The sequence below is a fragment of the Streptomyces sp. NPDC001868 genome, assembly GCF_040297125.1.
GTDB lineage: Bacteria > Actinomycetota > Actinomycetes > Streptomycetales > Streptomycetaceae > Streptomyces.
The window spans coordinates 1-56,711 of the sequence record NZ_JBEOYO010000014.1 but is presented as its reverse complement, the minus strand read 5'-3'; the positions used below and the strand labels follow the sequence as shown (position 1 = coordinate 56,711).

Here is a 56,711-nt window from a genome sequence, read left to right as displayed (position 1 = left end):
CGGCGGTGGTGTTGGCGGCCATTTCGTGCTCCCTGAATTCCCCGAATTCCGGCCTGTCCGGAATTGCTGAGAAAATCGAATCACGGGATTTGCGTGCCGCACAATTCCTGAAATTTAGCCGAATCTAAAAAGGTGCGCAGAATAGGCGGGTCGAGACCTCTTTCCGCACCGCCATTCACGGCCCGTTATGACCACTCGCCGTGATTGGAACTGGAAAATGGAACAGGGGGAGACCACCCCCCCAGCGGCCCCGCGCCCGGCCAGAGGGGGCGTCCGGGGGTGTTCCAGTTCCATGTTCCATTTTCCATTCGTCACGAGGAATATCCGCAGGTCACCGACCCAGGTAGTCCCGATTGTTGGCCACGTCCCAGTAGTGTTCGTTGCGGCGAGGCTCGCGGATTCGCTTTATGTCGTCGGCGTGATGCGCCTCGAACATCGGCTTCAGGTCCTCGGCCTGGTGGGCGGCCTTGAGAATGCCAGCGTGCAGGGACTTGACCATGTCGACGATCGCGGCGTCCATGGGGGTGTCGCCCTCCTGGACCTGACGCGTCATGTACTGAAGCGCGGTGGCCAAGTTGCCGATGAATTCCGGCATCTGCGCGAAGTCGTGGCCGATCTGCATCATGCCGTCGGGGTTGTACATCATCGACGAGCCGACCATCTCCCTGGACGCCTCGATGATTCGCGCTTGCATATCGACTCCTGATGTCACGTCACGTTGATTTGGCGATTACGGGTGGTGGCCGGCGGTCATGTTGAGGGTTGGCGCGCGTGGGCCGGATCTGGCTTGCGTAGTCGGCAAGGTGGTCCGGGGGTCGGGCCGGATCTGGCTTGCTCGGTCGTCAAGGTCGGGCCGATCCGGTCGGGATCTGGGTCGGATCTCAACTCCCAGATCCCGACCGGACGTTGCTCGGTCGGCAAGACCGGGTGGACCTGATCCGGATCTACGACCGCCGGGCGTTCTCCACGGCCGTGGTCCGCCACAGAGGTCCGCCGTCGGCGTTCAGGCTCGTGATCAGCCGTCCGAGATCGGGCTCTCGACCACAGACCTTGCTGGCGGCCTGAGCGGTCGCGCGTGCCAGCAGCTCACGCTCGGGGATCCTCTGCGCGTTCGGGAGGGCAGTCGCGTGCTGCCGGACCAGGGCGTTGCGGGTGCAGGCGGCTTCGGCCAGGTCGGCCAGGGCGGCCACCGTCGCATCGAACTTGTTGGCCAGGTCGGGCAGCGTGACGCCCTCGGCCGACAAGGCGGCCTCGGCTTCCGCCCTGAGCTTCTCGCGCTGGGTCTGGCGCTCGGCCTCCAGCCGGGCACGCTCGTCGGCGGTCGCCAGCTCGGTGGCCTTGGCCTGGAGCCGGGCGGACTCCTCGTCGGCGAGGACCTGCCGGGCGCGGCTCATCAGGTCGTCTGTGTTGGTCATGGTTCCTCTTCTCGTGTGTCTCGGGTGGTGTGCGGAATGGGTGGGCTGACGCCCGTTGTGCGTACCGCTCTGGCTGCGGCTCTCCGTGGCTCGCCCTGGATCTCTCGTGGGCTGGCCGGGCCCCGTGGGCCCCGGCGGGGCGAGAGGCCGTCCGTAGGGCCGTCCCGCCCCGGAGCGGCTATCCCCGGCCGCGCACCCGGTCTGCCGGGCGGCTCTCGTCCACCACCTCGGTGCGGCCGTCCCCGTAGGTCCGGATCGCCTGGCCGGTGACCCGATCCCGGTGCTCGGTGTACGACTTGGCGGCCTGTCCGGCGTGGGCGTTCTCGCGCCCGATCCCGGCGTCTTTCCGGATCTGGTCGGCCTGCTCCTCGGTCATCGTGCCGTCCCCGGCCACGACCACGCCCTCGATCACGGCGGACCCCATGGGGGCCCGTAGATCCGGCCGGACGAAGCTGCCGGGTCCGTGCCGCATGGCCCGGATCTCCTCCACACTCGGCCCGTCCGGGGTCATCGGTCCCTGCACGATCTCGCTGAATTCACGGTTCGTCATTTTGATTTCATTCCTATTCGTTTAGGTCAACGATGAGTCCGCGCGCGTGCGCGCGAGGCTCCGCCGGTTTTTGACCAGTCACACTTGGGGTCAGCTTTTTAGCGGCCTCATGCGCACACGCGAGGCGTCTGCCCGCTCCGTCCAGTCCACACAGAGACTTACTCCAGCAGCGTGATGACCGCTTCGCTGATGTACTGCTCTTTGGTCTTCACCCCCGCGAGATCCGCCCTTTCCATCAGCCAAGCCACCTCGGCGATTTCGGTCGGCGTCCCTCGCAGGATCTTTTCGGGCTGCCATCCGTGCGGCACTCGTTCGTAATTGATTACCGCCTTGACACCCCTGCGGGTGATACGCCAGCCGGTCACCTTGCCAACCACCAGCCCGTGCCGGGGATGGTGCCCGAGCGCCCAAGTCATCCCGTCCGCAGGCATGATCACGACGCGGTCCCCCGTTCCCGGATTACCGCGTGGTCGCGCTTCTGGCTCCATTCGGCCACCTGCGCCCACGCCTCGTCGCGGCTCATCCGGCAAAGTGTGGTGACCTTTTCGGGGCTCGTGTCGACGCCCTTCAATTCGGCCAGCCCCGCCGTCACGCCCTCTTCGGTGACGAGGAAGCTCGCCACCCTGACGGGCACCAAGCCGTGAGGCGTCATGACCATTGCCCACCAGGGGTCGCCCTCTTCCGGCAACGCCTCGAATTCACTCACTCCGTCACCTCCTCCATTTCGCATCCGAGAGCCCTCAGTAGAAGCATCGCGTTTACGCCGTTCGGCGCGTGGCGGTCGTTCTCCCACTGGCTGATGTAGACGCTGCCAATGTTCATTCGGGCGGCCACCTGCGCCTGCGTCAGCCCCCGCGCCGTGCGGGCTTTCTTGAGCTTCTGACCTGAGAACACCGGGCCTGTTTTCGCCCTGTCCATACCCCAATTAAAACCCCCCACATATGGCCCTCGTAATACCATTCCGGGGGTTGCTTTCAAAGCAAATAGACGTGGCTTTCCCGGGGTGCTTTTCTGGGGAGTGTCAGGGATGGGAAGTTTTGGGTCCACCACTTCCCTCCCTCGGGTGGACCTCACCCGAGAAGCAGCGAGCCCCAACCAGCCGTCGGGTCTGGTTGGGGCTCCTGCGTGTTGGCGGCAAGGTGACGGCCGGCCTTACTTCCGGCTATCGACCTGAAACTTCTCGTGACTGGCCGTCCGGCCTGCGCTCCCCCGGGCCACCTGCCGCGCGCTCTGGTGTCATCCCGGCCTCCGGCGATATCTCCCGTGGCCTCCGGGCCCGCCCCGGGGCCCTCGTGCCGCCGGGCCTCTCTCGTGCCCTCCGGAGTACCGTCCCGGGCCCCGGCCTCCTTGACCCGCCAAGGGCGTGCGCTGGCCACCCCCGTCACCCCCGTATTGGCACCCCGGTCATACCCGTCATACCTAGCTGCACACCGTGCTTTCCGTACGGAGAGAGGGGCTCCACCCTCTATTTCTTCTAGATTTCCGCAGGAGGTATGACAGGTATGACGGGTATGACGGCACCCCCTCCCGCCGGGCATTTTTCCTAGAGAGCAAGTACGGCCAGGTATGACAGCAGGTATGACGGAGGTATGACAGCAGGTATGACGGAGGTATGACAGCACCCCGTAATGCGCCCTCTGTGGCCCAAATACAAAACCGCCCCCGTCATACCTACGGTTGGCAGGTATGACGGGGGGCGTGACCGCTGGCCGCTAGTCGGCGGTCTTCCTCAACGTCATGCCGGTGTACACCTGGATGCGAAGACCGTTGATGGTGGGACGAGTCTTCTTGAACTTGCCCCGGAACGCTGCCGAAAGTTGCGTACCGAAGGTGTCAGAGGAACCGCCATTGAGGCCCCGGAGCTTGCACCAGGCCGTGTACTCGTCGAACAGGTCCAGCACCGGAATGTTCTTGTCCGGCCCGAACTCCATTCGGTCTTCGGCGAATTCCTTCACCTTGGACGAGTTGGCGTTCATTTCGGCCCGCACGCTCTTGGACGAGTCAGGCTCGGTGAATCGACCCTGCTCGGCGAGCCGGTCGATGCCGTCGAGGGACCAACGCAGGATGGCCGGAACTTCCTTGAATAGGCGGTCCAACAGGCCGAGATCCTCCCGGCCCAAGAAACTCTGCTTGAACTCGACCGTGATGAACCGGTTGGGGAGAGCCCCCGATGGGTCCGGCAGCGAGAGCGTCTCGTTGGACATCAGCATGATTCGGGTGTTGAGCACGCCGTCGAACGCTTCGCGGTTCTTGCGGTCGATCTGGATCGGGTCTCGGCCGGTGATGGCCAAGAATCGCTCGACGATCGTCTCTCGGTCGCGCTTCGGGGTTCGGGCGTCACCTACGACAGCCAACGTCTTGCCGACCATAGGAGCAAGGCCGAAGTTCGTCGTGAAAGCCGACATCGTCATGCCCGCGATGTTCTGCCTTCCACCAAGCAGAGCGCTGAGAACCTTCTGAATGGTGCCCTTGCCGGAGCGGGTCTGGCCGACCAACAGCAGCAACTTCTCCAGGTCGTTACGGCCCGACAGGATGTAACCGAACCACTCCTGAATGACCTTGATGGCGTCGGCGTCGTCCGGCAGAACGCTGTCCAGGAACTTGAGCCACTCGCCCGGCTGCTCGTCGGTCTCCTCGTACTCGAATGGGAGCGAGGTCATGGAGAAGAAGGCGGGGGTGGCCGGGGACATCGTGCGGGTCTTGATGTCGAGAAGACCGTTCTGGAACGCGACCACCTGCCCACAGCCCCGGTGGTCAAGCCAGTCGCCTGTGTCGACCTCCTTAGGCAGCAAGTTGATGTTGCGCACGGCGTTTGCCACGTCACGCACTCGGGCGGTGTTGGGCTCCCAGCTGAGCGTCTTGACTTCGCCGTTTTCTGCTTTGTCGTACACGGCGTGCTCCAGGCGATTCTGGATGTCAGCAGTAACGCTCTGGTCTTCGACGTGGTCCCAGTGTGATCCGGTCCACTTGACCCACGAGCCGCGCCAGCGACGCAATGTGAGCTGGCCGTCGAAGGTCCACAGGTCTTCGTTAAGCCGCCTGGCGACCGGGACGGGGCTGTCCGGGTTCGGCATCTGGTTCTTCTCCTGCTCCGAGTTCCACACGGAGTCGATGGTCTTCTTGAACGAGTCGTGATCGATCGGGTACGCACTCGCCTGGTTGATGTTGGTCAGGACCGCTTCGTACACTTCGTACGAGTGGAACGAGAGCGCCATAGTGCCGGAGACCCGGGTGAGCCAGTTGTTACCGCGCTCACCCGTCGCGAAGTCGAGCATCAGATCCTGCGCTGCTCGGCCGCGTCCTCGCCCGTTGCTACCGCCGTGGACTTTGTCCGCCTTCGGCTGGTTCTCCTTGCGGAGGCACTCCGGCGCGTCCATCAGCTCGCCACCTGCCCACTCGTACCGACGTCCTGACTTGTGGAAGCTCGGAGGCATCACGATTCCGGTTCCGTCGGCTCGGAAGTCGTAGCCAATCTCGTTGTCCGAGTGACTCGGCCACGCGCGTTCGTCGTCCTCACGGATGCGGAAGTGAAGGTGTTTGCCCTTGCCGGACGTCACCTTGAGAGCACGGTTGAAGACGACCTCACCGAGCAGCTCACGCCAGTGGGTCTCAGCCCCGGGCTTGTCGAGATCCAGGACCACGCGCTTCGAGACCTGACCGGTCGACAGCCAGAGGCCGTGACCCCTGAACGTGCACGTGCTGTACGTGGCTGCCATCTCGGGGAACGTCCGCCGACCGAGCGCGTTCCAGTCGCGCTTCCAGTAGATGCCCATATCGCCCGGGTTCTTGTCACCGCGCTTGATGGGGAAGACCTGAAGACCCTGCTCGGCGTACTCGGCCCAGACCAGGCCAATCGGTTCGGACGCCACTTGCGCCCGGTCCAAATCCCGTGATTCCGTGGTGGTGTTGGTCATTGCGGATACCGCCTTCTCTACGGCCCCTCGGTTCGGTTGGTCGCCACTGCCGGGGGGTCGAGGTGTGTCTGGGGGTGGGTTACTTCGGCTGCGTCTCAGTGCGCTTGCCGAAGAGCAGACGGAGGAGCCGCTTACGCTCGGACTCCGTCATGGGGCGCGCGTCCTTGATGTCCATCACGCAGCCGCCGACCGGACGAAGTCGTCCATCCGTGCGCCGAGGACATCGGCGATGGTGGCCAGGGTCTGGACGTCGGGGCGACGGTGGCCGTTCTCGTACGCCGAGATGGCGGTGTTGTGGAGGCCCAGCGAGGTGGCGAGCCTTCGCTGAGACACGCCACGGTCGCGCCGGATCTGGCGCAGCGCGTCAGGGCTGAATGTGCGTGCAGGCATGGCAAATCCCGTCGGAGATGTGGACTGGGGTTGCCGAACACGGCGGGATCTTCGGGTCACGTCACCGATGCCGTCAGGTGAGGCCCTGACCGGGGGCTGTGCCGCCCGGCTGCACCCAGTCCACCACGGGGGTTCGCGCTGCGTCTATTTGCTTGTGGAGCAAGTCCCCTGATGCCGTCGGCGGCCTTCCCGGACATTCACGAGTCGTGGTCGTGCTCAACACGGGAGGTGACCGCCGGCCGTCACCTGGGGTCTCAACATGACTCCGGGCGTCCGGCGGCCTGGCCTGCGGGCGCGGGCATACCCAGCGGCGGCCTCCCATGGGGTACGGGAGCGCCTGGAGCCTCCGCCCGGGGCGTCCGGCCGTGCCCGCCAGCACGAGGGCGCGGGAGATACCGTCTCTGTCCTCAGACCCTTCTCCCGGTCAAACACCCTGCGCTGCGCTAGAGTTGCCGACTGCAGGGGGCAGTGCCCCCACCACGCAGCACGCAGCGAGCCTGGACCCGACGTTCCTGGTCACGGACAAAGCATGTCCCGAGTACGCACGCGATGCCAGCCTAAAAGGGAGAAGCGGGTACCTAGCGGCTTTGGCCAGGCCACCCCCCCCATGAGCCCCAGACGTCGGTGGGCCTCAGCAAGACCACACGTGTGTCACGTGGTGGTCGGGCTGAGGTCTGACACCCGGTCCGATCACCAGAAAGGTATTCGGACCGTGAACCTCTCTCTCGGCGTCAAGGTGCTGGTGATCGTCACCTGCATCCTCTTCTCAACGCTCGTCGGCATCGGAGCTGGCTGGATCAGTCATAAGCCGGGGGCGCGCAAGCGTGACGGTGTCCTCGTCGGAGGCGGCACCTTTGGCGGCACCCTAACCCTGTGCCTGCTGACGCTGACCGTGCTCGGCGTGCTCTGAACGCGCGGACGCCCCGGAGACCGTTACGGTCTCCGGGGCGTCCGGCCGTACCCGCCAGCGAGAGGCCCCCGGAGATACCCTCCTGGGCCGTATGCTCTTCGACCATGGAAATCACGCCCGTGATAGCCACGCTCACCGCAGCGGGGTTCGGGTCTCTCATGACGTTGCTTGTCGCCGTGGTGGTCCAGAAGACGACCCTGAAGCGCGAGCGAAATCACAAACTGTGGGAACGTCAGGTCGCAGTCTTCGAAGAGTCCCTCAGGCACGAGAGGAACCTCGCCCAGAAGAGGCGAGACGCGATGCGGGACCCGGAGGGCGACCTGTTCCTCTCCCTGGATCAGGTTTTCCAGGAAGCCGATATAGCAAAGATCAGCGCCAACCTTGAGCTCTATGGGTCCCCCGAGATGAGGGCGGCTCATCAGGCGGCATGGGAAGCCTTCCGGGACTGGATGTTGGAGTTCATCCAGTGGCAAGTCCACAACAAGCGGACCGGGCCCGGCCACGAGGAGGAAGTGCGCGCCGAAGCGGTTCGCGAGACGACCAAGCGGTGGCCGAACGTTGAGAAGCTCTCGACCAAGGCGGAGGAAGCGCACGAGGAGTTGGCCAAGGCCATGCGCGGGAAGGCGATCTTTGAGCCCATTGCCAGCCACGTAAGCCCACCGAACCGGCAACTCCCCGGTAGCGGGGCCTAGGATCTCGCCATGGCCTTGCAACCCGTGGATGCCACCCTCATCGCCGCGTCGGTCGGCGCAGCAGCTGCAACAGCCGCTGTGCTGCTTACGCATCTGTTCGCCCGTAGCCGTGACCGTCGGCACAAGTTGTGGGACCGCCGCATGGATACCTACGCAGAGGTCATCCGGTCTCGCCGGGCGATGTCACGGACGCGACGAGACGTCTTGCGCGAGAAGACGTTCCCCGAGGGACCACTCGACCCCGACCACGAGGGTAGGGCGTTCGGTCTCACCGAAGCCCAGTTGGAAATGTTCGGTTCGCCAGAGGTCATCAAGCTCGGCGACGAGTCGTTCGACGCTCTCAAAGGGTGGATGGTCGCCCTGCTGGAATGGCGCGACCTGAAGATGCTTGCCCCTCTCGATGATGATCTCCGGCTCAAGGCGGAAGCCAAGTGGGCTGAGTTCGAGAAGCGGGCCGAGATCGCCACTGCCGCAGACGCAAAGCTGAACGAGGCTATCAAGCGTGAAGCCAAGTTCCGTAGATCCAAGCGGCAAGGCTCGGCCCGACTCGCTTTCTGGCGCGACTGACTATCAGGGGACACAAGGACTGAGCCCCGGAAACCATCGCTGGTTTCCAGCGCCCTCGCGTCTCAGGTGGTTGAGCTCCCCGGCTCGACCTCTCTGGGCTGCTCCCCCGGCAACAGGCGATCGACCATCGTCTCGGGCTTGGCCTCCATGCCCAACGCCTTCATGGCGGCAGCCGCGTTTAGTCGATCCTTCGCTTGCGGATCTTCAATGCGGTCGATGAAGGTCGTAGCGATCTCAAGCTTGTGATCGATATCGATCTTCGCTTCGTTGTCCTCGGCAGCCTTGGTGAGGTTGGCCATCGTCCGCTTGGAGTGCAATGCGAGCGCACCGCCGCCGACCGTGATCAACGCACCGGTCAGGCTCGTGACGAGAGGCAGGTAGCTGAGGTCAGGGTTCCCGGCGTGAACCAGCGCAAGTACGCCGCCCGCCAAGATGATCAAGGCACCACCGGTCATGAACCACACGCTCAGGCGAAACGTCCACTCAGCCTGCTTCAGCGTGTGGTTCAGGAAGTCGAAGTGGAACTTTTGCCGCTGCTCGGCGAGGCGGGAACCCTTTCGGGGCGGAATCCTAACGTCACCCGTATTGATAACAACCGAGCTATTTTCACCAATGGCGACACTCCGAATTTCGCCGCCTACCGACACACCTTCACCCTGGCTGTTGCCTCGGAACTCGTGCATGCCTGCCCCCGTTCGCGACTGGCGCATCGTCAGCTCCTGCCAGCGTAGCGGCAGGAGCTGACGATGCGCCGTCCGTCGTCAGACTGCAGGGAACTCGGCAAGCAGACCGGCCACCTCGGGTACGTCGCGAAAGTCAGTCAGCCGCTTCAAGACCACCTGCGCCCGGCCGTCGGCACTCATTCGGCGTCGGCGACGAAGGTGCCCAAGCCCAACTCGGTACGCACCTGGCCGGTGTCGCGCAGATGCGCGAGGGCCTTCTGAGCGGTGCTGGCGGCGATGCCGAACTCTGTGCTCAGCTCGACGATGCCCGGCACGCGGCTGCCCGGCGGATAGGTCCCGTCGGCAATCCGCTTGCTGATGACCTCGGCCACCTGGCGCCAAACCGGACGAGAACGGTCAAGATCGACACTCACTCCTCGACCGTACGATCACGCAGTCACCCGCGCTACCGCAGTCTTATGCGATATCGCGATCTCGCGGTAAGGTGCGATACCTCGATACCTGCTGGTCAGAGCGACGAGGGGGCCTCAATGGCCGGGTTAAGCATTCGGGTCTACAAGTACGACGCCGCCACCAAGGAAACGCGCGAGGTCAGCGCACGAGAGTGGTCGGTCGACACCATGCCGAATCTGCCCCTACTCGATGACCGGTGGCCGCTCTGCGAGTGCTACCGCTGCCGAGGCAACGGCACCCCGGACCGGCGCTGACCTGACCGGCCATCAGCCCCCACCCCAACTCGACTGGGGTGGGGCTTCGTTGTGCTTTGCGTCTCGGCGCCCTGTGTGCGCTAGCATTGCGACGGGAGCCCCTCAGGGGCCCCTCGCACCTGGGCGGTCGGGCGTTCGCTGCCTGAAACCAGGACGCTATCCCGTTCACGCTCGGGGCTCCCTTTTCAAGTCCGACAGGGGGCCTGACGCACCGAATGCAACAACGGGAAGCCTGACACTGACACTGACACTGACAGTCGTTGCACTACCGGGCTGACATACAGCCCACCCGAGAACATTTGCGCTGATGTGCGTCAAGCGCGGGTGTCTCGACCCAAACCGAAGGGTTTGGATCGAGGCTGCCTGCGCACCCGATCCGACCCATGACAGGGAAGGTCAGGATCAGGATCGGTGAACAGCACAGTCATCATCCTCTTCATCATCGCCCTCGCTGGCGTGGTCTCCGCCTCGATCACCTACGCCAAGAAGCTGGCGGACCAGGTGCCCGAGCTGCTCGAATCCTTCGCAAAGGCACGCGCCGCGTGGGAGGACTTCAAGAAGGGCGACGGTTCGTCCAGGCCCGAGCTGCCGCCCGCGAACGCCCTCGGGGAGCCCGAGAGCCCCCCGGGGGAGCCGCCTATGGCCGCGTAGGGGCGTCCCGGGCTTCGGTGGGGTCTCGGAGCGCATGAGACCCCCGCCGGGGGCACCGGCCCGGCGGGCACACGAGAGGCCACGGGAGATACCCCCCGTGGCCTCGTGCCAGATGACCGGGTGACGCTATGCCGCGATGGCCACCCGGAACCGGATCGGAGCCAGAGCGGCACCCCCGGAAAGAGGTGTGGGCACGCCCATCGTGAACCGGCCCAGCCGCTGCGCCGCCCGCGCCGTGACCAGCGCGCCGCTGCGGTACGCCGCCTCCACGACCACGGTCCCCCTGGTGAGCGCGGCGATCACCCGGTTCCGCAGGATGAACCGGCTCGGCGTCGGATGCTCCCCCGGTGGCAACTCCCCCACCACGAGCCCCTGTTCGGCGATTCTGCCGATCAACTGCGCGTGCCCCCGGGGATACGGCCGGTCCACCCCGCAGGCCAGCACGGCGACGGTCGCCCCACCGGCCCCGAGGACCCCCCGATGCGCGGCCCCGTCCACCCCGTACGCCCCGCCGGACACGACCACCCACCCCCGCTCGGCCAGCCCCGCGCCCAGCACGGCCGCCATGTGCGCCCCGTACTCCGTACAGGCCCGCGCCCCCACCACGGCCACGGACCGCAGCGCCCACATCCGCACATTCGCCTTCCCCCGCACCCACAACCCCACGGGCCGCCCGTCCCCGAGATCATCGAGCTGCCCGGGCCACTCACCGTCGCCGGGCACCAGGAACCGGACTCCGGCCTCCCTCGCGTGGGAGAGGTCCCCTTCGGGGTCGGCGCGCCCGGCGCGGGCGCACAGTCCCGCCCACCGCTTCTCCGAAGCGTCCGGCAGTGGTCCCCCGCCCCCGGAGAACCTCCGTGCCACTTCCCGGGCTCCGAACTCCCGCAGCCACCTGCCACCGAGCTCGTCTCCGGGTTCGAGGACACGGGCCAGGAAGGCCCGGTCGAGCCGCTCGGTGTCCGGCACCCCGCCACCGCGGGTCATAGCTCACCCGCCGCCGCGCCGCAGGCCCCGGGCCTCATGTCAGGGCCCCGATCGCCATCGGCACCCCGCGCGGAACCCCGGTGCGCAGTTGCAGGCCCAAGGTGACGTCCGTCGCGTCGGGGCGGTCGTGGCCGACGAGGTCGGCGATGGTCCAGGCGACCCGGAGCACCCGGTCCAGGCCTCGCGCGGTCAGCGCTCCCCGCTCCAGGCAGCGCTCGGCCTCGTCCATCGCGCCCGGAGCCGCGTGCCACCGGCTGCGCAGCTCGCGCCCCGGTACCTCGCTGTTCGTCCGCCAGGGTGTGCCGAGCAGACGGGCGGCCGCCCTTTCCCTGGCCGAGCGCACGCGGTCGGCCACCGTCGCCGTGGACTCGCCCCGGGCGCCTCGCCGGGTCAGTTCGGACCGGGTGACCCGGTCGACCTCGACCCGCAGGTCGACCCGGTCCAGCAGCGGCCCGGAGAGCCGGGCCTGATAGCGGCGGATCGACGCGGGCGGACACTCGCACAGGTCGTCCGTCCGTGAGAAGCGGCCGCAGGGGCAGGGATTCGCGGCGAGCACCATCAGGAACTTCGCCGGGAACCGCACCACTCCCGCGCTGCGCGCGATCACGACGTGCCCGGCCTCCAACGGCTGCCGCAGGGCGTCCAGGGCCTGACCGCTGAACTCGGGTGTCTCATCGAGGAAGAGCACCCCACGGTGGGCGAGGGAGACCGCGCCGGGGCGTGCGATGCCCTGGCCGCCGCCGACGAGGGCCTGCATCGTGGCCGAGTGGTGAGGGGCGCAGTAGGGCGCCACGTCGACCAGGGGCTTGCCCACCGGCAGCAGACCGGCGATCGAGTGGACCGCCGTGACCTCCAGCGACTCCTCCCTGGCCAGCTTCGGCAGGATGGCCGGCAGCCGCTCGGCGAGCATCGTCTTGCCCGCGCCCGGCGGCCCTTCCAGGAAGAGATGGTGTCCGCCGGCCGCCGCGACCTCCACGGCGGTCCGGGCCGCCATCTGACCGACCACATCGGCGAGGTCGTGGCCCAAGTCCTGCTGCGCGGCTCCCGCGGTGTGCATCCCGGTGGCCGCCCCCGCACCCGGCAGCCGGAGTCCCGCCATGAGGGGGTCCGGGCGGCCCTCGTCGGGTTCCTCGTCCGGCACGGGTTCGTCCGCGAGTACGGCGATCAGCTGCCGCAGGGTACGCACGCCCAGGACCGAGACGCCGGGCACCAGCGAGGCCTCCGCGGCAGCGCACTCCGGCACCACCACCTGCTCGTATCCGGCTTCGGCGGCGGCCAGCACAGCGGGCAGGATGCCCCGTACCGGCCGGACCCGTCCGTCGAGTCCCAGCTCTCCGAGCATCACGATGTCGGAGAGCACCCGCGGATCGATCCGCTCGGAGGCCCCCAGGATCGCGCAGGCGATCGCCAGGTCGAACCCACTGCCGGCCTTCGGCACCGAGGCGGGGCTGAGCCCCACGGTGAGCTTCTTCTGCGGCCACTCGGCGCCCGAGTTGACCACAGCCGCCCTGACCCGGTCCTTGCTCTCCGTCAGGCTCTTGTCCGGCAGCCCCACCAGCGTGAACGCCGCCACCCCCGGTTCCAGGTCGGCCTGGACCTCGACGACGACTCCCTCGACGCCCACGAGGGCCACGGAGCAGGTGCGGGCGAATCCCATCAGGCCACCCCCCGCACATGCTCGACGACGGGGGCGCCGCGGTCGGGGAGGAGGACGCCGACGACGTCGATGCGGACGCCGCCCGGCGGACTCCCTCCGTGTTCCTGGAGCCAGCGTTCGGCGAGGCCCCGCAGGCGTTCGGCCTTGGTGGTCGTGACGGCCGCCATCGGGTGTTCGAAGGAGCCGGCCCTGCGGGTCTTCACCTCGCAGACGACCAGCGCGTCCCCGTCGCGGGCCACGATGTCGATCTCGCCGGTCCTGCCACCGCGCCAGTTGCGCTCCAGAACCGTCATCCCGGCCTGGACCAGCCGCCGCGCGGCCAGCTCCTCGCCGTATTTGCCGAGTGCACTTCGTGCCGTGCTCATGTTGGCACCACCTCCGGCGCCAACACTGAGGGCAGCTCAGCCCGCTATTGGATCTTGGTGGACAAGCAGCCGATTGTGGACAACTTCATCACCCACACGAATGACGACCCACCACCCCCGGAGCCGACTCAGCTGCCCGGCAGCTCCAGATCGCTCTTGTTCAGCTCCTCGATGTTCACGTCCTTGAACGTGAGCACCCGTACCTGCTTCACGAACCGAGCCGGCCGGTACATGTCCCACACCCAGGCGTCCGCCATCGACACCTCGAAGAACACCTCACCCTGGACCGAGTGCACCTGCATCTCGTAGTCGTTGGTCAGGTAGAAACGCCGCTCGGTCTCGATCACGTATTTGAACAGACCGACGACATCGCGGTACTCCCGGTAGAGCTTCAGCTCCATCTCGGTCTCGTACTTCTCGAGGTCCTCGGCGCTCATGGCATGTTCCCCTTCAGCCGTGCGATCCCACCATTGTGCGCCAGTCCCGCGAGCCCCTAGACAATTTCGGTGTCGAGGACCACGGGTCTGGCCGGGGGACCCTCGTCGAGCAGTGTGCGAAGCAGTTCGGCGAGTCTGGTCGGGTACACCGTCTCATGCGCCCGGGCCAGTTCCCCGCACGTCCACCAGCGTGCTCCGGCGACACTGCGTCGTTCCAGTTCCGTGAGGCCCGCCTCCCCGGGCACCACCTGGCGCGTATCGGTGGTCCGGGCGAGGTAGTACCACTCGTCCTGGTCCCAGCGGCGTCCGGCGAAGGGGAAGGAGCACATCCGCCGCCAGAGCACGGGACCGAGCTCCACGTCCGTGATCCCCGTCTCCTCCGCGAGCTCCCGCAGGGCGGCCTCCTCACGGGTCTCCGTGCCCTCCACACCGCCGCCGGGCGTGAACCACCAGTCGTCGGCCGGATCGTCCGGCTCGTGCCCGTGCAGCAGCAGGACGCGCTCCCGCGGATCCAGCAGGATCACCCGGGCCACCTTGCGCAGCCCGCCCTCGTACGTGTCCCCATGGGCGGCCTCGTGCGCGCCCCCGGACGTGTCCTCAGCCGACGACACCGGCCGGCTCCGGCTGCGTGGTACGGCCGCGTCCGCCGAGCCGCTTGGCGACGGGCCCGTAGGCCGCGCCGCCCAGGACGAGCACCATGCCCACGACCAGCGCGGTGGTGATCAGCCGCAGCGGGCCGGGAGTGGAGAGCGCGCCGAGCTTCTCGAAGCCCGTGGGGCGGTCCAGCATGCCCTCCATGGGCCAGACGACGGCGTCCACGCGCGCGTCCACGTTGCTCCGCGGCACCGTGCCGTTGCCGGCCTCCGCGAGGTGGGCGGTGGAGTCCAGGGAGCCGCTGCGCTCGTCGCCGAGGAGGAACAGCCGGCCCTTGGGGACGGTGATCTCGGGGATCCCGGTCAGCTCGGCGTCCTCGCCCTGCAGATACGCCTCGTCGATCTGCTTGCCGTTGACGGTCAGCTTGCCGTCCGTGCAGCAGGCGATGGTGTCCCCGCCGACCGCGACGACCCGCTTGACCATGGCGGTGTTTCCCCAGGTCTCCTGACGGAAGACCACGACGTCACCGCGCTGGATCTCGGCGCCGTCGATCCGCTCGGCGAGTATGCGGTCCCCGGAGGTGATGGTAGGGGCCATGGAGTCGGTGGGCACGGTGTAGGGCGCGTAGACGATCACGCCCCACCCGAAGGCCCCGAGGAAGAGCACACAGCCGAGGGCCACGGCCAGTCCCGACAGCATGCTGCCGAGCCGTCCGTGGCCCTCGTCCGTACGACGTGTCGTCCCGCTCATCCCAGTGCTCCCCCAGGTCGGAGAATCGACCGTCCAGGCCCCGTACGGGCCGCGGAAGATCGGCGATCTGGGACGGCACCCTACCCGGCGGTACCCGTGCCAGAAACCCTCGGGCTCACGGCGGCCAGAAGACGGCGCCGGCGCCAGAGCACCAGGGGCACCGCGCCCGCGAGGCCGAGCGCGGCGGGCGCGGCGGCGTTCAGGTTCTGGTCGAAGGTGTCGGGAACCGGCAGCGTGGACCAGCGGGTGGGCGGCCAGGCGACCACGATCGCGCGGCCCACGACCTGGCTCACGGGGACCATGCCCTTGTTGCTGTCGTTCTGGTGGTAGCGGGAGTCCAGCGAGTTCTGCCGGTGATCGCCCATGACCCAGATTTTGCCCTCGGGTACCTTCACCTTGAACTGACCACCGGTGTCGTCGACGGTGCAGGGGGTGTTGCCCGGGTACACGTACGGCTCGTTCAGCGCCTTGCCGTTGACCTTGAGCGGGCCCGTGCCGTTGCACTCCACGGTGTCGCCTGCGACGCCGATGACGCGCTTGATGAGGTCCTTCTCCTCGGCGGACGGCATCAGGCCGATCCAGCCGAGGACGCGCTGCACGGCGTTGGGCTCCAGGGTGGGTTCGCCGTCCAGCCAGCCGTCCGGGTCGTGGAAGACGACGACCTCGCCGCGCTCGGGCTCGGAGCCGAACCACGGGGTGAGTTTGTCGACCAGGACCCGGTCGCCCTCCTGCAGGGTGTTCTGCATCGAGTCCGAGGGGATGGAGAACGCCTGCACCAGGAAGGTCTTGATCAGCAGCGCCAGCACCAGCGCGATACCGATCAGGATCGGCAGTTCCTTCCAGAAGGAACGCTGCTTCTTCCTGGGCCGCTCGTCCTGGTCGCCGTCGTCGACCGAGGTCCGGGCGCCGTCCCCGCCGTCCGCTCCGTCCGGGGAGTCACTCCCGGAATCGGCGGGACTCTCGGAACTCACGGCGCCCTCCACGTTCTCCGCGGCCGGGGAAGCCGCCTCGTCGGATCGCTCCGGCCGTTCTTCGGAACCACCGTGTCCGGACCGTGCGCCGACCGCCAAATCCCCCACATCCACTCCTCACTCCGTACCGCCGCCCGCGCCACAGCCGGTGCAGGCCCACCACTCCCATAACGAGCGGGAGTTCCGCAGGGGTCGGGAGAGGGATCAATCCGTTTCGATCCGCAGAGGCAACCCTATGCGAAGCGCCGAGGGCGGTGGTCGACCCACTCGGTACGGCGGAGAATGTGTCCGGCTCCTCCAACTGCCCCCAGTGACCCACCGGCCAGGCGATGACCACGGCCCGGCCGACGACGGCATCCTGCGGGACCGTACCGCCGAACTGCGCCGTTTTCGAATCGTCGGACTGATGGGCCCGGGAGTCGGCGGAATTCTCCCGGTGGTCGCCCATCACCCAGAGACGGCCCTGGGGCACGGTCACCTGGAACCGCTGGGTCGAGGGCTGGTTGCCGGGGTGGATGTACGCCGTCTCGTCCAGCGGCATGCCGTTGACCGTGACGCGGCCCTGGGTGTCGCAGCACTTGACGGTGTCGCCGCCGACCGCGACGACCCGCTTGATCAGGTCCTGCTCGTCGTCGGACGGGAGGAGGCCGATGAACTGCAGGCCTTCCTTTATCTGCTTGATGACGATCGGATCCTCGGTGAGGGTCGTCGTCTGCTCGTCCTCCAGCCAGCCGCCCGGGTCCTTGAAGACGACGACGTCCCCGCGGGTGGGCTTGGAGCCGAACCAGGGCGTGAGCTTGTCGACCAGGACACGGTCGCCGATCTGGATCGTCTGCTCCATGGAGCCCGACGGGATCACGAACGCCTGGACGAGGAAGGTCTTGAGGACCAGGGCTATCAGGACGGCGACACCGACGAGGAGCGGGATCTCCTTGACCGCGGAGCGACGCCGGCGCCGCTTGATCTTGCGGGCGAGCTTGCGCCGCTCGACCCGGCTCGGCCGGGCGGCCCCGCCGGACCGCCGTGAACCGGTGGGCAGCAGGTTGGCGGCCGCGGTGGCGGGAGGCGCGCCGCGAGGTTTGCCACGGTTACCCATGCGCACCGCCCGCGGCGGGTACACGCGCGTAGGCGTCCGGACGGTCCAGACGCGTCCAGTGGTCGGCGGGCCAGGCGATCCAGTCGGCCCGGCCGATCACGGAGTCCAGGGGGACCATGCCGCCGCCGGGCGATCCCAGATGGTCACGGGAATCGCTGGAGTCACCGCGGTGGTCGCCGAGGAGGAACAGCCTGCCCTCGGGGACGACCACGTCGAAGGGAACGTTCGACGGGCTGTCGCCCGGGTACAGAAACGACGACTCGTCGACCCACCGGCCGTTCACCTCAAGCCTCCCCTCCTGGTCGCAGCAGACCACCCGGTCTCCCCCCACGCCGACAACGCGCTTGACGTAGTCGGCGTTCCCGAAATAGCCGGTGCCGTCGAAGACGACGACGTCACCGCGCTGCGGCTCAGATCCGAAACGGTACGCCAACTTATTTACGAGAACGCGGTCCCCGATCCTCAATGAGTCGGCCATGGAGCTGCTGGGAATCTGGAACGGCTGCATCACGAAGTTGCTGAAGAAGGCCAGAAAAAGCAGGCAGATCAGCACGGTCAGGGTGTATCTCCCACCCGGTACCCACGCGGTGGTCCGGTCCACCCACGCGAAACGCGACCGCTCCTCCGGCCCTCCTGTGTCGGAGATCTCCTCGGAGACCTCCGCGCCGGAAGGGCGGGGGGAACGGTCGCGTTCCATGTGCTGCTGTGCTTCGGTGTCCATCGGGGCCAAATCGTATCCGGCCCCGCTGTGACGACCTTTTGTGACTCGGGTCGCGGCGTGAGCCGTGACCCGAGCGCGCGATCAGTTGTCGCGCTTCTCCTTGATCTTCGCCGCCTTGCCGCGCAGCTCGCGCAGGTAGTACAGCTTCGCGCGACGGACGTCACCGCGGGTGACGAGCTCGATCTTCTCGACGATCGGGGTGTGCACCGGGAAGGTGCGCTCGACGCCGACGGAGAACGAGACCTTGCGGACCGTGAAGGTCTCGCGGACACCGGCGCCCTGGCGACGGATGACTACGCCCTTGAACTGCTGCACACGGGAGCGGTTGCCCTCGATGACGCGGACGTGGACGTTGACGGTGTCACCCGGGCGGAAGGCCGGGATGTCGCTGCGCAGCGACGCGGAGTCGACGGAGTCGAGCAGGTGAGACATTTCGTCTGCTTTCTTCGCCCATGCCACAGGTCATAGGCGGGAGTTAGGTGTTTCGAGAGGATGCTGTCCGTGTCGGGGCGGGCGTCGTGTCCCCCTGCGGCAGGGGCGCGCGCCGGACGACGCACAACAGCGGCCTATTCTTCCACGCCGTCCGGCCGCCGCCAAAATCGGCCGTACGACGCCCCCTCCGGGTCCGGGGCCCAGCCCAGGATGGAGAGCATTTCGCGGTCCTTCTTGTCGAAGGCCTTGGGGTCGCAGCGCTCGATGAGGTCGGGCCGGTTGGCCGCCGTACGCTTCAGGGCCTCGTCGCGCCGCCAGCGTGCGATCTTCCCGTGGTGTCCGCTGAGCAGCACGTCGGGGATGTCCCGGCCGCGCCACTCGGGGGGCTTGGTGTAGACCGGCCCCTCCAGGAGGTTGGCCATGGCGCCGGGCGCGAAGGAGTCGTCGCGGTGGGACTCGGCGTTGCCGAGGACACCGGGCAGCAGTCGCGCCACGGCCTCGGTGACGACGAGGACGGCCGCCTCGCCGCCGGCGAGCACGTAGTCGCCGATGGAGACCTCGTGGACGGGCATCCGGGTCGCGTACTCGTCGATCACGCGCCGGTCGATGCCCTCGTAACGCGCCGGAGTGAAGACCAGCCAGGGGCGCTCGGAGAGTTCGACGGCGAGTGCCTGGGTGAAGGGGCGGCCGCTGGGGGTGGGGACGATGAGGGTGGGCTCGTGGGCACCCGTCTCGTAGCCGTCGGCGAGGACGGAGTCCAGGGCGTCGCCCCAGGGGTCGGTCTTCATGACCATGCCGGGGCCGCCGCCGTACGGGGTGTCGTCGACCGTGTTGTGCCGGTCGTACGTCCATTCCCGCAGGTCGTGGACGTGGACGTTCAGCTGTCCCCGCGCGCGTGCCTTGCCGACGAGGGAGATGTCGAGGGGGGCGAGGTACTCGGGGAAGATCGTGACGACGTCGAGCCGCATCACGCCTCGTCCTCCGAGGCCGCCGAGGCCGCCGCGTCCGGCGCTTCCGCCGACTCCTCCGCGTCCCGCGCGGAGGCGATCACGGCGTTGTCGTCGATCAGGCCCGGCGGCGGGTCGATGATCGCGCGCTGTTCCGCCAGATCGATCTCGGTGACGATCGACTCGACGAACGGGATCATCACCTCGCTGCCGTCGGGCCGCTCGACGATGAAGAGGTCCTGGGACGGCAGATGCGAGATCTCCGTGATCCGGCCGACCTCGACTCCGTCCTTGGTGACCACGTCCAGGTCCATCAGCTGGTGGTCGTAGTACTCGTCCTCTTCCTCCGGCAGCTCCTCCGGGTCCACCTCCGCGATCAGCAGGGTGTTGCGGAGTGCCTCGGCGGCGTTGCGGTCGCGGACGCCTTCGAAGCGCAGGAGCAGCCGGCCGCTGTGGACCCGGCCGGTCTCGATGGTGAGCGGGCCCGTCGAGGCGGGGTCCGTGAGCAGGACGGCGCCGGGGCCGAGCCGGAGTTCCGGCTCGTCGGTGCGGACCTCGACGGTGACCTCGCCCTTGATGCCGTGGGCGCGGCCGATCCGTGCGACTACGAGCTGCACTGTGCTCGATCTCCTGTCATACAACTCATACAACTCAAGCGACTCATACAACGCATACGACTACGGGCCGGGGACGGCCCAGTGGCCCTCCCCGGCCCGAGCCGGTGCTGCGAATCTTCGTCAGCGGACGTGGTCCACGTCGACGAGGTCGACACGGACACCGCGGCCGCCGATGGCGCCCACGACGGTACGCAGAGCGCGGGCGGTACGGCCGTTGCGGCCGATCACCTTGCCGAGGTCGTCAGGGTGGACCCGGACCTCCAGCACGCGCCCGCGGCGCAGGTTGCGGGAAGCGACCTGCACATCGTCGGGGTAGTCGACGATGCCCTTGACGAGGTGCTCGAGAGCCTCCTCGAGCATGCTCAGGCCTCGGTCGACTCGGACTCGGCGGCGGCCTCGTCCTTCTTGTCGGCCTTCTTCTTCTGGGTGATCGCCTCACCCTTGCCCTCGTCGTCGCCGCCCAGGGCCTCGAACGACGGGCGCGCGGACTTCGGCTGAGCCACGAGGAGCGGCGCCGGAGCGGGCTCGCCCTTGAACTTTTGCCAGTCGCCGGTCTTCTTCAGGATGGCGAGCACGGGCTCGGTCGGCTGCGCGCCGACACCCAGCCAGTACGCGACGCGCTCCTCGTCGACCTCGATGACCGACGGGTTGTACGTCGGGTGGTACTTGCCGATCTCCTCGATCGCACGGCCGTCACGACGGGTGCGGGAGTCGGCGACGACGATGCGGTAGTGAGGCGAACGGATCTTGCCCAGACGCTTCAGCTTGATCTTGACTGCCACGGGAGTGGGTTCTCCTGGATTTGACGTGATTGGGCACGGCGAGAGAGCCGCGTGGGGTTGCGGTACCCGAGTGCCCGATGGACGCGTCAGCCGGAGGAGAGAGGGGTCCTGTGCGACTGTCGAGTACAGCTAGCCATTGTGCCACACGCAGCGGTTCGTCTCTTACCAGGGCTGCACGAAGCCATGCCGAAGCGGCACCCGGCGCCAGGGGTCTTTCACTCACCGGCGCTTACGGGTGCCGCCTGCGCCCACCCTCCCCCACTCTCGGCTTCGCTCGAGCGGGAGGTGCCCCCATCGCCCCGCGGCACGACTGCCCGCGGCGAAGGCGGACCACAGACCGACCGCGAACCGGATACGGCTGCCACGAGCAGCCGTCCATGTCGGCTCGCCGTCGTCTCGGCTCACGCCGCGCCCACGACCTCCGGGATCCGGAAGGGCTTGCCGCAGCCGCCGCAGACGATGGGGGCCTGGGCGAGTACGGACGGGACGACCCGGACGTTGCGGCCGCAGTCGCAGACGGCCTTGACTCGGACGCCGCCACCGGAGGAACCGTGGCGGGCGGCCGGGCCCCGGAAACTGCGGGCCGTGTCCGCGGAGGTCGCGGCCGTGTGGGCCTTGAGGGCCCGCTGCAGTCTGTCGATCGTCGGGCGGTAGCGACGCTTGGCCTCGGGGTTCAGCGTGACCAGCGAGAAACCGCTGCTGGGATGCGGCTCCTCGGGGTGGTCGAGGCCGAGCTCCTCGGCGATCGCGAGGAATCTGCGGTTGTGGTACCGGCCGGCCCGGGACGTGTCGCGGACTCCGCGCGCGGCGGCGATGCCATGGACTGCCTCATGGAGCAGTCGCTCGAAGGAGAGTTCGTGCCCGCAGGCGGACGACGACTCCCCGATCAGGGACTCGGGAGCGGCAAGATCCGGCAGCTCGGGGTGGTGCCGTTGAATGTCGGCCCACGCCTGTGCCAGTTCTGCGGCGAGAACAGGTGGTGTCTGTGTCGTGCTCACGTAATGACAACGAGCCGGAGTGCCCCTGTGTTCCGATTCCGGGCCATCCCAAATAATTTGCACGTACCCGTCAGTTGCCACTAGTGCGACCTGACGAGGGCGGGTGCGCTGATCTGCGGAGAAGCCTCGCAGCTCCCCACAAGGCGGTACGTAGTAACACGTACGCCCCGGCGCGTAGACGAGGTCCGCGCGCCGGGACACCTGTGGTCGGCAGATGCGCAAGGGGCGTTTCGGCCGCTCTCCCGGCGGAACGGCGCGCTCTAGTAAGCGCGCGCCACGACGGCGACGTTACCGGGTGCGTCATAGGAGTCGGGCACCGACCCGTCCTCGGCGACCAGACACCGTACGGTCACGGCGTGCTCCCCGAGCTTGGTCTCGCCGTCCTCGCCCAGCGTCGACCACGGGATACGCGCCCAGCCGCCCGCCACGGCGGCCTCGATCGCCTCGTCGAGCGTGGCCACCTCGGTCGTACGGGACTCGCGGCGCTCGCGCGACTGCTTCAGCAGCAGCGCCTGATCCTCTTCGAGGACCGCGGGCAGCAGATGGACGAGTGAGTCGAGGGCGACCGGTTCCTTGCCGCCGGGGATGCGGCGGGCCAGCATCGCGGTGCCGTTCTCCAGGTCACGGGGGCCGACCTCGATGCGTACGGGGACGCCCTTGAGCTCCCAGTCGACGGCGCGGCGGCCGAACGGGACGTCCGTGCGGTCGTCCACCTGGACGCGGATGCCCGCCGCCTTCAGCTCGGCGCCGAGCTCGCGGACCTTGGCCAGAACCGCGTCGTCGCCCTTGATCGCGAGGACGACGGCCTGGACGTGGGCCAGCCGGGGCGGGACCCGCAGGCCGTTGTCGTCGCCGTGCATCATCACCAGGGCGCCGATCATGCGGGTCGTGGAGCCCCAGGAGGTCTGCCAGACGAGCTCCTGCTTGCCTTCCTTCGACAGGTACCGGGTGTTGAAGGCCTTGGCGAAGTTCTGGCCCAGTTCGTGGCTGGTGGCCATCTGGAGGGCCTTGCCGTCGCCCATCATGCCTTCGAGGGTGAGGGTGTTGATGGCGCCCGCGAAGCGCTCCTTGACGGTCTTGCGGCCGGGGACGACGTCCATCGCGAGGACGTTCACCATGAAGTCCTCGTAGACCTCGCGGTGGATGTGCGCGGCGAACTCGCGCGCCTCCTCGTACGTCGCGTGCGCCGTGTGGCCCTCCTGCCAGAGGAACTCGCTGGTGCGCAGGAAGAGGCGGGGGCGCAGCTCCCAACGGACCACGTTCGCCCACTGGTTGATCAACAGGGGGAGGTCGCGGTAGCTCTGGATCCACTTCGAGAAGTAGTCGTTGATGATCATCTCGGAGGTGGGGCGGACCACGGCGGGCTCTTCGAGTTCCTTGCCGCCGCCGTGCGTCACCACGGCCAGCTCGGGCGCGAAGCCCTCGACGTGCTCGGCCTCACGGGTGAGATACGACTGCGGGATCAGGAGCGGGAAGTACGCGTTCTGCGTGCCCGTCTCCTTGATCCGGGCGTCCATCTCCTGCTGCATCCGCTCCCACAGCCCGTACCCGTACGGTCGGATGACCATGGTGCCGCGCACCGGACCGTTGTCGGCCAGCTCGGCCTTGGTGATCAGATCCTGGTACCAGCGCGGGAAATCGTCCGCGCGGGGCGTGAGTACGGGTGCCTTTGCCATGGCGCGATGGTACGGGTCCACGTTGCGGGGATGTGAATTCTTTTGCCCGCGCACAGACAGTCCGCAAGCCGGTGTCCGAGACCCCTGGACGACTCGCCGGGCGCGGAGTTACCTGGCATACGGGGGGGAGTGCGAGCGCGCACTGCCACGGGGGCCAGGAAATCCGGCAACGGCAACTCACGGCGGATTGGGGCGCTTTCGATATGACACCTACGCTCGTGCGGCAGCAACTGCCTCGCGCGGGGACCGCACCCCGCGTGGACCGGTGTGCACGCGCGCGTGACTGGGCCGAGATCCAGGAACGGATGCTGGTACCGCTGTACGAGGCCGTCTTCCGGCGGCTCGACGTCGGCACCGGCACGCGGCTGCTCGGCCTCGGCTGCGGGTCGGGGCTGGCACTGCTGATGGCGGCGTCGCGGGGCGCCGCGGTCACCGGCGTCGACTCGGCCTCGCCCGAGAGAACGGCACTCGCGCGGGAGCGACTGCACCCGGAGGCATGGGGCAGGCGCGCGCGGGCCGGCGCACGGGTCGTCGAGGGCGTCCCCGCGGACGCGGCGCACGCCCCCGGCGAGCCCCCGTACAACCTGGTGACCGCCTTCGAGCCGATCGGCTGTCTGGCCGGGGACTCCGAGGGCCTCGGCGACCTGCTCGCCTCGGCGACCCCCCTCGCGGAACGCGGCACCCCCGTGGTCCTCGCCGGCTGGGGCCCGCCGGAACGCTGCACCACGTCCGCCGTGCTCCGCGTGGCCACGAAGCTCGCCGATCCCCTGCGCAGCGCGGGCAGTTGGCGTCCGGCGCTGCGGGACGACCTGGAGGAGGTCGCCCAGCGGGCCGGCCTGAGGCCGGACGGCTCCGGACGCGTGGCCTGCCCCTTCGGGTACGCCAATGTGGACAACGCGGTACGGGGCCTGCTGTCGACCGGTCTGTTCGACGCGGCGATCAGGGCCACCGACCAGGCGCAGGTGGACAAGGAAGTGACCGAGGCGCTGCACCCGCACCGCCGCCGGGACGGCACGGTGTGGATGCCGAACGTGTTCCGCTATCTGATCGCGCGGACACCCTGAGGGCCCGCGACTCCGCCGAGCGCCGTCGGGGACCTCCGGAGAGGTCTTCGTGGCGCCTTCCGGCGCGGATGTGAAGGGTGTGAAGAAAAAGGGCCGGTATCGCTCTGGCTCGGCCAAGTGCCGCACGACACCCATAGCCTGACGCATCGTCCGGGGGAACAGCCCAGCCACGTACGGGAGTCGCCACCGGAAGCACCACGAGCGACACCACACGCACGCCGTCCACGCACGGCACCCGGCGCCGCGCGCCCGGCCAGACCCCCCGGCCGGTCACGCGGCGTCCGCCGTGGTGGGCGGGGCCGGTGCGGGCGGGTCAGCCCATGAACTTCTTGAACTCGTCCGGCAGCTCGAAGTCCTGAGCACCCTGCTGACCCGGCAGGCCGAGGGCACCGCCCTGCGCGGCGGCGGCCCGGCGGGCGGCCTCCTCCTGCTCCTGCTGCTTGCGCTTCATCGGGTTGCCGGAGCGCTGCTTGCCCTTGGCCTGCTTGGGCTGCTTCTTGCTGCGGCCGGGACCGCCACCCATGCCGGGCATACCCGGCATCCCGGGCATGCCACCGCCCTGGGCCATGCGGGACATCATCTTGCGGGCCTCGAAGAACCGCTCGACGAGGCTCTTGACCGCGCTGACCTCGACACCGGAACCCTTGGCGATACGGGCGCGGCGCGAGCCGTTGATGATCGTCGGTTCCTGGCGCTCGCCGGGGGTCATCGACTTGATGATCGCGGCCGTGCGGTCGACATCGCGCTCGTCGATGTTGTTGATCTGGTCCTTGATCTGCCCCATGCCGGGCAGCATGCCGAGCAGCTTGCTGATGCTGCCCATCTTCCTGACCTGCTCCATCTGGGCCAGGAAGTCGTCGAGCGTGAAGTCCTGCCCCTTCTTGGACGCCAGCTTGGAGGCCATCTTGGCGGCCTCTTCCTGGCTGAAGGTCTTCTCCGCCTGCTCGATCAGGGTGAGCAGGTCACCCATGTCGAGGATGCGGGAGGCCATCCGGTCGGGGTGGAACGCGTCGAACTCGTCGAGCTTCTCGCCGTTCGACGCGAACATGATCGGCTTGCCGGTGACCGAGGCGATCGACAGGGCGGCACCACCGCGGGCGTCACCGTCGAGCTTGGAGAGGACCACGCCGTCGAAGCCGACGCCGTCCCGGAAGGCCTCGGCCGTGTTGACGGCGTCCTGGCCGATCATCGCGTCGACGACGAAGAGGATCTCGTCCGGGGAGACCGCGTCCCGGATGTCGGCGGCCTGCCGCATCATCTCCTGGTCGATGCCGAGGCGACCGGCGGTGTCGACGACCACGATGTCGTGGACCTTCGACTTGGCGAACTCGATGGAGTCCTTGGCGACCTTGACCGGGTCGCCCACGCCGTTGCCCGGCTCCGGGGCGTAGACCGCGACGCCCGCGCGCTCGGCGACGACGCTGAGCTGGTTCACCGCGTTCGGGCGCTGGAGGTCACAGGCGACGAGCAGCGGCGAGTGGCCCTGCTCCTTGAGCCAGAGGCCCAGCTTGCCCGCGAGGGTCGTCTTACCGGCACCCTGCAGACCCGCGAGCATGATCACGGTCGGCGGGTTCTTGGCGAAGCGGAGGCGGCGGGTCTCGCCGCCGAGGATCCCGACCAGCTCCTCGTTGACGATCTTGAGGACCTGCTGGGCGGGGTTGAGCGCCTTGGAGACGTCGGCGCCGAGCGCGCGCTCCTTGACGTTCTTGATGAAGCCCCGGACGACCGGCAGGGCCACGTCCGCTTCGAGGAGCGCGATGCGGATCTCGCGGGCCGTGGCGTCGATGTCCGCCTCGGACAGGCGCCCCTTGCCGCGCAGGTTCTTGAAAGTCGCTGAGAGGCGATCGGAGAGCGTATCGAACACGGCGGTGTCGGTCCTCGGAGTCGGGGGCAGGGTGGGCTGCCCTCCAGGGTATCTGTCTGGGTGTGGTCGGGTCTCCACCCCTGTGGATAGTGACCGGCCGAGCCCCGTTCACGGGTACGGGACCGGACGGCCCCGTACCCGTCGCGCTCAGCCGCGCAGCATCTCCTCCAGCTTCCGCGCCACGGACGCCGCCTCGTCGCCCGGCAGCGGGGCCCCCTTCGGCCCGGTCACATAGAACGCGTCCACCGCGTTGGCGCCCAGGGTGCTGACGTGCGCGCTGCGCACCCGGACGTGCGCGTCCTCCAGGGCGCGACCGATCCGGTGCAGCAGCCCGGGGGCGTCCTGGGCGCGGACCTCGATGACCGTGGCGTGCCGGGAGGCCGCCGCGGCGACGGTGACGCGCGGCGGGGGCGCGACGACGCCCCGTCGCCGGGGATAGGCCGCGTCCCGCTCGGCCAGCCGCCCGGCGATGTCCAGCGAGCCGTCCAAGGCCCGGACGAGGTCGGCGCGGAGCCGGGCCGCCTGGGGCAGCGAGCCGTACTCGGCGGCCACCCGCCAGTTCAGCAGCAGCACCGAGCCCTCGACGCCGTCCGGGAGGTCGAGCGTGCGGAGTTCGGCCGTGCGCACGGTGAGCCGGTGCATGGCGAGGACGCCGGCGACCGCGGGCAGGACGCCCGCCTGGTCGGGTACGGCGATGAGGAGTTCCACACCGAGCGGCTCGGGGTCGGCCTTCGCGTCCTTCTCCTCGGCGGTGGCCTCCGTCTGCGCGCGCAGCGACAGCACCGGCCCGCCCGTGCGGAACGCCTCGATGGCGAGCCGCTCCTGCTCGGCGCTGGTCTCCCCCGGCTCCGGCTCCTCCGGGACGTCCCCGGCGAACACCGCCTCGACCCGCTGGACCAGCTCGGACACGAGCGAGGCACGCCACGACGACCAGGCGGCGGGCCCGGTGGCCAGTGCGTCCGACTCGGTCAGCGCGTGCAGCAGTTCGAGGGTGCCCGGCGATCCGACGGCGTCGGCCACGGACCGGACGGTGGCCGGGTCCTCCAGATCACGCCGGGTGGCCGTGTCGACGAGCAGCAGATGGTGGCGTACGAGGGTGGAGAGGACCGCCACGTCCTCACGGTCGAAGCCGATCCTGGCCGCCACGTCCTTGGCGATGATCTCGCCGGCGACGGAGTGGTCGCCGGGCCAGCCCTTGCCGATGTCGTGCAGCAGCGCGGCGACGAGAAGGAGGTCGGGCCGGTGGACCCGGCGGGTCATCTCGGAGGCCTGCACGGCGGTCTCGATGAGGTGCCGGTCGACGGTCCAGATGTGCACGGCGTTGCGCTGCGGCCGGCAGCGCACCCGCTCCCAGTCGGGCAGCAGGTGCGTGATGAGCCCCTCGGCCTCCAGCGCCTCCCAGACGTCGACGGTCGGGCGCCCGGAGCCCAGCAGCGTGACGAGCTGTTCGCGCGCCTCGGCGGGCCAGGGCGTCGGCAGCGGCCGGGCGGCGGCAGCCAGACGGCGTACGGCGTGCAGGGACAGCGGCAGTCCGGCCTGGGCGGCAGCGGCGGCGGCGCGCAGGGGCAGCACGGGGTCCCGGTCGGGCTTGGCGGCCCGTGCGAGTACGACCTCGCCGTCCTGCTCGACCACGCCCTCGGCCAGCGGCGACCGCTCGGGGGCGGGCTTCCCCCCGCCCAGCATGGCGCGCAGCCGGGGCCGCACGGCGCGCGACCGCAGCACGCGCCCCACTTCACGCCAGGTCACATCACTGGCGTACGAGATGACGCGCGCGGCCTCGTACACCTGGCGCAGCAGGGTGTCGGCGTCCAGCAGGCCCAGCTCGGCGGCGACCTGGTCCTGTTCCTGGAGCGCGAGCCGGTCGGTGGCGCGCCCGGTGGTGAGATGCAGCGCGTCCCGTACGTCGAGGAGCCGGCGGCGGGCGTCGGCGAGCCCCTCGCGCGGGGCGTCGGCGAGCCAGGAGGCGGCGACGGCGCGCAGGGCGGTGGCGTCGCGCAGTCCGCCGCGCGCCTCCTTGAGGTCGGGTTCCAGCAGGTACTGCAGTTCGCCCTGCCGCTCGCCCCGTTCGGAGCACAGCTCCTGGAGTTCGGGGAGGCGTTTGGGCGCCTGGTTGCGCCAGTCGGCGAGGACGGCGGTGCGCAGGGAGGCGGTCAGGCCCAGATCACCGGCGATGTGCCGGGCGTCCAGCAGCCCCAGCTGCACCTTGAGGTCCTCGCCGGCGGTCTTGCGGGCCTCGGCGGGGGTGCGCACGGAGTGGTCGAGGGCCAGCCCCAGGTCCCAGACGGGGTACCAGATGCGGTCGGCCAGCGCGGCCACCGCCCGCTCGTCGGACCCGTCGTGCAGGAGCAGCAGATCCAGGTCGCTGCGGGGTGACAGCTCGCCCCGCCCGTATCCCCCGACGGCGACCAGTGAGGCCCCGCGCAGTTCGGTGGTGCCCGCGCCGAACAGTCCCGCGAGCCAGTCGTCGGTCAGCTCGGCCAGGGCAGCACGGCGCGGCGGCCCGGACCGCGCCCCCTCCTGGAGGAGGCGCAGCCGGGCCGCCGCGTAGCCGCTGGGTCCCGAGTCCTCTGCATCCGTACGTACGTCCGTACTCGTCACCCAGCGACTCCTGTTCTTCTCCGCGATCAGAGCGCGTCCGGGCCGCGCTCGCCGGTCCGGACCCGAACGGCCGTCTCGACCGGGAGGGACCAGACCTTGCCGTCACCGATCTTGCCGGTGCGGGCGGCCTTGACGATGACGTCGATCAGCTGCTCGGCGTCGTCGTCTTCGGCGAGGACCTCGATACGGATCTTGGGAACCAGGTCCACCGTGTACTCGGCGCCCCGGTACACCTCCGTGTGGCCCCGCTGCCGACCGTACCCACTGGCCTCGGTCACCGTAAGGCCGTGCACCCCGAAGGCCTGCAGGGCTTCCTTGATCTCGTCGAGCCGGTGCGGCTTGACGACGGCGGTGATCAGCTTCATGCCTCGACCTTCTTGCTCTCAGTGGCAGCGACGCTGCTCGTGGTGCCGGCGGAGATGTGCGACTGGGCAGCCGAGGTGAAGTCGTACGCGGTCTCGGCGTGCAGGGCCTGGTCGACGCCGTTGACCTCGTCCTCCTCGGAGGCGCGGAAGCCGATCGTCTTCTGGATGGCGAAGGCGATGAGCCAGGTCACCACGAAGGTGTAGCCCATGACGGAGAAGGCGCCGGTGGCCTGCTTGCCGAACTGGTCGAGGCTGCCGATCCCGTCGGTGGCGAGGAAGCCGACCAGCAGGGTGCCGATGACACCGCCGACCAGGTGGACACCGACGACATCGAGGGAGTCGTCGTAGCCGAGCTTGTACTTGAGGCTGACGGCCCAGGAGCAGACGGCGCCCGCGACGATGCCGATCAGGATGGCGCCGAAGGCGTTGACGTGACCGCCGGACGGGGTGATCGCGACGAGGCCCGCGACGGCACCGGAGCAGGCACCGAGGGTGGTGAACGCACCGTGACGGATGCGCTCGTAGATCAGCCAGCCGATGATGGCCGCGGCGGTCGCGATCTGCGTGTTGATCGCCATGCGGGCGGTCGTGCCGTCGACACCGAGCCAGGAACCGGCGTTGAAGCCGAACCAGCCGAACCACAGCAGGGCGGTGCCGATCATGACCAGCGGCAGGCTGTGCGGCCGCATCGGGTCCTTCTTGAAGCCGATCCGCTTGCCCACGACGAGGACCGCGGCGAGCGCGCCGATACCGGCGTTGATGTGGACCGCCGTACCACCGGCGAAGTCGATGACGCCCAGCTCGAAGAGCCAGCCGCCCGGCGCCCACACCCAGTGCGCGACCGGGAAGTACACCAGGGTGACCCAGAGGCCGACGAAGATCATCCACGCGCCGAACTTGACGCGGTCGGCGAGGGCGCCGCTCATCAGGGCCGGGGTGATGACCGCGAACAGCATCTGGAAGAGGATGAAGGCGAACGCGGCGATCTTGTGCGGTTCGCCGTTCGCGCCGGCGACGAAGCTGTCGACCGTGCTGGTGACGTCGATGCCCTTGAGGCCGATCGCGTCCAGGTTGCCGATGAAGCCGCCCTGGTCACCGCTGAAGGCGAGCGAGTAGCCGTACAGCACCCACAGGATGCTGACGATGCCCAGCGAGATGAAGGACATCATCAGCATGTTCAGCACGCTCTTGGCACGGACCATGCCACCGTAGAAGAGCGCCAGGCCCGGCGTCATCACCATGACGAGCGCCGCACTGATCAATACGAATCCGGTATCTGTGCCGTTCAATGCCGGTATCTCCTCGTGGTCGGAACGGCCCGTGCGGATGCGGCAGCTTGGGAGCTATCGGGGAGGGCCGACTGTGCTGAGGAGACTGACGCAGCACCGTTTCACGGGAAGTTTGGAAATGTTTCCCGCACGTGACGAAGGCACCCATCACGTTACAGACAGGTGAAACGTGAATCCCGGAGGATTCATCCCGTGTGGGGCCCAGCCTCTGCGGGGCCCTCGGCGGATAACGGTTTCGTATCCGATGGAACTTCCGGTGGACTTCCCCGAACGGACCGACCACGGCAGACCATCCGATGACCTGGCATGGGGGAGCCGAGTCGGGCAGTCGGGATGGCCGGCCGCGGCCGGAGCAGGAGGGGCCCGTGGTGTGCCGGGGGCCCTGGTCAGACCGCCTCGGCGGTCTCGGGGAGGTGGACGGCGAGCTGGTCGGTGAGGTCGACGACCTCGGCGAGGCCGCCGAAATCGCGTACGGCCGTGTCGACGGTCTTTCGGATACGCGTGTTGACGCGCTCGGAACGGACCTTCCTCGCGGTCTCCATGGCTTGCTTGGCCATGGCCGCCCCCTGCTCCGGCTCGCGCTGGAGCAGATGCACGGTGGCCATGCCGATGAGGTTCAGCGCGTACGACCGCTGGTGTTCGGTGTCCGTGGAGAACAGCTCGACGGCCCGGCGCATCACGGGCTCGGCGAGGGAGGCGTAGGCGGGGCTGCGGCCTGCGACATAGGCGAGGTCGCGGTAGGAGTGGGAGTTCTCGCCGTGCAGCTCGGCCTCGTTGAAGAAGCGGATCCAGTCGGGGTCCGGGTCGTCCCACTCCTCGGCGTCGGAGAAGACGTCCTCGGCCATCCGGACCGCCCGTTTGCACTTTCCGGGCTGGCCCATGTTGGCGTAGGCGCGGGCCTCCATCGCATACAGCATCGACTGGGTGCGCGGGCTCGCGCAGTCACGGCTGCCGTACTGGGCGAGATGGATCAGTTCGAGGGCGTCGTCGGGCCGGCCGAGGTGGATCATCTGGCGGCTCATGCTGGACAGGACGTAGGAGCCGAGGGGTTTGTCGCCCGCCTCCTTGGCCGCGTGCAGGGCGAGGACGAAGTACTTCTGCGCGGTGGGCTGGAGGCCGATGTCGTAGCTCATCCAGCCGGCCAGCTCGGCGAGCTCGGCGGCGACCTTGAACAGCCGCCGGGTGGTGGCCTCGGGCTGGGGCTCCTGGAGGAGGTCGGTCACCTCGTGCAGCTGGCCGACGACCGCCTTGCGGCGCAGACCGCCGCCGCACTGGGCGTCCCACTCCCGGAACATCTTGGTGGTGGATTCGAGGAGGTCCAGCTCCGGGGTGGAGAGCCGGCCCGGGCGACGGGCGGCGGACGAGGGTTCGGGCTCCGCGCGCGGGGCGGGGGGCGTGGGGACGAGCCAGCGCTGCATCGGCTCGATGAGGGCCGGGCCCGCGGAGAGGGCGAGCGAGCTCCCGAGGAAGCCGCGCCGCGCCAGCATCAGGTCGCTGCGCGAGAACTCGCTGATCAGCGCCACGGTCTGCGGGCCCGTCCAGGGCAGGTCGACACCGGAGACGGACGGTGCCTGATGGGCCGCGCGCAGCCCCAGGTCCTCGACGGCGACGACACAGCCGAACCGCTCGGAGAACAGCTCGGACAGGATGCGCGGGATGGGCTCGCGCGGGTTCTCCCCGTCGAGCCAGCGCCGTACGCGCGAGGTGTCGGTGGAGATGTGGTTGGCGCCGAGCTGACGGGCCCTGCGGTTCACCTGCCGGGCCAGCTCGCCCTTGGACCAGCCGCTGCGGACGAACCACGAGCCCAGGAGTTCGTTCGGGCGCTTCTCAGCGTTCGTGCCGCTTCCGCCGTTGCCGCCCACTGGAACGCCCCCATCCCTGAAACCACTTGTGTGCGCTGTGTGCGCCAAGCCCTACCAGAATGCCGGTTACCACGCCGTACGTCCGACCCTTGTCACCCATCGAACGGAAAGACGACTTGCCTCCGGCATACCCACGAGCGCATACGTCCCCAGGTCCCGTGCACTCAAAGTAATCCTACGATCACGCGTCCGGCCACGGCGATTCCAGAAACGCCACCATTCGCCACCCCTTCGAATGAACTAACGGTGACCCGTACGCGATTCACTTGACACATGACGGCCGGGAATGGGCGGAGCGATGCATTCAGGGGCGCGCGTCGTCGACCGCACCACCCGGGGTGCCGTGGTGCGCCGCTCATGCGGAAGCAGAGCGTCGCATTCCGACTCCGTCGCGTAACCACCGGCGCGCTGGACCCGTTGGAGGGGGCATGGGCTTCACGATCGGCGGCATTCGGGAGATGCGATCCGGCACGCGTCGGCGCGGCCGTTCCTCGGAATGCACGGCGGTGGCCGAGTTCACCGGCCTCTGGGGATGGGACGTCGTCCCCGGCGCGCGGACGGCTTCGGGGGCGTGCTCGTGCGGCAGGACCACCTGTTCCGCGCCCGGCGCGCACCCCCTCGACTTCGCACCTCCCGTCCGCGCCGGAGCGACGCTCGACGAGGTGACCGAGGCGTGGGGTGAGTTCCCGGGCGCCTCCGTGATGCTGCCGGTGGGTCACTCCTTCGATGTGATCGAGGTCGCCGAGTCGGCGGGCCGGCACGCACTGGTCCGCCTCGAACGCATGGGTCTCCCCGTCGGCCCCGTGATCGCCACCCCCGAGGGCCGCGCCCACTTCTTCGTGGCCCCGGGCGCCGCCGACGAGCTGTCCACACTGCTCTACCGCATGGGCTGGGACGACCCGTCCGCCCTCGACCTGCGCGGCCTCGGCCCCGGCAGCCATGTCACCGCCCCGCCCTCCGACCGGGGCGGCCTCGGCCCGGTCCGCTGGCTCCGCTCCCCCGCGCTCGACTCGGCGACGAAGCCACCGGCGGCGCGGCTGCTGCTGGGGACCCTGGCGTACGTGGCCCACCGGTCCCGGGCCTGACCCGGCTCCCCCCTCCCCCGTTTCGTACACAGCGAAGCGCCCGTCCCCGACTGCACCTTGGGGGCGGGCGCTTCTTCGACCCCACCTCGGAAATTTCGGAGGTGGTTTGTGCGGTTATTCGCCGATAAGTGCATCCACGAACGCCTCCGGCTCGAAGGGCGCCAGGTCGTCCGCGCCCTCTCCGAGGCCGACGAGCTTGACGGGAACGCCCAGCTCGCGCTGTACGGCGATGACGATGCCGCCCTTGGCGGTGCCGTCGAGCTTGGTGAGGACGATGCCGGTGATGTCGACGACCTCGGCGAAGACCCGGGCCTGGATGAGGCCGTTCTGACCGGTGGTGGCGTCGAGGACGAGCAGGATCTCGTCCAGCGGCGCGTGCTTCTCCACGACGCGCTTGACCTTGCCCAGCTCGTCCATGAGACCGGTCTTGGTGTGCAGCCGGCCGGCGGTGTCGATGAGGACGACATCGGCGCCCTCCTCGATGCCCTCCTTGACGGCGTCGAAGGCGATGGACGCCGGGTCGCCGCCCTCGGGGCCGCGCACGGTACGGGCACCGACCCGCTCACCCCAGGTCTGCAGCTGGTCGGCGGCGGCGGCACGGAAGGTGTCCGCGGCGCCGAGGACGACGTTCTTGCCGTCGGCGACGAGGACACGGGCGAGCTTGCCGGTGGTGGTGGTCTTGCCGGTGCCGTTGACGCCGACAACCATCACGATGCCCGGGGTGTCGAGCGGCGAGTCGGTGTTGACCGCGCGGTCGAACTCGGGGACGAGGATCGTGAGCAGCTCCTCGCGCAGCAGGGCGCGCAGGTCGGCCGGGGTGCGGGTGCCGAGGACCTTCACGCGCTCGCGCAGCCGTTCGACCAGCTCCTGGGTGGGCTGGACGCCGACGTCGGCGGTGAGGAGGGTGTCCTCGATCTCCTCCCAGGTGTCGTCGTCGAGGTGCTCGCGCGAGAGCAGCGTGAGCAGCCCCTTGCCGAGCGCGTTCTGCGAGCGGGAGAGCCGGGCGCGCAGCCGCACCAGACGGCCGGCGGTCGGCTCGGGGATCTCGATCGCGGGGGCGGCCGACGGCTCCTCGACGGCGACGGGTGCCGTCGCCGTGGCGTCCGGGAGATCCACCTCCTCGATCGTTCGGCGCGGTTCGTCGCGCGGCGTCTCGGCCTCGTCGCCGACATGCGGCTCGGCCGGAGGTGCGGTGATGTCGGGTGTCGTGGGGGGCGCCGGGGGCAGCGGCTTCTTCCTGCGGCTGCCTACGACGAGCCCGCCCAGCACGCCGAGCACGACCACGGCGATGACTACAGCAAGGATGAGTTCCATAACTAGGCCAGTATGCGGGACCGCCCCGCGCGGCGTTCGATCGCCGTACGGGCCACACGCGCCTTCCACACCCGTGGATACGCACCCCTGGCCACCTGACGGACCGTCAGCTAACGTCCCCCTCCACAGCCGCCCGAAGGGGGTCCCCCATGCCCGTCACGGTCGTCCGTTTCAACCTGGTCGAGCCCGGCGCCACGCCCGCCTCGCTCCGGGCCCGCTACCGGGCCGCCGTCGAGATGGCCGCGTACGCCGACGAGCGGGGCCTCAGCACCGTGCAGACGGAGGAGCACCACGGGGTCGAGAACAACTGGCTGCCGTCGCCGTTCGTCTTCGCGGGGGCGGTGTTCGGGGCGACGAAGCGGATCGCGGTGACGGTGTCGGCGGTGATCGGGCCGCTGCACGACCCGCTGCGGCTGGCGGAGGACATCGCCGTACTGGATCTGGTGAGCGGCGGGCGGCTGGTGACCGTCGCCGGAATCGGGTACCGGCCGGAGGAGTACGCGCAGTTCGACGTGGACTGGAAGGGGCGCGGCAGACTCCAGGACGAGGTGCTGGAGACGCTGCTCCAGGCGTGGACCGGGGAGCCGTTCTCGTACCGGGGGCGCACGGTCCGGGTCACCCCGCGCCCCGGCACCGAACCGCATCCGCTGCTGCTGGTCGGCGGCTCCTCGAAGGCCGCGGCCCGCCGGGCGGCCCGCCTCGGGCTCCCCTTCTTCCCGAGCGCGCATCTGCCGGAGCTGGAGGCGTACTACAAGGAGCGGCTCGTCGAGTACGGCACCGAGGGCTGGACGATGATGCCCGCCGCCGAGACCCCGTTGCTGCATGTGGCGGAGGATCCGGACCGGGCGTGGGCCGAGTACGGCGGGCACTTCCTGCACGAGGCGCGGACGTACGCCTCCTGGCAGTCGGCCGGGATCCGGTCGGCCGTGCGGTCGGGGGCGGCGACGGTGGCGGAGCTGCGGGCGGAGGGCGTGTACCGGATCGTGACGCCGGACGAGTGTGTGGCGCTGGGCCTGGACAGCTACGTCCTGCATCCGCTGGCCGGTGGGATGCCGGTCGAGGAGGGGTGGCGCGGGCTGCGGCTGTTCGCCGAGCGGGTGCTGCCGCGCCTCGACGGCTGACGAACCCCTGGAGTAGCGGACTAGCCCATCTCCTCCAGCGCCTTGCCCTTCGTCTCCTTCACGAACCTGAGGACGAAGGGGATGGAGAGCGCGGCGAAGACCGTGTAGATCAGATAGGTCACCGAGAGGTTCCAGTCGGCGAGGGACGGGAAGCTCGCGGTGATGGCCCAGTTGGCGATCCACTGTGCGGAGGCGGCCACGCCCAGGGCGGCGGCGCGGATCCGGTTCGGGAACATCTCGCCGAGCATGACCCAGACGACGACACCCCAGGAGAGGGCGAAGAAGAGGACGAAGACATGGGCGGCGATCAGGGCGACCCAGCCCTGGGTGGCGGGGAGCTTGCCGTCGACGAGGTCGTAGGAGAAGGCCCAGGCCTCCAGGGCGAGGCCGAGGACCATGCCGACGGAGCCGATGAGGGCGAGCGGCCTGCGGCCGATCCGGTCGACGAAGATCATCGCGATGACGGTGCCGACGATGTTGATGATCGACGTCGTGAAGGAGTAGAAGAACGACTCGGCCGGGTCGACACCGACGGACTGCCACAGCGTCGCGGAGTAGTAGAACGCGACGTTGATGCCGACGAACTGCTGGAAGACCGACAGGCCGATGCCGATCCAGACGATCGGCTTGAAGAGGAGGCTCCCGCCGAGCAGGTCCTTGAACGTCGACTTGTGCTCGCTGTGCATGGCCGACTCGATCTCGGCGACCCGGGCGTCCAGGTCGACGTCCTCGCCCTCGACCTCGGCGAGCACCTCACGGGCGCGCTCGTGCCTGCCGACGGAGATCAGGAAGCGCGGGGACTCGGGGATCGCGAAGGAGAGCAGGCCGTACAGCACGGCCGGGACGACCATGACGCCGAGCATGATCTGCCAGGCCTCCAGGCCGAGCAGTTCACCGCGCTGGTCGCCGCCGGCGGCGTTCAGGATGCCCCAGTTGACCAGCTGGGAGATGGCGATGCCGACGACGATCGCGGCCTGCTGGAACGAGCCGAGCCGTCCCCGGTAAGCCGGCGGGGCGACCTCGGCGATATAGGCGGGGCCGATGACCGAGGCCATGCCGATGGCGAAGCCTCCGACGGTCCGCCAGAAGGCGAGGTCCCACAGCGCGAAGGGGAGCGCCGAGCCGACGGCGCTGACGGTGAAGAGGGCGGCCGCGATCTGCATGCACCGGATACGGCCGATGCGGTCGGCGATCCGGCCCGCCGTGGCCGCGCCGACGGCACAGCCGATCAGCGCGACGGCGATGACCTGGGCCAGGGCCGTGGAGCCGATGTCGTAGCGGTGGCGGATGGCTTCGACGGCGCCGTTGATCACCGCGCTGTCGTAGCCGAAGAGGAAGCCGCCCATCGCGGCCGCCGCCGCGATGAAGATCACGTGCGAGAGATGGTCGGGCTGGGCGCCGCGAGCTCCTGCCCTGGGCTGCGCTGTGCTGGTCACGTCTGTACTCCTCGGCGGGCACGTCGCCGATGTCGGGGGAACGGGCCTGGTGAACTGCTGGACCAGCCCCGCCTACCCCCGCTCGGAAACGGCTAACGCAGCCGCTGGCTGATGACCTTCGACACACCGTCACCCTGCATGGAGACGCCGTACAGCGCGTCGGCGACCTCCATCGTCCGCTTCTGGTGGGTGATCACGATCAGCTGCGACGCCTCCTGCAGCTCCTGCATGATCCGGATCAGCCGCTGCAGGTTGGTGTCGTCGAGCGCCGCCTCGACCTCGTCCATCACATAGAACGGACTGGGCCGCGCCTTGAAGATCGACACCAGCATGGCGACGGCGGTCAGCGACCGCTCACCGCCGGAGAGCAGCGACAGCCGCTTGACCTTCTTGCCCGGCGGCCGGGCCTCGACGTCGACGCCGGTGGTGAGCATGTTGTCCGGGTCGGTGAGGATCAGCCGCCCCTCACCCCCGGGGAAGAGCCGCCCGAAGACACCCTCGAACTCCCGTGCGGTGTCCCAGAAGGCCTCGGTGAAGACCTGCTCGACCCGTTCGTCGACCTCCTTCACCACCTGGAGCAGATCGGCGCGGGTCTTCTTCAGGTCCTCCAGCTGCTCGCTGAGGAACTTGTGCCGCTCCTCCAGCGCCGCGAACTCCTCAAGGGCCAGCGGATTGACCTTGCCGAGCTGCTGATACGCCCGCTCGGCCGCCCTGAGCCGCTTCTCCTGCTCGGCCCGGTGGAACGTCTTCGGCTGGTTGCGGGGATGCTCCGGGTCCTCCGGCAGCTCCTCCCCCTCCGCCGGCGGCGACGGCGGTACGAGCTGGTCGGGCCCGTACTCCGCGATCAGCCCCTCCGGCTCGACGCCCAGCTCCTCCAGCGCCTTGGTCTCCAGCTGCTCGATCCGCATCCGCTTCTCGGCGCCGAGCACCTCGCCCCGGTGGACGGAGTCGGTCAGTTTGTCCAGCTCGGCCTTGAGGTCACGCCCCGCGCCACGGGCCTGCGCGAGTTCCTGTTCCCGGCGGGCCTTGGCGGCGTCGGCGGCGGTGCGTTCCTCGTCCGCGCGGGCGACGGAGACCTCGACGTGCAGGAGCAACTGCCGGGCGCCGGACGCGACGGCCCCCGCCACGGCCGCCTCGTGCCGCAGCCGCGCCCTGCGCTGCTCGGCCCGCGCCCGCGCCTCGCGCTCGGCGCGCGCGGCCCGGTCGAGCGAGTCCGCGCGCCCCGCGAGCCCTTTGACCCGCTCCTCGTGCGTCCGCACCTGGAGCCGCGCCTCCATCTCGGTCTGCCGCGCGTTGGCCCCGTCCGCCGCGAGCCGGTCCCGTACGGAGGTGTCGGGCTCCTCCTCGACGGGCATCTCCTCGGCCACCGCGAGCCGTTCGGCCAGCTCCTCGGCCTCCTGTACGGCCCTGTCGAGCGCGTCCTGAGCACGTGCGGCGGCGGCCGTGGACCGCTCGGCCTCCCCGGCGGCGCCCCGCGCCTGCCCGGCCAGCCGCCCGAGCTGCTGGGCGACCGCGGACTTCTCCCGCTCGGCCGCCCGGCGCCGCTCCCCCAGCTCCTCCACGAACCCGGCCCGCTCCCGGCGCGACTCGACCGCGCTCCGCTGGGCCTCGGCCAACTCCTCGCACCGTACGGCCAGTTCCTCCAGCTCGGCCGCAGCCTCGTCGACGGAGGCCTGCACCTCCAGCAGGCTCGGCGCGCCCGCGGAACCGCCATGCGCGAAATGCGCCCCGAGGAGGTCGCCCTCGGCGGTGACGGCGGTGAGGTCGGGGCGGGCGTAGACGAGGTCCTCTGCGGCTTCGAGGGTGTCGACCACGACGATGCGGTGGAGGAGCCGGCGTACGGCGGGTGTGAGGTCGGAGGGGGTCCGGACCAGGTCTGCGGCGAAGTGTGCGGGAGGGGATGCCGGGAGAGGCCGTCTTTCGTCCGCGGGTCCGTCGTGGCTGGTCGCGCCGTTCCCCGCGCCCCTTCGGGGCACGTCCTCCGGTGCCCCCGCCAGCAGCAGGGCCGCGCGGCCCGCGTCCTGTTTGCGCAGCAGGCGGATCGCCTCGGCGGCCGAGGCCGGGCTGGTCACCGCGATCGCGTCGGCCGCCGCGCCGAAGGCGGCAGCGAGGGCGATCTCGTAGCCCGGGGTGATCGTCAGCAGTTCGGCCGCCGGGCCCAGGACCCCTCCGAGCCGTTCCTTCGCGGTGAGCAACGCGCCGGTGCCGTCCTTGCGGCGCAGGCCCAGGGCGAGGGCTTCGTGGCGGGCCTGGGTGGCGGCGCGGCGGCGTTCGGCGGTGGTGGCGGCCTCGCGGGCGGCGGTGAGGGCGGACTCGGCCTCGGCCAGGGCGCGCTTGGCGGCGTCGTGCTGCTCGGCCAGTTCGGAGTCGTCGGCATCGAGGCCGTCGACCTCGGCCTTCAGCGCCTCGTACTCCTCCTGTGCGGTGACAGCGCGTTCCCGCGCCTCGTCGCGGGCGGCGGCGAGACGGTCGATCTCGGCCTGGGCGGAGGCCGCGCGGGAGCGGGCGGCGTTGACCTGGCCGTTGAGCCGGGCGAGGCTCTCGCGGCGGTCGGCGATGGAGCGGGCGACGTCCTTCAGCCGGCGTTCCTCGACCGTCAGTGCGCGCTCCAGCTCGGCCCGGTGCTCGACCGTGTCCTCAAGGGCGCGTTCGGCCGCCTCCAGGGCCGCTTCCAGCTCGGCCTCCTGTTCGCGGATGCGGGCGGCCTCGCGTTCCATGTCCTCGGGGTCGCGGCCGCGCCGCTCCTCGGGGGGCGCGGAGGTGGCGCTCTTGACCCGGGCGTCGGCCAGGGAGATCGTGCCGCGCACCCGTTCGGCGAGCTGGGACAGTTCGTACCAGGTCTCCTGGGCCCGCTGGAGACGCGGGGCGAGCCGTCGTACCTCGCCCTCCAGGTCCGCCTCCCGGTGGAGCGCCTTCTTCAGCTCGGTCTCGGCGGCCTCCTTGCGCTGCTTCAGCGCGGCCTCGTCGGCGACCTCGGTGCGCAGCGCCGCGTGGAGCCGTACGAGATCGTCGGCGAGCAGGCGCAGCCGTGCGTCGCGCAGGTCCGCCTGGATGACGGCGGCCCGGCGGGCGACGGCGGCCTGCCGGCCCAGCGGTTTGAGCTGGCGGCGGAGTTCGTCGGTGAGGTCCTGGACGCGGGCCAGGTTGGCCTGCATGGCGTCCAGTTTCCGCAGCGCCTTCTCCTTGCGCTTACGGTGCTTGAGGACGCCGGCGGCCTCCTCGATGAAGGCGCGGCGGCCCATGGGGTCGGCGTGCAGGACGGAGTCCAACTGGCCCTGGCCGACGATGACGTGCATCTCGCGGCCGATGCCGGAGTCGGAGAGCAGGTCCTGGATGTCGAGGAGGCGGCAGGTGTCGCCGTTGATCTGGTACTCGCTGCCGCCGTTGCGGAACATGATCCGCGTGATGGTGACCTCGGAGTACTCGATGGGCAGGGCCCCGTCGGAGTTGTCGATGGTCAGGGACACCTCGGCGCGGCCCAGCGGGGGGCGCCCGGTGGTGCCGGCGAAGATGACGTCCTCCATCTTGCCGCCGCGCAGCGACTTCGCGCCCTGCTCGCCCATGACCCAGCTGAGCGCGTCCACGACGTTGGACTTGCCCGAGCCGTTCGGTCCGACGACGCACGTGATGCCCGGCTCGAACCGGAGCGTGGTCGCCGAGGCGAACGACTTGAACCCTCGGAGGGTCAGGGCCTTGAGGTGCACGGCGCTGGACTCTACCTTCCGGCCTTGTCCCACTCCATGAACGCCCGGTTTCGCATATGAACGTGCAGGGCACATCAGACGTTAAAGAGTGTGAGGAAGTCCGGGGGCTCAGGGGCTCGGGGGGAAAGAAAGAAGGGACGCCTGGAGAAGGCGTCCCTTGCAGATCCGACAACTTAGCGGTTGATACGGGCAGCCCAACCACTGCTGTCTGTTGTGGTGCGATGCAGTGATCAGGTGAGCGCAGGCTCCGCCTGGCGTGCGTCGAGCTCCATGAGCGAGTCGTGAGAAGCGGCAGCCGTCAGCGCGTCGTTCTCCGCCTGGATGCGTCCGAGTTCGGATTCCAGGTCCTGGACACGCTGCTGGAGCCGTCGCATCTCGGCGAGGAGTCGCGGGTCGGAGCCGCCGACGTAACCGAGAAGCGCCTTTGCCATGATGGATGGTCCTCCACACTGAGTGACCGACCGAAGCGGTGTGGGTCGTGAGGGAATCGCACCCGCGATGCTTGGCACTGTTGAGTTTTCGCTGCCGTTCTCCATGCCAAACAGCTAAGGTGCGCGGGGTTGCTTTTAGCGTCTCACCAAAAAGTTTGACGGTCAACACGATCACGCCCCGTATTGGCGGGCATCCCCGTGGCGCGCGGCCCTGAGCGGGCGACGCTGCGGCGGTTCGGGGACCTCTCCAGGCCGGCGGAGCGAGGGGATCATCCTTTCTTCGGAGCCTGCCATGACAAACCCGTCTTGGCAATCACCTGCACATTTCTGGTTTGTGCATGCTCCTGGCATATGCCGGTGGCGCCACCCTCCACTCCCGCCTGGCCCGCTTTACAGAAGAGGGTCAGCGGATGGCGAAGCCGTCGTATCCCCCTCGCGGTGTGTCCCAGATCTCGGTGACACCGTCCACGCGCCCGGGCGTGTCGTCACTCTGGAGCCACCCCAGGAGCCCTTGGCACGCCTCGCGGGAGCCCTCGGCGACCACCTGGACCCGTCCGTCGGCCAAATTGAGAGCAAAACCACTCAGTCCGCCGATCTCCAGGGCCCGAGCCCGGGTGAACCAGCGGAAACCCACCCCTTGCACCCGTCCGCGGACCCAGACGACCAGCCGTACATCCTCGCTCATGACTGCACGCTAACGGGCCAATGTCCCTCGGGTCTCTCCCTCCCCTGGCGCCATGCTGTACCGTCCCGACCCAATGAATCTCATATGAAACTCACTCCTTCGTGTGAGGTTCGTGAAGGCGACGATCACAACGTTGACGACATCCCCAACGTTGACCGCAGGACACGCAAGGACGAGGAAGGCCAAGACATGGGACGCCACCGACGCTCCGCCGCCGGCCGCGCCGCCAGGGGGGGCCGCGCCGCCGGGGTCACGGACACGGGTTTCGCTGCCGAGGAGCCCCACTACGGCCCGGAGAACCTGTACGGGTTCGCCGCCGTCCTGGAGGCCGACGCCCAGGCCGCCTCGCGCGCCGGTGGTTCGCGCCGCCGTAAGAAGCGGACCGTGACTCCTGTGAAGACCGGTCTGCTCGGTGTGTCCGCCGCCGTCGCCCTCGGTACCGTCGCGGTGGCGACCGGAGTGCTGCCGGGTGGCGACAAGTACGCGGTCAGCGGGGGCAACAGCAACGAGACGGTGGTTCCCGCCGGCTCCCCGACGGGTGCGGCGACCCAGCAGGGCGGTACGGACGGCGCCGCGCAGGAACAGCGCGAGGACGAGTCCACCAGCCGTGACGCCGAGCGCGAGGCCTCGCCGTCGAACACCCCGTCCCCCTCGAAGACGCCGTCCGAGAAGAAGCCCTCCGAGGAGGCGGGCAAGGGCGCCGGCTCGCAGAAGACCAAGAAGCCGTCCGCCGAGCCCACCAAGGAGAAGGGGAACGACAAGAAGACCACTCCCCCGGTGGAGATCTCCGCGGAGACCCAGGCCGAGGCCGCGGTCCTCCTGCTGGTCAACGAGGAGCGGGCCAAGGCGGGCTGCAAGCCGGTCGCGGCCGACAGCGACCTGGCGAAGCTGGCCGAGATCTTCAGCGCGGACATGGCCCTGCGCGGCTTCTTCGACCACACCAACCCCGACGGCGACGACCCGTGGGACCGCGCGGCCGCCCTCGGGATCACCGGCCTCGGCGGCGAGAACATCGCCCGCGGCCAGGCCACCGCCGAGGCGGTCATGGAGGCCTGGATGAACAGCCCCGGCCACAGGGCGAACATCCTGAACTGCGACTTCAAGACCCTCGGCGTCGGCGTCCACCTGGGCGACGGCGGACCGTGGTGGACGCAGGACTTCGGCTACTAGCCACCACCGGGGACGCAGATTTCGCTAACCAGGAGTTAGTGCAACCTTCTGGTTAGCGCTGTGCCGGAGTATTCTCGACGTATGGAATCAGCCGCGCAGACCGCCGTGACGCCCGCGCAGGCCTCCGCGTGCGCGGACGCCGTGAACGTCGACGACCTGGCCTTCGACGTGTTCGCCAGGAACTGTCCGTCACGCGGCACCCTGGAGCACGTCACGGGCCGCTGGGGTGTGCTCACGATGGGCGCGCTGCACGAGGGCTCGCTCCGCTTCAACGAGCTGCGGCGCCGCGTCGACGGTGTCAGCGAGAAGATGCTCTCCCAGACGCTGCACGCCCTGGAGCGCGACGGCCTGGTGCACCGCGAGGCCCAGCCCACCAACCCGCCCCGCGTCGACTACACCCTCACTCCGCTCGGCCGCGAGGTCTCCGAGCGCCTGCTGTCCCTCATCACCTGCGTGGAGGACCGCATGGAGGACGTGCTCCGGGCCCGCGAGCGTTACGACGAGACGCGCGGCGCCCGCTGACACGTCGGGCAGAAGTAGCTGGACCGGTTCATCCACGGCCGCCGCCGCATCGGCGTGGCACAGCGGCGGCAGGGCAGCCCCTCCCGGCCGTACGCGTCCAGCGAGCGGTCGAAGTACCCCGACTCGCCGTTCACGTTGACGTAGAGGCTGTCGAAGCTCGTGCCGCCCACCGCGAGCGCCGCGTTCATCACGTCCCGTACGTGGCCCAGGAGTTCGGTGGTGCGGGGGCGGGTGAAGCCGGCGGTGGGGCGCTCGTAGTGGATGCGCGCCCGCCACAGCGCCTCGTCGGCATAGATGTTGCCGACCCCGCTGATCAACGACTGGTCGAGCAGGGCCCGTTTGATGGTCGTCCGCTTGCGTCGCAGCGCCTGGTGGAAGGCCTCCGCGTCGAACTGCGGGTCGAGGGGGTCACGGGCGATGTGCGCGATGACGTCCGGCAGACCGTCGGGGGTGGTGTCGTGCAACGACAGTCCGCCGAAGGTGCGTTGGTCGACGAACCGGAGTTCGGTGTCGAGGTCGTCGGTGAACCGGACGCGGATCCTGAGGTGCTTCTCGTCGGCCGTCTCGTGCGGCTGCACCAGCAGTTGGCCGCTCATGCCGAGGTGGGCGAGGACGGCGGTCCCGGTGTCCTCCACGGGCAGCCACAGATACTTGCCCCGCCGGCTGGGTTCTCCGATGCGGTGGCCCTTCAGCCGCAGCGCGAAGTCCTCCGGGCCGGCCAGGTGTCGGCGGATCGCCCGGGGGTGCAGCACCTCGACATCGGCGACGGTGCGGTGCGCGACCCAGCGTGCGAGGCCCCGCCGTACGACCTCGACCTCGGGGAGCTCTGGCACGGGGTCCTCCGGAGGTTGGGCGGGGGGGGTGGGGGGTGGTTGATGTCGTGGGGTGGCTGCGGGTGGGTTGTGGCTGGTCGCGCAGTTCCCCGCGCCCCTGAGAAGCAGGGGCTGCGCCCCTTGCTTTTCGGCCCGCAGGGCCGTGTCTTTCAGGGGCGCGGGGAACTGTGCGACCAGCCACGAAGGACCTGCACGCGACGACGAACCGCTGCCGCCCCTTCATCCCCTCTCGGGGGTCTGGGGGCGGCAGCCCCCGGTAAGACCTCAGGCCGGGGCCGCGTCCGAAGGAGTCTCGGCGGGCTCGTCAGGCACGACGGCCGCGGCCTCCGCCGCCGCCACCTTCGCCCGCTCGTCCGCCGCGGAGCGAATCGCACGCCAGGCGGACTCGGCCGCCTGCTGCTCCGCTTCCTTCTTGCTGCGGCCGGTGCCGGTGCCGTACGAGACGCCTCCGACGCGGGCGGCAGCGGTGAAGGTCTTCTCATGGTCGGGGCCGGTCTCCGTGACCAGGTACTCGGGCACGCCGAGCCCCTCGGTCGCGGTGAGCTCCTGGAGGCTGGTCTTCCAGTCCAGGCCGGCTCCGAGATTCGAGGACTTCTCGATCAGCGGGTCGAACAGGCGGTGCACCAGCTCCGCCGCCGAGTCGAGCCCCTGGTCGAGATAGACCGCGCCGATCACCGCTTCGAGGGTGTCGGCGAGGATGGATGCCTTGTCCCGGCCACCTGTGCCCTCTTCACCCCGGCCGAGCCGGATGAAGGAGCCGAGGTCGAGCCCGCGGCCCACCTCCGCCAGCGCACGAGAATTGACCACCGCGGCCCGCAGCTTGGCCAGTTGGCCTTCGGGCAGGTCGGGGTGGGTGCGGTACAGCGTGTCCGTGACCACGAGGCCGAGGACGGAGTCCCCGAGGAACTCCAGGCGCTCGTTGGTGGGCAGACCGCCGTTCTCGTACGCGTACGAACGGTGGGTCAGTGCACGCACCAGAAGGGCGGACTCGAGCTGGTAGCCGAGCCGCCCTTCCAGAAGCGTGTGGGACGAGGCTGTGTTCTCCGCCTTTTTCTTGGCGTTGGTCTCCGCCTTGGCGTCAGACATAGAGCCTCTCACCAGCCGCTCAGACCTCGAGGACCTGGCGCTTGTTGTAGGTGCCGCAAGACGGGCACGCGATGTGCTGCAGCTTGGGCTCGTGGCAGCGCTCGCACGCAACCAGGGTGGGGACCGCAGCCTTCCACTGCGACCGGCGGTGGCGCGTGTTGCTGCGCGACATCTTCCGCTTCGGAACAGCCACGGCTACTTCTCCTGCTTCTCGTCGACACCGGTTTCGGCGCCGCTGATCTCGTCCTTCTCGCCATCTTCGAGTGAACCGGCGAGTCCCTGCAGTGCCGCCCAACGGATGTCGACGGCGTCATGGTGGTGGTCCGGGTCGTCCGCCAGCCGCACTCCGCACTCGGAGCACAGGCCGGGGCAGTCGTCCTGGCACACCGGCTGCATCGGCAGTGCGAGCACCACCGCATCGCGCAGCACGGGTTCGAGGTCGAACAGGCCGTCCTCGATGAAGAGCCTGTCCTCGTCTTCCTCGGCGTCGTCGGCCGGTTCCGCCTTGGGGCGGCCCCGGTCGTCGGCGTCAGGGTACGAGAACATCTCCTGGAATTCCGCTTCGAGCTCCAGCTCCAGCGGCTCCAGACACCTTACGCACTCCCCCTTGGCGCGTGCACGGGCGGTGCCTGTGACAAGCACACCTTCCATGACCGACTCCAGACGGAGCCCGAGCTCCACCGGGGCGCCTTCCGGCACCCCGATCACTCCCTGGATCCCGAGATCCTTGGGGGCGTCGATCTCACGGGTCAGGCGCTGCAGCGCGCCAGGACGCCGCCCCAGCTCGTGTGTGTCGAACACGAGAGGGTTGCGGTGGTCGAGGCGGGCGTTCAGGGCCATTCCTGCTTTCGATCTTGAAGCTTGAGGACGCCGCCCTTCTACGTTCCCGGGCAGCGTTGATCGCGGACGTACACACGACCGAAGAGCCAGGATACTGGACCTTTCGCTCTCGGCCCAATCCGCTGTCAGCGGCCCTGTTCGTAGCGGCGCAGCTGCTCCGCCGTGATCATGGTCGTGTCGAAGAGGCTGGTCTCGTCGAGCACGTTCGCCTGCGGCTGCGCGTACCCCTGGTGATCCTGCGGTTCCTGGTGGCCCTGCTGGTCCTGGTGCGGCTGGTTCGGGTCGTACGCCGGCTGCTGCGGGTAGCCCGCCGCGTACGGGTCGGCCTGCTGGTAGCCGTAGGGGTCGGCGGCCTGCTGGGGCTGGGCGTACTGCTGCTGGTAGCCGCCGTACGGATCCTGCTGGTACGCCGTCGCTTGGTACGCGTCCTGCTGCTGCCCGTACGACTGCTGTTCCGGGACCGCGCGGGACTGCTGCGCGGGGGCGTCGGAGAGGTCGGCGAGCCCGGCCAGGTAGTCGGCGTCGCTGGTGAGCTGCGGGGAGGTGCCGTCGTCGTTCAGGGAGAGGGCGCCCAGGTCGTCGGTGGCGATACGGCCGTGGAGCTTCTGGCGGCCCCGGCCGACGGCTTCCAGGGTCTTGGCGAGGACCGCCTCGAAGGCCCCGAGCTTGGCGTCCACATAGGAGTCGGCGTCGCGGCGCAGGGTCTCGGGGTCGTGACTGCGCTCGGGGGCGTCCTCATCCTCGTAGCCCTGCTCGTCGAGGCCGGGGCCCGTGCCGAGGAGCTTCTCGCGGCCACGGCCCACCGAGCCGAGGGTCTTGGTGAGGACGACCTCGAAGTTGGCGAGCTTGGAGTCGACGTAGTCGTCGGCCTCGGCGCGGACGTCCTCGGCCTCCTGGCGGGCCTCGGTGAGGATGCGGTCGGCCTCGTTCTGGGAGCGGCGGGCGACCTCGGTGTCGGAGATCAGGGAGCCGCGCTCGGCGTGCGCGTTCTCGATGATCCGCTCGGCCTCCAGGCGGGCCCGCTCGACCATGTGGTCACGGTCGCCGATCAACTCCTGGGCCTGCGCGAGGGAGTCGGGCAGGGCGCCGCGCAGCTCGTCGAGGAGGGAGAGCAGTTCGGCGCGGTTGACCACGCACGAGGCCGACATGGGCATGGATCGGGCGCCGGAGACCACCGAGACGATCTCGTCGAGCTTCTTCTGCACGTCCACCGTGTGGTCCACCGTGTGCTCGCCACTCTCTACGACTGTGTTGGAGACGGTCGGGTCGACTGTACGGCCAGCGGGGGACCTGCGTCCGCTCAGTCCCGCTTCAGGCGCTCGCCGAGGGCTTCGAGGACGAGCGGGGGCACCAGGTGGGAGACGTCGCCGCCCCAGGTGGCGACCTCCTTGACCAGGGAGGACGACAGGAAGCTGTAGGTGGGGTTGGTGGGGACGAAGAGGGTCTCCACGCCCGACAGGCCGATGTTCATCTGGGCCATCTGGAGTTCGTAGTCGAAGTCGCTGACGGCGCGCAGGCCCTTGACGATGGCCGGGATGTCGCGCTGCTTGCAGAAGTCGACGAGCAGGCCGTGGAAGGCCTCCACGCGTACGTTCGCGTACTCGGTGGTGACCTGGCGGATCAGCTCCATCCGCTCCTCGACCTCGAAGAGGCCCTTCTTGGACTTGTTGATCATCACCGCGACATAGACCTCGTCGTACAGCTTGGAGGCGCGGCCAATGATGTCGAGGTGTCCGTTGGTGATGGGGTCGAACGACCCGGGACAGACGGCACGGCGCACTTGGGCTCCCTCGATCTCCGGTCCGGTCATCGTGCGTCTTCGCACGTAGCGGCGGCGCGACCGTACCAAAACGTTCCCTCGCCGTAGCGACGGGCCCTGAGGGCTTCGAAACCGGTCGGCCAGGCGAACTCACCGCCTCTGGTGCTGCGCTCCACGGTGACGAGGGCTTCCTCCCCGAGCCAGCCCCCGGCACGGAGTGTGAGGAGGATCTCGCGAAGATCGTCGTCGGCGACGGCGTACGGGGGGTCGAGGAAGACGAGGTCGTACGGGTCGTCCGGCGCCGGGCCCTGGATGATCTGCTCCGCTTTGCCCGGTCTCACCTCGGCGCCGGGGAGGCCGAGTGATCTGACGTTGTCCCGGATCGTGCGGGTCGCGCGCGCGTCGGCCTCGACGAGGAGGGTGTGGGCGGCGCCCCGGGAGAGGGCCTCCAGGCCGACGGCGCCCGAGCCGGCGTACAGGTCGAGGACCCGTTCGCCGTCCAGGGGGCCGCCGAGGAGGGCCTGCCAGGTGGAGAAGAGGCCCTCGCGTGCGCGGTCGGACGTCGGGCGGGTGCCGTTGCCCGGCGGGACGGCCAGGCGGCGTCCGCCGGCTGCGCCGGCGATCACGCGGGTCATGTCGGGTCCTTGGTGGAGGGGGCGGCGACGGGTCCAGTTTCGCAGGCGGAGGTGCGGGGTGCGTTCCGCCGTGGGCGACTGCGGGTCGGCGGAGGATTCGCCCGGTGGGGTGCCTCCTGATCAGCATGGGCGACTGCGGGTCCGTCGTGGCTGGTCGCGCAGTTTCCCGCCGCCCCCGCGGAAAGCGGCGGCTGCCCTCGGTCCGCGTCGGAGAAGCAGTCTCTACCCCTTGTCCAAGTACTGCTCCCTCTCCTCGTCCAGGAGGGCGTCCAGGGCTGTGCGCAGGCCCGGGAGGGTCTTCAGGTCCGGGTCGGCGGCCACCACCGCAGCCGCTTCCTCCCTGGCCTCCGCGATGATCTCCTCGTCGTCGATGACGGTGAGCATGCGGAGGCTGGTGCGGGCGCCGGACTGGGCCTGGCCGAGGACGTCGCCCTCGCGGCGTTGTTCGAGGTCGATGCGGGAGAGTTCGAAGCCGTCGAGGGTGGAGGCGACGGCGTTGAGCCGCTGACGGGCCGCGCTCGCCTCGGGCATCTCGGTGACCAGGAGGCAGAGGCCGGCGGCGGAGCCCCGGCCCACCCGGCCGCGGAGCTGGTGGAGCTGGGAGACGCCGAAGCGGTCGGCGTCCATGATCACCATGGCCGTGGCGTTCGGGACGTTGACGCCGACCTCGATGACCGTGGTGGCGACCAGGACATGGGTCTCACCGGCGGCGAAGCGGCGCATGACCGCGTCCTTGTCGTCGGGGTGCATCCGGCCGTGCAGGACCTCGACCCTGAGGCCCTGGAGCGGGCCCTTGGTCAGCTGGTCGGCGATGGCGAGGACGGCGAGCGGCGGGCGCTTCTCGGCCTCGTCCTCGGGGGCCTTCTTTCCGGTCTTCTTCGGGTCGTCCTCCTCGTCCCCGATGCGGGGGCAGACGACGTACGCCTGATGGCCGTTCTCCACCTCCTCGCGGACGCGCTCCCAGGCGCGGGCGAGGAAGTGGGGCTTGTCGGCGGCCGGGACGACATGACTGGCGATGGGGGAACGGCCGGCGGGGAGCTGGTCGAGGACGGAGGTCTCCAGGTCGCCGAAGACGGTCATGGCGACCGTGCGCGGGATGGGGGTGGCCGTCATGACGAGGAGGTGGGGCGGCTGTTTGCCCTTGCCGCGCAGGGCGTCGCGCTGTTCCACGCCGAAGCGGTGCTGCTCGTCCACAACGACCAGGCCCAGGTCGTGGAACTGCACCTTGTCCTCGATCAACGCGTGCGTGCCGATGACGATCCCGGCCTCGCCGGTGACCAGGTCCAGCAGTGCCTGCCGGCGGCCCGCGGCCCCCATGGACCCGGTGAGCAGCACCACCTTGGTGGCGTGCTCGGCCCCGCCCAGCATCCCGCCCTGGGCCAGCTCCCCCATCATCTCGGTCACCGACCGGTGGTGCTGCTGAGCGAGCACCTCGGTGGGCGCGAGCATGGCCGCCTGACCGCCCGCGTCGACGACGGCGAGCATGGCGCGGAGGGCCACCAGGGTCTTGCCGCTGCCCACCTCGCCCTGGAGCAGCCGGTGCATCGGGTGTTCCGTGGCGAGGTCGTCGAAGATCTCTTTGGAGACCTTCTGCTGGCCCTCGGTGAGAGTGAACGGGAGGCGGGCGTCGAAGGCGGTGAGCAGGCCGTCGGGGGCGGGGCGGCGGGCGACGGCGGGGAGTTGGGCGTCGGCGTGGCGGCGACGGGCGAGGGCGACCTGGAGGACGAAGGCCTCGTCCCACTTGAGGCGGTCGCGGGCGCTGTCCTTGTCGGCCTTGGTGTGGGGGCGGTGGATCTTCAGGAGGGCTTCCGGGAGCGAGACCAGGCCCCGGCCCTCGCGCAGGGAGTCGGGGAGGGGGTCCACGGCCTCCTGGGCGCTCGGGAGGACCGTCTGGACCGCCTTGGCGATCTTCCAGGACTCCAGCTTGGCGGTGGCCGGGTAGATCGGGATGAGGGCGCCGGCCCAGGTGTCGACGGTCTCCGTGACGTCGTCGCCGCGCAGCAGTTCGTAGGCCGGGTGGGCGAGTTGGAGGCGGCGGTTGAAGACGGAGACCTTGCCGGCGAAGAGGGCGCGGGTGCCGGGAAGGAGGTCCTTGTGGGGTTTGTGCACGCCGTTGCCGAAGAAGACGAGCTGGAGGCGGCCGCTGCCGTCCGTGATGGTGACTTCGAGGCGCTGGCCCTTGCCCCGGGGGGCCTTGGCGGAGGCGAAGGTGTGCAGACGGGCGTCGGCGACCTGGGCGACCACCGTGACGTGCTCGTCCATGGGCAGGTCGGCGAGGTGGGTGAGCTGGCCGCGCTCCTCGTACCTGCGGGGATAGTGATGCAGCAGGTCCCCGACGGTGTGCAGGCCGAGGTGCTCGGCCATCACCTTCGCGGTGGCGGCGCCGAGCGTGTTCTTGAGCGGTTCTTCGAGCGCGGGCACGAGATCCATTGCACACCACGGCACTGACATTGCCGTATACATCCTCGAAATCCGCTGGTCAGACGGGTCGTTCGCGCCTAGGATGACGCACTCCCGGGCCCAGCCGTGTCAGGGTCCGTACCGCCTCCCGTCCGCGGTCACCGTCTCCCGGGACCGCCCGACCCCGCCGCCGTCGCCAGAATCCCATCCCACCGGCGCTGCGACGATGGATTCAATGACCTCACAGTCATCCCAGGCACCCCAGACTCCTCAGGCACCCCAGTCGCCTCACACCTTCCAGGTCGATCTGCGTGGCCTGGTGGATCTTCTCTCGCACCACCTCTATTCCAGTCCGAAGGTCTATCTGCGCGAGTTGCTGCAGAACGCCGTGGACGCGATCACCGCGCGCCGCGCCGAGCAGCCCGACGCGCCCGCCCGGGTGCGGCTGTTCGCCGAGGGCGGCGCGCTGCGGGTGGAGGACTCGGGCATCGGGCTCACCGAGGCCGATGTGCACGACCTGCTCGCCACGATCGGGCGGAGTTCCAAGCGCGACGACGGTGGCATCCAGGAGGTCCGCTCGGACTTCCTGGGACAGTTCGGCATCGGGCTGCTTGCGTGCTTCGTGGTCGCCGAGCGCATCCGCGTGGTCAGCCGCAGCGCCCGTACGCCTCACGCGCCGCCCGTGGAGTGGACGGCCGCCGACGACGGCTCGTACACCGTGCGGACGCTGCCCGACGAGGCGCGTCCCGAGCCGGGCACGACCGTGTATCTGGTCGCGCGGCCCGGAGCGGCCGAATGGCTCTCGCACGCGCGCGTGCTGACACTGGCGCGGGACTTCGGGTCGCTGCTGCCGTACGACGTCCGGGTGGGCAACGAGGCGGTCACCGATCTGCCGGCGCCCTGGGACCGCGTGTACCCCTCCCCCACCACCCGGCGGGTGGCGCTGGCCCGGCACTGTCACGACCTGTTCGGGTTCACCCCGCTGGACTCGATAGAGCTGAACGTTCCGCTCGCCGGGATCCGGGGTGTGGCGTACGTCCTGCCGGCCGCCGTCAGCCCGGCCCAGCGCGCGAGCCACCGGGTGCATCTGAAGGGCATGCTGCTCACCGAGCGGGCCGAACAGCTGCTGCCGGACTGGGCGTTCTTCGTGCGCTGTGTCCTCGACACGGACAGTCTGCGGCCCACGGCGTCGCGGGAGTCGCTGTACGAGGACGAGACCCTGGCGGCCGTACGGGAGGCGCTGGGCGAGCGGATCCGGGGCTGGCTCACCGGGCTCGCCGCCGGTGATCCGGAGCGGCTGGCGGCCTTCCTGTCGGTGCACTACCTGGGTGTGAAGTCCCTGGCGCGGCACGACCGGGAGATGCTGCGCACGATGCTGCCGTGGCTCCCCTTCGAGACGACCGACGGACGGCTGTCCCTGGAGGAGTTCGCGCAGCGGCACCCGGTGATCCACTTCACGCGGACGGTCGAGGAGTACCGCCAGGTCGCGCCGATCGCCTCCGCGCAGGGCGTGGGGGTGATCAACGGCGGCTACACCTACGACAGCGAGCTGGTCGAGGCGCTGCCGTCGGTGCGCCCGGGGACGGTGGTCGCCGAGCTGGACGCCGACACGGTGACCGCCCACCTGGACACGCTGGACCCGGACGAGGAACTGGCCCTGGCGGGCTTCCTGTCGGCCGCGCGGGCCAAGCTCGACCCCCTGGGGTGCGATGTCGTGCTGCGGGCCTTCCATCCGCTGTCGGTGCCCGCGCTGCACCTGGACGACCGGTCCTCCCGGCACGAGCAGGCCCGCGCGGAGGCCGAGGAGCAGGCCGACGACCTGTGGGCGGGCATCCTCGGCTCGCTGCGGAGCGGCGCCCCGCGCGCGCGGCTGGTGCTCAACCATCTCAACCCGCTGATCCGGCGGATCAGTTCCCTGTCCGACCGCGAACTGATCGGCACGGCCACGGAGTCCCTGTACGGGCAGGCCCTGCTGATGGCCCAGCGACCGCTCAGGCCCGCCGACTCGGCGCTCCTGAACCGCGCGTTCATCGGCCTGCTGGAGTGGGCCACGCACACCGAGGGGAACGGCCGCGCGTGAGAGACGCCATGGACGCCATGGACTTCGACGAGCTGCGCCGGGCCATGGCGGAGAACTACGAGCAGCCGGAGGGCCCCGCACGCAACGCGCGCGCGGAGCTGCTGCTCACCCAGGCCGAGAGGCTGAACGTCCCGCTCGCCGTGATCGAGGCGCTCGGACACCAGCTGAAGGTCTACAACTACAGCTCCGAGAAGGACAAGATGTTCGTCCCCTTCGCGCGCCTGCTGCGCCTGTGGGACGAGCACCCGGAGGACTTCGACGAGTACGAGATCCACTCGCTGCACTGGGTGTTCAAGTGGATGTCGGCCGGCATGCTGAACCAGCCGCACATCCCGCTCGCCTCCATCGAGAAGTGGCTCGGCGAGATGGAGCACCGCTACCGGCTCGCCGGACACTCGGAACGGGCCGTGCGCAGCGCCGAGTTCAGTGTGGCCGCGCACATCGGCGACCTGGCGCGGGCCGACCGGGCCTATGGGGCGTGGCTGGCCGCCGACCGGGACACCATGGCCGACTGTCACGCGTGCGAGCTGCACGGGCAGGGCTGGTGGCGGGCCCGGCGGCGCGAGGACGCCGAGGCGCTGGAGCTGTGGGCGCCGGTGCTGGAGGGCGAGTACACGTGCGCCCACGAGCCGCACACCGTCCTTGCGTCCTCCCTGGTGCCGCTGCTGCGCCTGGGGCGCCTGGACGAGGCGCGGGCCCACCATCTGCGGGGTTTCCGGCTGGTGCGGGCCATGGAGAGCATGCGGGGCGCGTACGCGGACCACGTGGAGTTCTGTGCCCTGACCGGCAACGAGGCGCGCGGCCTGGAGCTGCTGGCCGAGCGTCCGGCGTACTTCACGGACTCCGGGGACCCGCGCAGCAAGCTGGACTTCATGAGTGTGGTGGCCCTGCTCATGGGCCGGCTGACCGCACGTGGGTTCGGCGATCAAACGGTCCCCGGTCCCGCCGGGCGTACCTGGACCGCCCGCGAACTGGCCTCCCACGCGCGCGAGGAGGCCCTCTCCCTGGCCGCGCGCTTCGACGAGCGCAACGGCACGGCGTACGTCGGCACGCAGGTCCGGGAGCGGATGGACCGGCCGCCGCTGCTGGACCGGCTGCCGCTGGGGGTGCGCTCGACGCGGACCGTCGTTCCGGTGCCTGCGCCCCGGCGGCCGGCCGACGCGGAGCGGACGGGGACCGCCACCGCCCCGGACGACCTGCCCGCTCTCCTCGCCGAGGCGCGGCGGCTGTCCGAGGCGCTGCATCCGGGGTCCGTGGAGGCCTGGGCCGCCGTGGCGCGTGCCGCCGAGGCCGGGGGCGCGGAGCTGGACGCCTGGGACCGCGCGGAGATCGTCGACCACGAGGCGATCGGTCTCGGACCGGAGGGCCGCTCCCTCTTCGAACGGGCGGCCGAGCTGTACGAGGAGGCCGGCGACCCCGGTGAGGCGCTGGCGGCACGCGCGCGTGGGGCGAACGTCCACGCCCTGACGGGCCACCCGGACGCGGCCCTGGAGCTGATCTCCGAGCCGTACGAACGGATCCTCGCGCTCTGGGCGGACGGCGGGACGGGTGTGCGGCAGACGGCGTCCGTGCTGGTGGGGCGGGCGCGGATACTCGTGCAGCGGATGCACGAGGCCGGGGCCGAGGACACCGACGCGGTGGCCCCCGCCGAGGCAGCCGTGCGGGAGCTGGCGGAGTTCGTCGAGCCGCGCCGCGCGGAGGACGTACGGCTGGCCTCGCGTGCCGCGGAGGCGCGGGCGATGCTCGGGGAGCTGGCCGCGCGCGGCGGGGACGCGACCGCCGCCGCCGAACTGTTCGCGGAGGCCGCGGAGCGGTACGTGGCGGCCGGGCTGCCGTGGTTCGCGGTGCAGTACGAGGCCCGGCTCGCCGGGGTCGCGCAGCAGCTCGGGGACCTGGAGACCGCCGAACGGGCGGCCCGTGCGGCGCTGGAACACGGCGGGGCGGATCTGGAGCCGGTGGGGCACGCTCAGTTGCACCTCCAGTTGGCCGAGCTGCTCGGTGCCGGCGAGCGGGTGGAGGAGGCCTCCGCACACGCCCTGGAGGCGGCGCACTGGGCCGACGAGGCGGGCGAGGGCCCGACGCTCGGTGCCTGGGCCCGGCATCTGCTCGGCGGGTTCCTGCTGGGGCTGGGGCGGTGGGCGGAGGCGGCCGAGGTGCTGGAGTCGGCGCTGCCGGATCTCACCGCCGAGACGCACGGGGACGGGGCCGTCGCCCAGGCCCTGTGGTGGCTCGGCGACTGCCACACCGAGCTGGGTGAGCACCGCGAGGCCGCCGAACGGTGGCTGCGGGCCGCCGACATCGCCCGGCACTGGCCCGAGCAGCGCGACCACGCCATGCTCGCGCATCTCGCGGCGGAGGCGCTCGCGCGCGCGGGGCTGCCCGCCGAGGCCGACCGGGCGTACGCGCGTGCCGTCGATCTCTGGGGCGAGCTGGGGAATGTCCACGGGTACGTCCGGGCGCTGCGGGCGCGGGCCTGGTACGCGGTGCGGGACGGTGCGGGGCTGGACGAGGGCCGCGCGTTGATGGGTGACGCCGTGGTGGGCTGCGAGGCCGCCCTGTCCGATGTGACCGGTGAGGAGAACCGGCGGCGGATCGTCGCGGAACTCGGCGAGACGTGTCGGCAGTTCGGCGATCTGCTCGCGCGGTCCGTGGCCGAGGACGCGGAACTCGACGTGTTCCGACCGGTCTTCGAGGAGGCGCTCTCATTCGTCGAGCGGGCGGTGTCGGTGTACGGCTCCCTCGGGGTGGAGTTCCTCGACGCGCGTACGGCCGCGGAGCTCGCGGCGGGGTGGCTGGAGGCCGATCTCCGGCGGGGGGCTGCCGCCGTGGAGCGGGCTCGGGGGGTGCTCGCCGCGTTCGCCGGGCGGGACGACGAGACGGCGGTCGCGCGGCGGTTGGAGGCGGAGCGGTTGTCGGAGGTGGCGGGGGTGCGGGAAGAGGGCTGAGTGGGGGGCGCCCACGGTTCTTCGCCCCCGCCGCCCCTACCCGTCCCATCCCTCGGGGCTCCGCCCCGCTCGACGGACTGCTACCTGCGTCTGCGGGAGAACCTGAACCCGCCGATG

55 protein-coding genes and 1 pseudogene (1 of these 56 running past the window's edge) are annotated in these 56,711 nt (G+C 69.8%); 11 read left to right on the top strand and 45 right to left on the bottom strand.

The window, feature by feature from the left end:
* The 9 genes from ABT147_RS18615 to ABT147_RS18575 form a co-directional block, all read right to left on the bottom strand.
* Positions 1–22 carry the start of a hypothetical protein gene (locus ABT147_RS18615; RefSeq protein WP_351407242.1) on the bottom strand. 461 nt of this gene lie to the left of the window's left edge, so the window shows 22 of its 483 coding nt (coding positions 1–22); the start codon lies at positions 20–22; its stop codon lies off the left edge, out of view.
* A gap of 309 nt (positions 23–331) precedes the next feature.
* Positions 332–694, bottom strand: a complete 363-nt coding sequence (locus ABT147_RS18610; protein ID WP_351407240.1) for a hypothetical protein — start codon at positions 692–694, stop codon at positions 332–334.
* Positions 695–944: 250 nt separating this feature from the next.
* On the bottom strand, positions 945–1,415 hold the full coding sequence (locus tag ABT147_RS18605) for a hypothetical protein (RefSeq protein ID WP_351407237.1): 471 nt from the start codon (positions 1,413–1,415) through the stop codon (positions 945–947).
* A gap of 178 nt (positions 1,416–1,593) precedes the next feature.
* The gene (locus ABT147_RS18600; RefSeq protein WP_351407235.1) at positions 1,594–1,965 is read right to left on the bottom strand and encodes a hypothetical protein; all 372 of its coding nucleotides are present in this window, start codon (positions 1,963–1,965) and stop codon (positions 1,594–1,596) included.
* Between the two features lie 158 nt (positions 1,966–2,123).
* Positions 2,124–2,402: a hypothetical protein gene (locus ABT147_RS18595; protein WP_351407233.1), complete on the bottom strand. Its 279-nt coding sequence runs from the start codon at positions 2,400–2,402 to the stop codon at positions 2,124–2,126.
* Positions 2,399–2,671 (bottom strand): hypothetical protein, encoded by a 273-nt coding sequence (locus tag ABT147_RS18590; protein WP_351407230.1) that lies wholly within the window; start codon positions 2,669–2,671, stop codon positions 2,399–2,401. Before ABT147_RS18590 ends, ABT147_RS18595 begins: the two co-directional genes overlap by 4 nt.
* Positions 2,668–2,883: a helix-turn-helix domain-containing protein gene (locus ABT147_RS18585; protein WP_351407228.1), complete on the bottom strand. Its 216-nt coding sequence runs from the start codon at positions 2,881–2,883 to the stop codon at positions 2,668–2,670. The genes ABT147_RS18590 and ABT147_RS18585 overlap by 4 nt, the downstream gene beginning before the upstream one ends.
* Positions 2,884–3,677: 794 nt before the next feature.
* On the bottom strand, positions 3,678–5,879 hold the full coding sequence (locus ABT147_RS18580) for a phage/plasmid primase, P4 family (RefSeq protein WP_351407226.1): 2,202 nt from the start codon (positions 5,877–5,879) through the stop codon (positions 3,678–3,680).
* Positions 5,880–6,053: 174 nt separating this feature from the next.
* Positions 6,054–6,269, bottom strand: coding sequence for a helix-turn-helix domain-containing protein (locus ABT147_RS18575; protein ID WP_351407224.1), 216 nt, complete (start codon positions 6,267–6,269; stop codon positions 6,054–6,056).
* A gap of 712 nt (positions 6,270–6,981) precedes the next feature.
* Between ABT147_RS18575 and ABT147_RS18570 the strand changes: the two genes are divergently transcribed.
* The 3 genes from ABT147_RS18570 to ABT147_RS18560 all read left to right on the top strand — a co-directional run bounded on the left by ABT147_RS18570 (position 6,982) and on the right by ABT147_RS18560 (position 8,438).
* Positions 6,982–7,179, top strand: a complete 198-nt coding sequence (locus ABT147_RS18570) for a hypothetical protein (protein WP_351407222.1) — start codon at positions 6,982–6,984, stop codon at positions 7,177–7,179.
* A 104-nt stretch (positions 7,180–7,283) separates the two neighbouring features.
* A complete protein-coding gene (locus ABT147_RS18565; RefSeq protein WP_351407220.1) occupies positions 7,284–7,871 on the top strand; it encodes a hypothetical protein in 588 nt (195 codons plus the stop codon).
* A gap of 9 nt (positions 7,872–7,880) precedes the next feature.
* Positions 7,881–8,438 (top strand): hypothetical protein, encoded by a 558-nt coding sequence (locus tag ABT147_RS18560; RefSeq protein ID WP_351407219.1) that lies wholly within the window; start codon positions 7,881–7,883, stop codon positions 8,436–8,438.
* 62 nt (positions 8,439–8,500) lie between these two features.
* Here the strand turns inward: ABT147_RS18560 and ABT147_RS18555 are convergent, their stop codons facing one another.
* On the bottom strand, positions 8,501–9,148 hold the full coding sequence (locus ABT147_RS18555) for a TRADD-N-associated membrane domain-containing protein (RefSeq protein WP_351407217.1): 648 nt from the start codon (positions 9,146–9,148) through the stop codon (positions 8,501–8,503).
* A gap of 149 nt (positions 9,149–9,297) precedes the next feature.
* Positions 9,298–9,534 carry a GntR family transcriptional regulator gene (locus ABT147_RS18550; RefSeq protein ID WP_351407214.1) on the bottom strand — a complete coding sequence of 79 codons (237 nt, stop codon included), beginning with the start codon at positions 9,532–9,534 and terminating at the stop codon, positions 9,298–9,300.
* A gap of 705 nt (positions 9,535–10,239) precedes the next feature.
* Between ABT147_RS18550 and ABT147_RS18545 the strand changes: the two genes are divergently transcribed.
* Positions 10,240–10,479, top strand: a complete 240-nt coding sequence (locus ABT147_RS18545; protein WP_351407212.1) for a hypothetical protein — start codon at positions 10,240–10,242, stop codon at positions 10,477–10,479.
* A 183-nt stretch (positions 10,480–10,662) separates the two neighbouring features.
* Here ABT147_RS18545 and ABT147_RS18540 read toward each other — a convergent pair.
* The 16 genes and pseudogenes from ABT147_RS18540 to proS all read right to left on the bottom strand — a co-directional run.
* A pseudogene (locus ABT147_RS18540) lies at positions 10,663–11,463 on the bottom strand (DNA-processing protein DprA); the annotation flags it as partial.
* 34 nt (positions 11,464–11,497) lie between these two features.
* Positions 11,498–13,120, bottom strand: coding sequence for a YifB family Mg chelatase-like AAA ATPase (locus ABT147_RS18535; protein ID WP_351407210.1), 1,623 nt, complete (start codon positions 13,118–13,120; stop codon positions 11,498–11,500).
* Positions 13,120–13,485: a YraN family protein gene (locus ABT147_RS18530; RefSeq protein WP_351407208.1), complete on the bottom strand. Its 366-nt coding sequence runs from the start codon at positions 13,483–13,485 to the stop codon at positions 13,120–13,122. The genes ABT147_RS18535 and ABT147_RS18530 overlap by 1 nt, the downstream gene beginning before the upstream one ends.
* Before the next feature lie 128 nt (positions 13,486–13,613).
* Positions 13,614–13,922: a DUF2469 domain-containing protein gene (locus tag ABT147_RS18525; RefSeq protein WP_005311352.1), complete on the bottom strand. Its 309-nt coding sequence runs from the start codon at positions 13,920–13,922 to the stop codon at positions 13,614–13,616.
* Between the two features lie 56 nt (positions 13,923–13,978).
* Positions 13,979–14,533 (bottom strand): NUDIX hydrolase, encoded by a 555-nt coding sequence (locus tag ABT147_RS18520; RefSeq protein ID WP_351407205.1) that lies wholly within the window; start codon positions 14,531–14,533, stop codon positions 13,979–13,981.
* Positions 14,520–15,266, bottom strand: coding sequence for a signal peptidase I (gene lepB, locus ABT147_RS18515; protein WP_351407203.1), 747 nt, complete (start codon positions 15,264–15,266; stop codon positions 14,520–14,522). Before lepB (ABT147_RS18515) ends, ABT147_RS18520 begins: the two co-directional genes overlap by 14 nt.
* Positions 15,267–15,346: 80 nt before the next feature.
* A complete protein-coding gene (gene lepB / locus ABT147_RS18510; RefSeq protein WP_351407201.1) occupies positions 15,347–16,237 on the bottom strand; it encodes a signal peptidase I in 891 nt (296 codons plus the stop codon).
* Positions 16,203–17,333, bottom strand: a complete 1,131-nt coding sequence (gene lepB / locus ABT147_RS18505) for a signal peptidase I (RefSeq protein WP_351407199.1) — start codon at positions 17,331–17,333, stop codon at positions 16,203–16,205. The genes lepB (ABT147_RS18510) and lepB (ABT147_RS18505) overlap by 35 nt, the downstream gene beginning before the upstream one ends.
* On the bottom strand, positions 17,326–18,054 hold the full coding sequence (gene lepB, locus ABT147_RS18500; protein WP_351407197.1) for a signal peptidase I: 729 nt from the start codon (positions 18,052–18,054) through the stop codon (positions 17,326–17,328). The genes lepB (ABT147_RS18505) and lepB (ABT147_RS18500) overlap by 8 nt, the downstream gene beginning before the upstream one ends.
* 81 nt (positions 18,055–18,135) lie before the next feature.
* Positions 18,136–18,486, bottom strand: a complete 351-nt coding sequence (gene rplS, locus ABT147_RS18495; protein ID WP_013000407.1) for a 50S ribosomal protein L19 — start codon at positions 18,484–18,486, stop codon at positions 18,136–18,138.
* Between the two features lie 134 nt (positions 18,487–18,620).
* Complete coding sequence (trmD, locus tag ABT147_RS18490) at positions 18,621–19,454, bottom strand: tRNA (guanosine(37)-N1)-methyltransferase TrmD (RefSeq protein WP_351407482.1); 834 nt, start codon at positions 19,452–19,454, stop codon at positions 18,621–18,623.
* Complete coding sequence (gene rimM / locus ABT147_RS18485) at positions 19,454–20,050, bottom strand: ribosome maturation factor RimM (protein ID WP_351407195.1); 597 nt, start codon at positions 20,048–20,050, stop codon at positions 19,454–19,456. Before rimM ends, trmD begins: the two co-directional genes overlap by 1 nt.
* Before the next feature lie 120 nt (positions 20,051–20,170).
* Positions 20,171–20,410 carry an RNA-binding protein gene (locus ABT147_RS18480; protein ID WP_033526925.1) on the bottom strand — a complete coding sequence of 80 codons (240 nt, stop codon included), beginning with the start codon at positions 20,408–20,410 and terminating at the stop codon, positions 20,171–20,173.
* A 2-nt stretch (positions 20,411–20,412) separates the two neighbouring features.
* Positions 20,413–20,832 (bottom strand): 30S ribosomal protein S16, encoded by a 420-nt coding sequence (gene rpsP / locus ABT147_RS18475; RefSeq protein WP_152171925.1) that lies wholly within the window; start codon positions 20,830–20,832, stop codon positions 20,413–20,415.
* A gap of 401 nt (positions 20,833–21,233) precedes the next feature.
* Positions 21,234–21,830, bottom strand: a complete 597-nt coding sequence (locus tag ABT147_RS18470; RefSeq protein ID WP_033526923.1) for a hypothetical protein — start codon at positions 21,828–21,830, stop codon at positions 21,234–21,236.
* Between the two features lie 260 nt (positions 21,831–22,090).
* Positions 22,091–23,506, bottom strand: a complete 1,416-nt coding sequence (gene proS / locus ABT147_RS18465; protein WP_351407191.1) for a proline--tRNA ligase — start codon at positions 23,504–23,506, stop codon at positions 22,091–22,093.
* Between the two features lie 305 nt (positions 23,507–23,811).
* Here proS and ABT147_RS18460 point away from each other — a divergent pair, with 305 nt between their 5' ends.
* Entirely contained in the window at positions 23,812–24,570 is a 759-nt protein-coding gene (locus ABT147_RS18460; protein WP_351407188.1) for an SAM-dependent methyltransferase, read from the top strand.
* A 313-nt stretch (positions 24,571–24,883) separates the two neighbouring features.
* Here the strand turns inward: ABT147_RS18460 and ffh are convergent, their stop codons facing one another.
* The 5 genes from ffh to nsdA form a co-directional block, all read right to left on the bottom strand.
* Positions 24,884–26,434 carry a signal recognition particle protein gene (ffh, locus tag ABT147_RS18455; protein WP_351407186.1) on the bottom strand — a complete coding sequence of 517 codons (1,551 nt, stop codon included), beginning with the start codon at positions 26,432–26,434 and terminating at the stop codon, positions 24,884–24,886.
* 147 nt (positions 26,435–26,581) lie between these two features.
* A complete protein-coding gene (locus ABT147_RS18450) occupies positions 26,582–29,032 on the bottom strand; it encodes a [protein-PII] uridylyltransferase (protein ID WP_351407184.1) in 2,451 nt (816 codons plus the stop codon).
* A 26-nt stretch (positions 29,033–29,058) separates the two neighbouring features.
* Complete coding sequence (locus tag ABT147_RS18445) at positions 29,059–29,397, bottom strand: P-II family nitrogen regulator (RefSeq protein ID WP_003997576.1); 339 nt, start codon at positions 29,395–29,397, stop codon at positions 29,059–29,061.
* On the bottom strand, positions 29,394–30,686 hold the full coding sequence (locus ABT147_RS18440) for an ammonium transporter (RefSeq protein ID WP_351407182.1): 1,293 nt from the start codon (positions 30,684–30,686) through the stop codon (positions 29,394–29,396). Before ABT147_RS18440 ends, ABT147_RS18445 begins: the two co-directional genes overlap by 4 nt.
* 386 nt (positions 30,687–31,072) lie before the next feature.
* Positions 31,073–32,548: a transcriptional repressor NsdA gene (gene nsdA / locus ABT147_RS18435; protein ID WP_351407180.1), complete on the bottom strand. Its 1,476-nt coding sequence runs from the start codon at positions 32,546–32,548 to the stop codon at positions 31,073–31,075.
* A 428-nt stretch (positions 32,549–32,976) separates the two neighbouring features.
* Between nsdA and ABT147_RS18430 the strand changes: the two genes are divergently transcribed.
* On the top strand, positions 32,977–33,633 hold the full coding sequence (locus tag ABT147_RS18430; RefSeq protein ID WP_351407178.1) for a bifunctional DNA primase/polymerase: 657 nt from the start codon (positions 32,977–32,979) through the stop codon (positions 33,631–33,633).
* A gap of 114 nt (positions 33,634–33,747) precedes the next feature.
* Here the strand turns inward: ABT147_RS18430 and ftsY are convergent, their stop codons facing one another.
* The gene (ftsY, locus tag ABT147_RS18425) at positions 33,748–34,947 is read right to left on the bottom strand and encodes a signal recognition particle-docking protein FtsY (protein WP_351407176.1); all 1,200 of its coding nucleotides are present in this window, start codon (positions 34,945–34,947) and stop codon (positions 33,748–33,750) included.
* A gap of 149 nt (positions 34,948–35,096) precedes the next feature.
* Here ftsY and ABT147_RS18420 point away from each other — a divergent pair, with 149 nt between their 5' ends.
* A complete protein-coding gene (locus ABT147_RS18420; protein WP_351407174.1) occupies positions 35,097–36,068 on the top strand; it encodes an LLM class flavin-dependent oxidoreductase in 972 nt (323 codons plus the stop codon).
* 20 nt (positions 36,069–36,088) lie between these two features.
* Here the strand turns inward: ABT147_RS18420 and ABT147_RS18415 are convergent, their stop codons facing one another.
* From ABT147_RS18415 to ABT147_RS18400, 4 genes are all read right to left on the bottom strand, one after another.
* Positions 36,089–37,504, bottom strand: a complete 1,416-nt coding sequence (locus ABT147_RS18415) for a sugar porter family MFS transporter (RefSeq protein WP_351407171.1) — start codon at positions 37,502–37,504, stop codon at positions 36,089–36,091.
* A 92-nt stretch (positions 37,505–37,596) separates the two neighbouring features.
* Complete coding sequence (gene smc / locus ABT147_RS18410) at positions 37,597–41,208, bottom strand: chromosome segregation protein SMC (protein WP_351407169.1); 3,612 nt, start codon at positions 41,206–41,208, stop codon at positions 37,597–37,599.
* A gap of 230 nt (positions 41,209–41,438) precedes the next feature.
* Entirely contained in the window at positions 41,439–41,639 is a 201-nt protein-coding gene (locus ABT147_RS18405; RefSeq protein ID WP_005479841.1) for a hypothetical protein, read from the bottom strand.
* A gap of 403 nt (positions 41,640–42,042) precedes the next feature.
* Complete coding sequence (locus ABT147_RS18400; RefSeq protein ID WP_351407167.1) at positions 42,043–42,324, bottom strand: acylphosphatase; 282 nt, start codon at positions 42,322–42,324, stop codon at positions 42,043–42,045.
* 189 nt (positions 42,325–42,513) lie between these two features.
* Here ABT147_RS18400 and ABT147_RS18395 point away from each other — a divergent pair, with 189 nt between their 5' ends.
* Positions 42,514–43,494, top strand: coding sequence for a CAP domain-containing protein (locus ABT147_RS18395; RefSeq protein WP_351407165.1), 981 nt, complete (start codon positions 42,514–42,516; stop codon positions 43,492–43,494).
* An 81-nt stretch (positions 43,495–43,575) separates the two neighbouring features.
* Entirely contained in the window at positions 43,576–44,016 is a 441-nt protein-coding gene (locus ABT147_RS18390; RefSeq protein ID WP_351407163.1) for a winged helix-turn-helix transcriptional regulator, read from the top strand.
* Here ABT147_RS18390 and mutM read toward each other — a convergent pair.
* The 8 genes from mutM to recG form a co-directional block, all read right to left on the bottom strand.
* On the bottom strand, positions 43,989–44,849 hold the full coding sequence (mutM, locus tag ABT147_RS18385) for a bifunctional DNA-formamidopyrimidine glycosylase/DNA-(apurinic or apyrimidinic site) lyase (RefSeq protein WP_351407160.1): 861 nt from the start codon (positions 44,847–44,849) through the stop codon (positions 43,989–43,991). The genes ABT147_RS18390 and mutM overlap by 28 nt on opposite strands.
* Positions 44,850–45,113: 264 nt before the next feature.
* Positions 45,114–45,935 (bottom strand): ribonuclease III, encoded by an 822-nt coding sequence (rnc, locus tag ABT147_RS18380; protein ID WP_502983111.1) that lies wholly within the window; start codon positions 45,933–45,935, stop codon positions 45,114–45,116.
* A 19-nt stretch (positions 45,936–45,954) separates the two neighbouring features.
* Positions 45,955–46,128: a 50S ribosomal protein L32 gene (rpmF, locus tag ABT147_RS18375; protein WP_007493396.1), complete on the bottom strand. Its 174-nt coding sequence runs from the start codon at positions 46,126–46,128 to the stop codon at positions 45,955–45,957.
* A 2-nt stretch (positions 46,129–46,130) separates the two neighbouring features.
* Positions 46,131–46,775, bottom strand: a complete 645-nt coding sequence (locus tag ABT147_RS18370) for a YceD family protein (RefSeq protein WP_351407155.1) — start codon at positions 46,773–46,775, stop codon at positions 46,131–46,133.
* 125 nt (positions 46,776–46,900) lie between these two features.
* Positions 46,901–47,986, bottom strand: a complete 1,086-nt coding sequence (locus tag ABT147_RS18365; RefSeq protein WP_351407480.1) for a cell division initiation protein — start codon at positions 47,984–47,986, stop codon at positions 46,901–46,903.
* An 89-nt stretch (positions 47,987–48,075) separates the two neighbouring features.
* Positions 48,076–48,555, bottom strand: a complete 480-nt coding sequence (coaD, locus tag ABT147_RS18360; protein WP_351407478.1) for a pantetheine-phosphate adenylyltransferase — start codon at positions 48,553–48,555, stop codon at positions 48,076–48,078.
* 26 nt (positions 48,556–48,581) lie between these two features.
* Positions 48,582–49,214, bottom strand: a complete 633-nt coding sequence (rsmD, locus tag ABT147_RS18355; protein ID WP_351407476.1) for a 16S rRNA (guanine(966)-N(2))-methyltransferase RsmD — start codon at positions 49,212–49,214, stop codon at positions 48,582–48,584.
* A 177-nt stretch (positions 49,215–49,391) separates the two neighbouring features.
* Positions 49,392–51,599: an ATP-dependent DNA helicase RecG gene (recG, locus tag ABT147_RS18350; protein WP_351407153.1), complete on the bottom strand. Its 2,208-nt coding sequence runs from the start codon at positions 51,597–51,599 to the stop codon at positions 49,392–49,394.
* 196 nt (positions 51,600–51,795) lie between these two features.
* Here recG and ABT147_RS18345 point away from each other — a divergent pair, with 196 nt between their 5' ends.
* The gene (locus tag ABT147_RS18345) at positions 51,796–53,649 is read left to right on the top strand and encodes an HSP90 family protein (RefSeq protein ID WP_351407151.1); all 1,854 of its coding nucleotides are present in this window, start codon (positions 51,796–51,798) and stop codon (positions 53,647–53,649) included.
* A 17-nt stretch (positions 53,650–53,666) separates the two neighbouring features.
* On the top strand, positions 53,667–56,594 hold the full coding sequence (locus ABT147_RS18340) for a tetratricopeptide repeat protein (protein ID WP_351407473.1): 2,928 nt from the start codon (positions 53,667–53,669) through the stop codon (positions 56,592–56,594).
* Positions 56,595–56,711 lie beyond the last annotated feature (117 nt).

Bases quoted from the DNA above. Each gene is read 5' to 3' on its own strand.
- ABT147_RS18610 (WP_351407240.1), bottom strand. From the start codon at position 694: ATGCAAGCGCGAATCATCGAGGCGTCCAGGGAGATGGTCGGCTCGTCG.
- ABT147_RS18605 (WP_351407237.1), bottom strand. From the start codon at position 1,415: ATGACCAACACAGACGACCTGATGAGCCGCGCCCGGCAGGTCCTCGCC.
- ABT147_RS18600 (WP_351407235.1), bottom strand. From the start codon at position 1,965: ATGACGAACCGTGAATTCAGCGAGATCGTGCAGGGACCGATGACCCCG.
- ABT147_RS18585 (WP_351407228.1), bottom strand. From the start codon at position 2,883: ATGGACAGGGCGAAAACAGGCCCGGTGTTCTCAGGTCAGAAGCTCAAG.
- ABT147_RS18580 (WP_351407226.1), bottom strand. From the start codon at position 5,879: ATGACCAACACCACCACGGAATCACGGGATTTGGACCGGGCGCAAGTG.
- ABT147_RS18575 (WP_351407224.1), bottom strand. From the start codon at position 6,269: ATGCCTGCACGCACATTCAGCCCTGACGCGCTGCGCCAGATCCGGCGC.
- ABT147_RS18565 (WP_351407220.1), top strand. From the start codon at position 7,284: ATGGAAATCACGCCCGTGATAGCCACGCTCACCGCAGCGGGGTTCGGG.
- ABT147_RS18560 (WP_351407219.1), top strand. From the start codon at position 7,881: ATGGCCTTGCAACCCGTGGATGCCACCCTCATCGCCGCGTCGGTCGGC.
- ABT147_RS18555 (WP_351407217.1), bottom strand. From the start codon at position 9,148: ATGCGCCAGTCGCGAACGGGGGCAGGCATGCACGAGTTCCGAGGCAAC.
- ABT147_RS18535 (WP_351407210.1), bottom strand. From the start codon at position 13,120: ATGGGATTCGCCCGCACCTGCTCCGTGGCCCTCGTGGGCGTCGAGGGA.
- ABT147_RS18530 (WP_351407208.1), bottom strand. From the start codon at position 13,485: ATGAGCACGGCACGAAGTGCACTCGGCAAATACGGCGAGGAGCTGGCC.
- ABT147_RS18525 (WP_005311352.1), bottom strand. From the start codon at position 13,922: ATGAGCGCCGAGGACCTCGAGAAGTACGAGACCGAGATGGAGCTGAAG.
- lepB (WP_351407203.1), bottom strand. From the start codon at position 15,266: ATGAGCGGGACGACACGTCGTACGGACGAGGGCCACGGACGGCTCGGC.
- lepB (WP_351407199.1), bottom strand. From the start codon at position 17,333: ATGGGTAACCGTGGCAAACCTCGCGGCGCGCCTCCCGCCACCGCGGCC.
- lepB (WP_351407197.1), bottom strand. From the start codon at position 18,054: ATGGACACCGAAGCACAGCAGCACATGGAACGCGACCGTTCCCCCCGC.
- rplS (WP_013000407.1), bottom strand. From the start codon at position 18,486: ATGTCTCACCTGCTCGACTCCGTCGACTCCGCGTCGCTGCGCAGCGAC.
- trmD (WP_351407482.1), bottom strand. From the start codon at position 19,454: ATGCGGCTCGACGTCGTCACGATCTTCCCCGAGTACCTCGCCCCCCTC.
- ABT147_RS18480 (WP_033526925.1), bottom strand. From the start codon at position 20,410: ATGCTCGAGGAGGCTCTCGAGCACCTCGTCAAGGGCATCGTCGACTAC.
- proS (WP_351407191.1), bottom strand. From the start codon at position 23,506: ATGGCAAAGGCACCCGTACTCACGCCCCGCGCGGACGATTTCCCGCGC.
- ABT147_RS18460 (WP_351407188.1), top strand. From the start codon at position 23,812: ATGCTGGTACCGCTGTACGAGGCCGTCTTCCGGCGGCTCGACGTCGGC.
- ABT147_RS18445 (WP_003997576.1), bottom strand. From the start codon at position 29,397: ATGAAGCTGATCACCGCCGTCGTCAAGCCGCACCGGCTCGACGAGATC.
- ABT147_RS18430 (WP_351407178.1), top strand. From the start codon at position 32,977: ATGGGCTTCACGATCGGCGGCATTCGGGAGATGCGATCCGGCACGCGT.
- ftsY (WP_351407176.1), bottom strand. From the start codon at position 34,947: ATGGAACTCATCCTTGCTGTAGTCATCGCCGTGGTCGTGCTCGGCGTG.
- ABT147_RS18420 (WP_351407174.1), top strand. From the start codon at position 35,097: ATGCCCGTCACGGTCGTCCGTTTCAACCTGGTCGAGCCCGGCGCCACG.
- ABT147_RS18405 (WP_005479841.1), bottom strand. From the start codon at position 41,639: ATGGCAAAGGCGCTTCTCGGTTACGTCGGCGGCTCCGACCCGCGACTC.
- ABT147_RS18400 (WP_351407167.1), bottom strand. From the start codon at position 42,324: ATGAGCGAGGATGTACGGCTGGTCGTCTGGGTCCGCGGACGGGTGCAA.
- ABT147_RS18395 (WP_351407165.1), top strand. From the start codon at position 42,514: ATGGGACGCCACCGACGCTCCGCCGCCGGCCGCGCCGCCAGGGGGGGC.
- ABT147_RS18390 (WP_351407163.1), top strand. From the start codon at position 43,576: ATGGAATCAGCCGCGCAGACCGCCGTGACGCCCGCGCAGGCCTCCGCG.
- rnc (WP_502983111.1), bottom strand. From the start codon at position 45,935: ATGTCTGACGCCAAGGCGGAGACCAACGCCAAGAAAAAGGCGGAGAAC.
- ABT147_RS18370 (WP_351407155.1), bottom strand. From the start codon at position 46,775: ATGGCCCTGAACGCCCGCCTCGACCACCGCAACCCTCTCGTGTTCGAC.
- recG (WP_351407153.1), bottom strand. From the start codon at position 51,599: ATGGATCTCGTGCCCGCGCTCGAAGAACCGCTCAAGAACACGCTCGGC.
- ABT147_RS18345 (WP_351407151.1), top strand. From the start codon at position 51,796: ATGGATTCAATGACCTCACAGTCATCCCAGGCACCCCAGACTCCTCAG.
- ABT147_RS18340 (WP_351407473.1), top strand. From the start codon at position 53,667: ATGGACTTCGACGAGCTGCGCCGGGCCATGGCGGAGAACTACGAGCAG.